The 57,671-nt window shown below is 69.6% G+C and carries 40 protein-coding genes (2 of these 40 running past the window's edge); 12 read left to right on the top strand and 28 right to left on the bottom strand.

Annotated features, from left to right (window positions below; all coding sequences use genetic code 11):
- The 6 genes from ACJ8AN_RS26425 to ACJ8AN_RS26400 all read right to left on the bottom strand — a co-directional run.
- A protein-coding gene (locus ACJ8AN_RS26425; protein WP_407758243.1) for a WD40 repeat domain-containing protein crosses the window boundary here: on the bottom strand, positions 1–2,331 show its 5' portion. It extends 624 nt beyond the left edge of the window; only the first 2,331 of its 2,955 coding nucleotides appear in the window; the start codon lies at positions 2,329–2,331; its stop codon lies off the left edge, out of view.
- 34 nt (positions 2,332–2,365) lie between these two features.
- Complete coding sequence (locus ACJ8AN_RS26420; protein ID WP_407758242.1) at positions 2,366–2,791, bottom strand: hypothetical protein; 426 nt, start codon at positions 2,789–2,791, stop codon at positions 2,366–2,368.
- On the bottom strand, positions 2,788–4,848 hold the full coding sequence (locus ACJ8AN_RS26415; protein WP_407758241.1) for a CHAT domain-containing protein: 2,061 nt from the start codon (positions 4,846–4,848) through the stop codon (positions 2,788–2,790). The genes ACJ8AN_RS26420 and ACJ8AN_RS26415 overlap by 4 nt, the downstream gene beginning before the upstream one ends.
- Before the next feature lie 109 nt (positions 4,849–4,957).
- A complete protein-coding gene (locus ACJ8AN_RS26410) occupies positions 4,958–6,190 on the bottom strand; it encodes an HlyD family secretion protein (RefSeq protein ID WP_407758240.1) in 1,233 nt (410 codons plus the stop codon).
- Between the two features lie 5 nt (positions 6,191–6,195).
- Positions 6,196–7,824, bottom strand: a complete 1,629-nt coding sequence (locus tag ACJ8AN_RS26405; RefSeq protein ID WP_407758239.1) for a DHA2 family efflux MFS transporter permease subunit — start codon at positions 7,822–7,824, stop codon at positions 6,196–6,198.
- A gap of 4 nt (positions 7,825–7,828) precedes the next feature.
- Complete coding sequence (locus ACJ8AN_RS26400) at positions 7,829–8,452, bottom strand: TetR/AcrR family transcriptional regulator (RefSeq protein WP_407758238.1); 624 nt, start codon at positions 8,450–8,452, stop codon at positions 7,829–7,831.
- Positions 8,453–8,822: 370 nt separating this feature from the next.
- Between ACJ8AN_RS26400 and ACJ8AN_RS26395 the strand changes: the two genes are divergently transcribed.
- The 3 genes from ACJ8AN_RS26395 to ACJ8AN_RS26385 all read left to right on the top strand — a co-directional run bounded on the left by ACJ8AN_RS26395 (position 8,823) and on the right by ACJ8AN_RS26385 (position 11,428).
- A complete protein-coding gene (locus ACJ8AN_RS26395; RefSeq protein WP_407758237.1) occupies positions 8,823–9,479 on the top strand; it encodes a hypothetical protein in 657 nt (218 codons plus the stop codon).
- A 55-nt stretch (positions 9,480–9,534) separates the two neighbouring features.
- Complete coding sequence (locus ACJ8AN_RS26390) at positions 9,535–10,806, top strand: DEAD/DEAH box helicase (protein ID WP_407758236.1); 1,272 nt, start codon at positions 9,535–9,537, stop codon at positions 10,804–10,806.
- 199 nt (positions 10,807–11,005) lie between these two features.
- A complete protein-coding gene (locus ACJ8AN_RS26385) occupies positions 11,006–11,428 on the top strand; it encodes a very short patch repair endonuclease (protein ID WP_407758235.1) in 423 nt (140 codons plus the stop codon).
- A 168-nt stretch (positions 11,429–11,596) separates the two neighbouring features.
- On the opposite strand, the gene ACJ8AN_RS26380 is transcribed toward ACJ8AN_RS26385, so the two are convergent.
- From ACJ8AN_RS26380 to ACJ8AN_RS26325, 12 genes are all read right to left on the bottom strand, one after another.
- Entirely contained in the window at positions 11,597–12,799 is a 1,203-nt protein-coding gene (locus tag ACJ8AN_RS26380) for a DNA cytosine methyltransferase (protein ID WP_407758234.1), read from the bottom strand.
- Between the two features lie 632 nt (positions 12,800–13,431).
- Entirely contained in the window at positions 13,432–15,114 is a 1,683-nt protein-coding gene (locus ACJ8AN_RS26375; protein ID WP_407758233.1) for a DEAD/DEAH box helicase family protein, read from the bottom strand.
- On the bottom strand, positions 15,111–17,501 hold the full coding sequence (locus tag ACJ8AN_RS26370; RefSeq protein WP_407758232.1) for an ATP-binding protein: 2,391 nt from the start codon (positions 17,499–17,501) through the stop codon (positions 15,111–15,113). The genes ACJ8AN_RS26375 and ACJ8AN_RS26370 overlap by 4 nt, the downstream gene beginning before the upstream one ends.
- 184 nt (positions 17,502–17,685) lie before the next feature.
- Positions 17,686–19,404 (bottom strand): serine/threonine protein kinase, encoded by a 1,719-nt coding sequence (locus ACJ8AN_RS26365; protein WP_407758231.1) that lies wholly within the window; start codon positions 19,402–19,404, stop codon positions 17,686–17,688.
- A 12-nt stretch (positions 19,405–19,416) separates the two neighbouring features.
- Positions 19,417–20,277 carry a DUF2381 family protein gene (locus ACJ8AN_RS26360; protein WP_407758230.1) on the bottom strand — a complete coding sequence of 287 codons (861 nt, stop codon included), beginning with the start codon at positions 20,275–20,277 and terminating at the stop codon, positions 19,417–19,419.
- Between the two features lie 409 nt (positions 20,278–20,686).
- A complete protein-coding gene (locus ACJ8AN_RS26355) occupies positions 20,687–21,379 on the bottom strand; it encodes a hypothetical protein (RefSeq protein ID WP_407758229.1) in 693 nt (230 codons plus the stop codon).
- A 117-nt stretch (positions 21,380–21,496) separates the two neighbouring features.
- Positions 21,497–22,213: a hypothetical protein gene (locus ACJ8AN_RS26350; RefSeq protein ID WP_407758228.1), complete on the bottom strand. Its 717-nt coding sequence runs from the start codon at positions 22,211–22,213 to the stop codon at positions 21,497–21,499.
- Between the two features lie 244 nt (positions 22,214–22,457).
- Positions 22,458–24,107: a sensor histidine kinase gene (locus ACJ8AN_RS26345; protein WP_407758227.1), complete on the bottom strand. Its 1,650-nt coding sequence runs from the start codon at positions 24,105–24,107 to the stop codon at positions 22,458–22,460.
- A complete protein-coding gene (locus ACJ8AN_RS26340; protein ID WP_407758226.1) occupies positions 24,104–25,480 on the bottom strand; it encodes an ABC transporter substrate-binding protein in 1,377 nt (458 codons plus the stop codon). The genes ACJ8AN_RS26345 and ACJ8AN_RS26340 overlap by 4 nt, the downstream gene beginning before the upstream one ends.
- On the bottom strand, positions 25,477–26,859 hold the full coding sequence (locus ACJ8AN_RS26335) for an FG-GAP repeat domain-containing protein (protein WP_407758225.1): 1,383 nt from the start codon (positions 26,857–26,859) through the stop codon (positions 25,477–25,479). Before ACJ8AN_RS26335 ends, ACJ8AN_RS26340 begins: the two co-directional genes overlap by 4 nt.
- The gene (locus tag ACJ8AN_RS26330) at positions 26,856–29,435 is read right to left on the bottom strand and encodes a penicillin-binding protein 1A (protein WP_407758224.1); all 2,580 of its coding nucleotides are present in this window, start codon (positions 29,433–29,435) and stop codon (positions 26,856–26,858) included. The genes ACJ8AN_RS26335 and ACJ8AN_RS26330 overlap by 4 nt, the downstream gene beginning before the upstream one ends.
- A 127-nt stretch (positions 29,436–29,562) precedes the next feature.
- The gene (locus ACJ8AN_RS26325) at positions 29,563–30,597 is read right to left on the bottom strand and encodes a tetratricopeptide repeat protein (RefSeq protein WP_407758223.1); all 1,035 of its coding nucleotides are present in this window, start codon (positions 30,595–30,597) and stop codon (positions 29,563–29,565) included.
- A 272-nt stretch (positions 30,598–30,869) separates the two neighbouring features.
- Here ACJ8AN_RS26325 and xth point away from each other — a divergent pair, with 272 nt between their 5' ends.
- Positions 30,870–31,640 carry an exodeoxyribonuclease III gene (gene xth / locus ACJ8AN_RS26320; RefSeq protein ID WP_407758222.1) on the top strand — a complete coding sequence of 257 codons (771 nt, stop codon included), beginning with the start codon at positions 30,870–30,872 and terminating at the stop codon, positions 31,638–31,640.
- A gap of 111 nt (positions 31,641–31,751) precedes the next feature.
- Entirely contained in the window at positions 31,752–32,678 is a 927-nt protein-coding gene (locus tag ACJ8AN_RS26315) for an acyl-CoA dehydrogenase family protein (RefSeq protein ID WP_407758221.1), read from the top strand.
- Positions 32,679–32,826: 148 nt separating this feature from the next.
- Here the strand turns inward: ACJ8AN_RS26315 and ACJ8AN_RS26310 are convergent, their stop codons facing one another.
- Both ACJ8AN_RS26310 and ACJ8AN_RS26305 read right to left on the bottom strand, forming a co-directional pair.
- Positions 32,827–33,873, bottom strand: coding sequence for a hypothetical protein (locus ACJ8AN_RS26310; RefSeq protein ID WP_407758220.1), 1,047 nt, complete (start codon positions 33,871–33,873; stop codon positions 32,827–32,829).
- A 92-nt stretch (positions 33,874–33,965) separates the two neighbouring features.
- On the bottom strand, positions 33,966–34,469 hold the full coding sequence (locus tag ACJ8AN_RS26305; protein ID WP_407758219.1) for a gamma-glutamylcyclotransferase: 504 nt from the start codon (positions 34,467–34,469) through the stop codon (positions 33,966–33,968).
- A gap of 190 nt (positions 34,470–34,659) precedes the next feature.
- Here ACJ8AN_RS26305 and ACJ8AN_RS26300 point away from each other — a divergent pair, with 190 nt between their 5' ends.
- Both ACJ8AN_RS26300 and ACJ8AN_RS26295 read left to right on the top strand, forming a co-directional pair.
- Positions 34,660–36,303 carry a GMC oxidoreductase gene (locus ACJ8AN_RS26300; protein ID WP_407758218.1) on the top strand — a complete coding sequence of 548 codons (1,644 nt, stop codon included), beginning with the start codon at positions 34,660–34,662 and terminating at the stop codon, positions 36,301–36,303.
- A 75-nt stretch (positions 36,304–36,378) separates the two neighbouring features.
- Positions 36,379–36,699 (top strand): hypothetical protein, encoded by a 321-nt coding sequence (locus ACJ8AN_RS26295; RefSeq protein WP_407758217.1) that lies wholly within the window; start codon positions 36,379–36,381, stop codon positions 36,697–36,699.
- Position 36,700: 1 nt separating this feature from the next.
- Here ACJ8AN_RS26295 and ACJ8AN_RS26290 read toward each other — a convergent pair whose 3' ends face one another.
- The 7 genes from ACJ8AN_RS26290 to ACJ8AN_RS26260 form a co-directional block, all read right to left on the bottom strand.
- The gene (locus tag ACJ8AN_RS26290) at positions 36,701–38,584 is read right to left on the bottom strand and encodes a hypothetical protein (protein ID WP_407758216.1); all 1,884 of its coding nucleotides are present in this window, start codon (positions 38,582–38,584) and stop codon (positions 36,701–36,703) included.
- A complete protein-coding gene (locus tag ACJ8AN_RS26285; RefSeq protein WP_407758215.1) occupies positions 38,581–40,440 on the bottom strand; it encodes a hypothetical protein in 1,860 nt (619 codons plus the stop codon). The genes ACJ8AN_RS26290 and ACJ8AN_RS26285 overlap by 4 nt, the downstream gene beginning before the upstream one ends.
- Positions 40,437–41,432, bottom strand: a complete 996-nt coding sequence (locus tag ACJ8AN_RS26280; protein WP_407758214.1) for an ABC transporter ATP-binding protein — start codon at positions 41,430–41,432, stop codon at positions 40,437–40,439. The genes ACJ8AN_RS26285 and ACJ8AN_RS26280 overlap by 4 nt, the downstream gene beginning before the upstream one ends.
- A 55-nt stretch (positions 41,433–41,487) precedes the next feature.
- Positions 41,488–41,907 carry a CBS domain-containing protein gene (locus ACJ8AN_RS26275; RefSeq protein ID WP_407758213.1) on the bottom strand — a complete coding sequence of 140 codons (420 nt, stop codon included), beginning with the start codon at positions 41,905–41,907 and terminating at the stop codon, positions 41,488–41,490.
- Between the two features lie 83 nt (positions 41,908–41,990).
- Positions 41,991–42,956: an RNA polymerase sigma factor RpoD/SigA gene (locus ACJ8AN_RS26270; protein WP_407758212.1), complete on the bottom strand. Its 966-nt coding sequence runs from the start codon at positions 42,954–42,956 to the stop codon at positions 41,991–41,993.
- Positions 42,957–43,145: 189 nt separating this feature from the next.
- Positions 43,146–45,257: an alkaline phosphatase D family protein gene (locus tag ACJ8AN_RS26265; RefSeq protein ID WP_407758211.1), complete on the bottom strand. Its 2,112-nt coding sequence runs from the start codon at positions 45,255–45,257 to the stop codon at positions 43,146–43,148.
- A 137-nt stretch (positions 45,258–45,394) separates the two neighbouring features.
- A complete protein-coding gene (locus ACJ8AN_RS26260; RefSeq protein WP_407758210.1) occupies positions 45,395–46,885 on the bottom strand; it encodes a sigma-54-dependent transcriptional regulator in 1,491 nt (496 codons plus the stop codon).
- A 416-nt stretch (positions 46,886–47,301) separates the two neighbouring features.
- Here ACJ8AN_RS26260 and ACJ8AN_RS26255 point away from each other — a divergent pair, with 416 nt between their 5' ends.
- Positions 47,302–54,465: a S8 family serine peptidase gene (locus ACJ8AN_RS26255; protein WP_407758209.1), complete on the top strand. Its 7,164-nt coding sequence runs from the start codon at positions 47,302–47,304 to the stop codon at positions 54,463–54,465.
- A 168-nt stretch (positions 54,466–54,633) separates the two neighbouring features.
- On the top strand, positions 54,634–55,017 hold the full coding sequence (locus ACJ8AN_RS26250) for a hypothetical protein (protein ID WP_407758208.1): 384 nt from the start codon (positions 54,634–54,636) through the stop codon (positions 55,015–55,017).
- A 171-nt stretch (positions 55,018–55,188) separates the two neighbouring features.
- Here ACJ8AN_RS26250 and ACJ8AN_RS26245 read toward each other — a convergent pair whose 3' ends face one another.
- Positions 55,189–55,950: an MBL fold metallo-hydrolase gene (locus ACJ8AN_RS26245; protein ID WP_407758207.1), complete on the bottom strand. Its 762-nt coding sequence runs from the start codon at positions 55,948–55,950 to the stop codon at positions 55,189–55,191.
- A gap of 187 nt (positions 55,951–56,137) precedes the next feature.
- On the opposite strand from ACJ8AN_RS26245, the gene ACJ8AN_RS26240 reads away from it, so the two are divergent.
- The 3 genes in view from ACJ8AN_RS26240 to ACJ8AN_RS26230 are tightly spaced (at most 33 nt apart) and all read left to right on the top strand, a layout consistent with a single transcriptional unit that may run on beyond the window.
- Complete coding sequence (locus ACJ8AN_RS26240; protein WP_407758206.1) at positions 56,138–56,896, top strand: OmpA family protein; 759 nt, start codon at positions 56,138–56,140, stop codon at positions 56,894–56,896.
- A 27-nt stretch (positions 56,897–56,923) separates the two neighbouring features.
- Positions 56,924–57,358, top strand: a complete 435-nt coding sequence (locus ACJ8AN_RS26235; RefSeq protein WP_407758205.1) for a chemotaxis protein CheW — start codon at positions 56,924–56,926, stop codon at positions 57,356–57,358.
- 33 nt (positions 57,359–57,391) lie between these two features.
- Positions 57,392–57,671 carry the 5' portion of a protein CrdC gene (locus tag ACJ8AN_RS26230; protein WP_407758204.1) on the top strand. It continues 71 nt past the right edge of the window, so only the first 280 of its 351 coding nucleotides appear in the window; it begins with the start codon at positions 57,392–57,394; its stop codon lies off the right edge, out of view.

Raw genomic sequence — 57,671 nt, 5'->3', positions numbered from 1 at the left:
CCCCCGCAGCACGAGGGGCTCGCCCGTCCCATCGGCCCGCCAGACGCGCGCCGTGCCGTCGGTGCTGGCGGTGACGATGGATTGGCCATCCGGGCTGAAGGCGGCGGACGTCACCACACCCGCGTGTCCCTGGAGCACCACGGGCCGGCCCGTTCCATCGGCCCGCCAGACGCGCGCCGTGCCGTCCCAGGAAGCGGTGACGACGGACTGGCCATCCGGGCTGAAGGCGGCGGACTGCACCTGCGCCATGTGTCCCTGGAGCACCACGGGCTCGCCCGTCCCATCGGCCCGCCACACGCGCGCCGTGCCGTCCCAGGAGGCGGTGACGAGACGCTGGCCATCCGGGCTGAAGGCCGCGGACGTGACCGGCCCCGCGTGTCCCCGGAGTACCACGGGCTCCGGCGAGCCCTCGGCCCGCCAGACGCGCGCCGTACCGTCCCAGGAGGCGGTGACGACGCGCCGGCCATCCGGGCTGAAGGTGGCGGACATGAGCAGGCCCTTGTGACCCTGCAGCTCCAGGGGCTGGCCCGGCCCGTGTGCCCGCCAGATGCGCGCCGTGCCGTCCCAGGAGGCGGTGACGACGGACTCTCCATCCGGGCTGAAGGTGGCGGACTGCACCTGCGCCGTGTGTCCCCGGAGTACCCGGGGCTCGCCCGTCCCATCGGCTCGCCACACGCGCGCCGTGCCGTCCCAGGAAGCGGTGGCGACGGACTGTCCATCCGGGCTGAAGGCGGCGGACACGAGTGGCTCGGTGTGTCCCCTCAACACCACGGGCTGGCCCGTGCCATCCGCCCGCCACACGCGTGCCGTCTCGTCCGCGCTGGCGGTGACGATGAACCGGCCCTCCGGGCTGAAGGTGGCGGACATGACCGCTCCCGTGTGTCCCCGGAGCACCACGGGCTGGCCCGTGCCATCCGCCCGCCACACGCGTGCCGTCCCGTCCGAGCTGGCGGTGACGACGGACTGGCCATCCGGGCTGAAGGCCGCGGACTGCACCTGGGCCGCGTGCCCCCGGAGCACCACGGGCTCGCCCGTCCCATCGGCCCGCCACACGCGCGCCGTTCCATCGAAGGACGCGGTGACGACGGAGTGGCCCTCCGGGCTGAAGGCGGCGGACACGACCGGCCCGGTGTGCCCCTTCAACTCCACGGGCTCGCCCGTGCCGTCGGCCCGCCACACCCGCGCGGTTCCATCCCAGGAAGCGGTGACGACGGACTGGCCATCCGGGCTGAAGGCCGCGGAGGTGAGCAGCCCCTGGTGTCCCTTCAACTCCACCGAGGGGCCCGTCCCATCCGTCCGCCACACCTGGGCCGTCCCATCCTCGCTGGCGGTGACGACGTGCTGGCCATCCGGGCTGAAGCGGGCCGCGTAGACCGCTCCCGGGGCGCGGAACGTCACCTCCGGAGCGCTCCGCGCCAGGGTGCCGTACGCGAGTGTCTTCCACCCTCGAATCCGCTCCGGCCGGTGGACCTCGAGCAGCAGCTTCATGGCCATCGCCGACTGGCCGCGCTCCAGCAGCTCCCGCGCTCCCGACATCAAGGATTGGCTGCGGGCCCGCTCCGCCTGCGCCAGCGCCCACACGAACAGTCCTCCCATCGCCACCGCCACCGCCAGGGCCACCCCGGCGATGAGCCGCAACCTGCGCCAGCGGGCGAGCTGACGCTGGGCCTCCTCGTGCCGCAACCGCTCCCGCCGGAGCTCGAAGACCTTCTTCGCCAGCCAGTCATGGCCCAGCTCGAAGCACCGGCTGCCGTGGTGCTCCCCGGCCAGCAGCACCGAGGTTCCCTCCAGGGTGGTCAACACCCGGTCCGCCTGCCCCGGTGGGAGCACGGCGCGAGCCTGATTCTCCGTCAGCAGCGTCCGGCTGCCATCGCTGGCCACCAGGTGCTCCTCCAGCAGCCGCCGCGCATCCGCCGCCAGGGGCCCCAGCCCTTCCAGCGTGGCCTCCAGGTAGCGGTGCAGGATGGGCTCGGCCTCCACCCGCTCGTCCACCCTTCTCCCGGCGGCACGCTCTTCCCAGAGCGCGCGGCAGACGATCTGCGCGAAGGCGGCCTGCACCTCCGCCTCGTCCGTGGCCTCCTGCCCGGGCAGCCGGACCTGCAGCATCAACTCCCCCAGCTCCTGCTCGGGCCAATGCTGGGGGGGAACGCCGGAGGCCGCCAACCTGCGCGCCACGTCCACCATTTCCTTCACCGTGAGCGGGCCGAGCCGCAAGCCCTGCTCCAGCAGCTCGCGCGAGCCGCGCAACCGCGCCCGCAGCCGCCCCAGGTAGTCCTCGCGCAGCAGCAGGGCGAGCTGTAATCCCCGGAAGGGATTGCGCACCAGCCGCACCAGTCCCTCGAGCAGTGTGTCCGTCTGCTCCGGGTCACGCCCCGGCAGGAAGAGCTGCTCGATTTGATCCAGGTAGAAGCAGCACCGGCCTTGCGGAACGCCGCTCCGCCTGACGCACCCCTTCGTCGAGGGCCTCGTGGGGGCCCAGGCCCGCGGGCACCGGGCCGAGGCTCAGGTCCGTGAACATCGCCTGGACGAGCGACTCGAGGGGCGCGCGCTCGGTCAGCCAGGTCCCGATGCGCACCACGCGGAAGCCGTGCTTCTCCTCGAGCAGGGGCATCACCCCGGCCTGCATCAACGAGGACTTGCCCGCTCCCGAGGGGCCGTAGAGCAGCAGGCTGGGCCAGGCGAGGATGCCTTGCACCAGCTTGCGCGTGGCCTCTTCCCGGCCGAAGAAACGGTCCCGTTCGCTCTCGCGGTAGGGCTGGGCTCCCAGGAAGGGATTGGAGGAATCGCTCATTCCTTCCTCCCGGCCGCCAGCGCCTCGAGCCATGCCATCAGCTCCTCATCCGTCGCCTCCAGCGCCCTCACCCCCGTGCTTCCCGGCAGCCCCCGGCCCTCTTCCCACACCTCCTGCTCGTGGGTGCGGGGGTGGAGGACGGCCACGCTGCCGCGCATCAACGCGCGCCGGCCGAAGAGCTGGTAGAGCAGCATCCGGTGGCACCAGGTCAGTTGGGACAACCCGACGAACAGGAGCGGGCGCAGGCTCAGGACGCTCTGGATGGGATCCGCGAGCTCGAGAGGCAGCAGGCTCGAGAGGTTGCGAAGGCCCAGCAGGTAGTCATCCTCGGTGAGCAGGGGCCGGCTGAAGTGGTGGGCTGGCAGATAGCCGGAGCACAGCCGGAGCACCACCACGTCCCGCTCGGTGTCCAGGGAGGCCGGGGCCTCGCGCAGACGCTCCCAGCGGCGTCCGCCCGCCTGGCGCCGCATCATCACCGCGTGCCTGTCCGAGCGCGTGGAGGGCTGGATGACGTGGAGCGTGAGCTCCGGATGTTGCTCGGCGAGCGCCTGCTCCAGCAGGGGCAACCGCAGGAGCGTGATGTGAACCCCGGGCCCGAGCCGCCGCGCCAGCAGACGCACCAGGGGAGGCGTGAAGTCCGTCTGGCCGAACACGTCCTGGAATTCGTAGTCCAGTTCCTCCTGCCCGATGCGCAGCGCGAAGAGCTGCGTCAGGGTGGTGAGGGGGAGCTCCGGGGTCACGGCGCCCGTCTTCTGGGTGAGCTCGCCCTGGAGACGCTCGCGCAGGTCGCGCAGGGTGGGCTCCTCCTCTTCCCAGCGGTCTCCCAGCAGCAGCGTGAAGGGCAGCTCCAGCAGCCGCGCCAGGGCCGGAGCCGGGGGGGACGTGTCCGTGCGGGTGGCCGCGGGCGGTGGGGGCAGGACCCGGCGCGCCTTGAAATCGAAGAGCACCGGATCCCGCCCGCGCAGGTAGAGCACCGGCGAGAACGCCTCGGCACTGCCCTCCAGCTCCGCCAGCACGCTGCGCCGGGCCTCGTTGAGGCTGAGCGCCACGTCTCCCTCCTGCTGGGCCGCATGGGTGAGCGCGCGGTAGAAGGCGCGCGAGCACCGCGAGGTCACGTCCACCCTCACCGGCCAGAGGTAGGCGACGACGGCATCCGCCGCGGTGCGCGCCAGCAGCTCCGCCGCGCTCGCCTGGGTGCCAGGGCTCGCTCCCTCACAGGCCTCCAGGACGATGAGCCGCAGGGGCCCCTTGCCCCAGGCCCGGTGGAGCTGCTGCGCCAGCAACTCCACCGGCAGCCAGCCCTCCTCGCCCTCCTCGTCCGCCAGCCGGAGGACGGGCAACCCCTCGTGCAGGCCCGCGTGGCCGGTGAAGTGGAGGATATGGGGTTCGGGCTGGCGCCTGAGGCGCTCGAACAGGGCGGCTCTCCGGGCGCGGGGTCCGGTGAGGGGCTCGAGCCATTCGATCTCCCCCGAAGCGAGGCTCTCGTGGAGCGTCCCCTGTAACCGCGAGAGGGCATGCGGGTGCAGCGGCGCGACGGCGAGCAGCCTCACCGCACCGCGCACCTCGCGGGGCTGCCAGGGCTCGGGCGAGCGCACGCCGCGCACCGGCAGGACGCTCGCCGAGTTCCCGAGGAACCCCAGGTCCTGTCCGGGCTCGCAGAGCGCCTCCCAGGGGAAGCCCTGGAGGCCTGTTTCCTGGAGCATGAGCCGGAGCAGGACGGGCCCTCCAGCGGCGGCCTCGCGCAGCCGCGCGAGCACTCCCTGGAGGTCTCCCTGGAAGAGGGCGCCGTGGAGGGCCTGGACCTGACCCGCCAGCTCGGGGTCAAGGCGCCTGCCTCTCTCGGCCGCTGTCTTCACCCGTCCGGCGAGTGCGAGCAGGGAGTCCGTCGTGAGGCCGGGTCCGAGCGGGTGCACTCCGGGCTGCTCGTGGCGGCTGCCGAGGGCCCGCGCCCTCAGCTCGGCACCATTCCGCTCGACGTCGATCTCCAGCCAGCTCCCGGCGGAAATGGTCTCCTCCTTGGTGGACGCCCTGAAGAGAACATAGGGGGCCCCGCTCATGGCGAGGAGCCCAGACGGAGCGGGTGGAACGGACACGCCCCGGCGCGGGGGCACCGGGGCGTGGGGAAGGCAGGCGCTCTGACGGGCGAGCGCCATGCGACGGGGAGGCTCAGCCGCCCGTGTGCACGGTGACCTCGGCGGAGAGGCCGGCGCGCAGCTGGAGATCCTTGGGCGGGTTCACCCAGGTGATGCGCACCGGGACGCGCTGCACCACCTTCACGAAGTTGCCCGAGGCGTTGTCGGCCGGCAGCAGGGAGAAGCGCGCGCCGGTGCCGCCCGAGAGGCTCTCCACCCTGGCCTCGAGCTTCTCGTCCTCGAAGGCGTCGATCTTCACCGTGACGCGCTGGCCCGGCTTCATCCCGCCCACCTGCGTCTCCTTGAAGTTGGCCACCACGTACGTGTCCTGGGGGACGAGCTCCGCCACCGCCTGGCCGGGGGCGATCAGCTGGCCCTCGTGGATGGTCAGCTTGGACACCTGGCCGTCCGAGGCCGCGACGATGTGCGTGTACTCCAGCTGCAGGCGGGCCTGCTCCAGCGACGCCTCGGACGACTTCACCCGGGCGTGGGCGAGCGCCGCGTTGGCACGGGCCGCGGCGATCTTCGCGTCGATGGGGGCGCTCGTGTCCAGGTTGCCCTGGGCCTCGGCCACCTTGCTCTGGGCCACGTGTCGGCCCTCCTCGGCGGCGGAGAGCTGCGCCCGCGCACCCTCGAGGCTGGCCTGCGCGGCCTCGTTGGCGGCCCGGGCGTCATCGAAGCTCTTCTGGGAGACGGCCTTGGCCTCCACCAGCGTCTTCTGGCGCTCGAGATCCAACGCGGTGCGGCGCGCATCCGCCTCGGCGCGGGCGAGCGCGGCCTTGGCCACGGACACCTGGGCGTCGGCGCTGCTGGCCTGCGCGGAGCTGGTGGACACCTGGGCGCGGGCGCTGGAGAAGCCGCCCTTGGCGCCGGCCTCGGCCACGGTGGCCTGGGCGTCGGCGGCCTGGGCCTGGGCCTGGGCCGACTCGAGCTCCGCCTCCGCCTGCTTCAGGCGGGCGGCGTAGTCGCGCGAGTCGATCTCCACCAGCACGTCGCCCTTGTGGACGAAGGCGTTGTCCGCCACGGCGACGCGGAGCACGGGCCCACCCACGCGCGCGGCGATGGGCACCACGTCCGCCTCCACCTGCGCGTCATCCGTGGACACCTGCCCACGCGTGGCCACCAGGTAGCCACCGATGCCGAGCAGCAGGACGCCCACGATGAGGCCGAGGACGAGGAAGCCACGGCGGCCCTTCTTCTGGAGCTGAGCGGCCGACGCGGCCTGCTCTTCGGGGGGTTGAACGATCTGGGGTGCGGTCGAGGCCATGGGTTTCAAATCTCCACGTCGATATGAACGGGTTCACTCGGCCCGTCTTTGAGCTTCGGGGCCTTGAGGAAGAGCACGAGCGGCATCACCACCAAGAAGAGCAGTGCCGCCAGTACGAAGAGCTTGTCGAAGGCCAGCACCATGCCCTGGCGGGCGGTGAGGCCGGAGAGCATGCGCAGCGCCGTCTCCTGGGCGTGCGCGTAGTCCATGCCGCGAGCCATGAAGCCGCCGCGAATCTGGGCCAGCCGGGCCATCACCTCGGGGCGCTCGGCCGTGAGGTGCGTGGCGAGCACCGCCTTGCCCTGCGTGCCGTAGCGCGACAGGAGGCTGGCGAACACGGCCAGTCCGATGGAGCCGCCAATCTGGCGGATCAGCGAGTTGAGTCCCGTGGCATCCGGCATCCGGTGGCGGGGGATGCGCGAGAGCGCCACGGTGGACAGCGGCACCATCATCAAGGCGAAGCCCAGGCCCTGCAGCATGATGGCGGCCATGATGTTGCGCGTGCCGGTGCTCAGGTTGAAGTGGCTCATCTGGAAGACGCCCAGGCCCGTGAACGCCAGCCCGGCCGTGATGAAGACCTGGGGCGGGAAGCGGGTGTAGATGCGCCCGATGATGGGCATGAGCACCAGCATCAGCAGCGTGCGCGGCATCAGCGCCAGGCCGGACTGCGTGGCGGTGAAGCCGAGCAGCTCCTGCATGAACAGGGGCAGCAGGAACATGCTGGCCATGAGGATGGAGAACATCAGCGCGCTGAGCATCGTGCCCGAGGTGAAGACGGCGTCCTTGAAGAGGCGCAGGTTGACCACCGGCGCCACCGCCGTGAGCTCGCGGATGACGAAGGCCACCAGGCAGATGCCGGACACCAGCGTGCAGAGGACGATCTCCGCGGACTCGAACCAGTCGTTGCTCTGCCCCTCCTCCAGGAGGTACTGCAGCGCCGCCAGGCCCACGCACAGCAGCAGGATGCCCTGCCAGTCCAGGTTCTTGCGCTGCTTCTCGCCCTCGGCCCGGTTGGCGGCGAGCAGGTCCTCCGGCTCGTGCACGAAGCGCATCACCATGAAGAAGCCGAGGATTCCCACCGGCACGTTGATGAAGAAGATCCACGACCAGTGGAAGTTGTCGACGATGTAGCCGCCGAGCGTGGGGCCGATGGCGGGCCCCACCATCACCGCCATGGAGAAGAGCGCCATGGCCATGCCCTGCTCCTTGGGCGGGAACGTCTGGCGCAGAATCGCCTGCTCGGTGGGTTGGAGCGCTCCGGCCCCGAAGCCCTGGATGGCGCGGAAGAGCACCAGCGAGGGCAGGTTCCACGCCAGGCCGCACAGGAACGAGCCGATGATGAAGAGCCCCAGGCACGCCAGGTACACCCGCTTCTGGCCGAAGAGCCGGCCGAGGAAGGCGGTGAGCGGCATCACCATCACCGTGGCCAGCGCGAAGCCGGTGGTGGTCCAGGTGATTTCCTGCACCGTGGCGCCCACCGAGGCGCGCAACTGCGGCATCGCCACGTTGACGATGGACGCGTCGATGGCCCCCATCAGGGTGCCGAACGTCACCGATAGGGTGACGAGCCATTTGTTGGGCGGTACCCGGAGCGCACTGGGCGCCGCCGGGGCCGCTACTGCAACGGATGACATGGAGTTAGACCTCGATACCTTGCATGAAGACCTGGAGCAGCACGTCCGCCCCACGCTGGAGCTCCTCGCTCCGCTGCGTCTCCGCCACCCGCATGAGCAGACCGCGCACCATGCCCAGCAGCAGCGACGCGTAGAATTCCGAGCCCTCGGGCCGCAGCTGGCCCGCGGCCACCCCGCGCTGGACGAGCGGCTCCACCCGCCGGGCCAGCTCCGCCAGCAGGCCGTGGCGCTGGGGGTAGCCCTGGGTGCGTACCAGCTCCGACTGCATCACGTTGGCGAAGAAGCGCGCGTGCTCGTGGAAGTGCCCGAACACCTTGTGGAGCAGCGTCCGGAGCTGCTCCCGCACGGGGCGCCCCGCCACCTCGGCCAGCACCTCGTCCACCTGCACCAGCAGCGCCTCGCGCCGCATGAGGATGAGCTCCAGCAGCAGCGCGTTGCGATCCTCGAAGTGGTTGTAGAGGGTGCCCACCGACACGCCCGCCCGCTCGGCGATGTCCTCCATGCGAGCCCCGAACCCCTGCTCGCTGAAGACCGCCTCGGCCGCCGCCCGGATGGCGTCCCCGGTGGCTTCCCGGAGCCGGGCGCGGAGCCTCGGTGCCGGTGCGCGTTTCGCTGAATCCCGATTCATTTTCTGAGCGATGAATTAACTCTCTCCCGTCCGCGCGTCAACTGGACCGCTCGGCTGGCACTGGCCGTGTGGGATGGGAAGGGCCCGGCGTCCTGCTTGCCACTCAACCGGACAGGGAGACGCCGAGGAGCCGGGGCGCCCCGTGAGCAGGGTGATGGCCGCGCCGGGCAGGAAGAGGCCCAGGGCGCTCAACCCCACGCTGGCCACCACCGCCGGGATCCCGGCTCGGCGAGGTGTCTTCCGAGCAGTCCAACCCCTCCCGGCCCCGGGTCACAATGGTGACTTCCACGAAGTGGCGCGCGTCGCCGGGCTCTGGCGCGCGACACGTGTGCTAAGGCCCCGGATGAACCACACCGAGCGGAGGCTCGCCGTGTCGACATGCGTGGCCGTGCGGTGGTTGTTGGCGCTCCTGTTCCTGCTGCCCGCCGTGGCTCGGGCGGAGGAGGGGAGGCGCGGGGATGCGCTCACCGTGGGGGCGCTGAGGCTCGTGCAGGAGCCGGCCGTGGGCTCGCCGAGACTCCTTCCGGAGGTCGTGCCGGTGTCGCCCGTCACGCACCCCTTGTGGCAACGGCTGCTCGTCGAGGGCGCGGCGGGAGTGGGGACGGGTCTCGCGGGAGCGCTCGTGGGAGTGGGAGTGTTCATGCTGGGGAGCGGCCTCCAGTTCCTCGAGCCCGACGACGGCGCGACGGTGCTTCCCTTCGCGCTCGCGGGCCTGGCCGTCGGCTTCCCGCTGGGCGTCTGGTGGGGCGGCGAGTTGATGGCGGGTAGCGGGAGCCTGCTCGCGACGCTCGGGGGCTATGCGCTGGGAGGGGTCGGGGCGGTGGGGCTGTGGGCGCTGTCGGAGCACGCGCGCCAGCCGGTCTCCAGCGTGCTGAAGGGCGTGGCCATCCCCCTGCCGGTGGTGGGCGCCTTCCTCGGGTACGAGGTGTCCTCCGGACTCCGGAAGAAGGCCGGGGGACTCGAGGTGCGGCCGGCCGTCGTCCTGTCCGCGGAGCGCCAGGAGCTGGTGCTGGCTGGCCGCTTCTGAAAGCTCGTGCGCGCGCCGGGTGGTCCTCTCCCCGGCGGCGTGGTACCCCCGTGCCGTGAGCGACACCTTCGACCAGCTCGGCCTGTCCCCGGAGTCCCTCGAGGCCGTGCGCCGCGCGCGGTTCTCCAAGCCCACGCCCATCCAGGCCCAGGCCATACCTCCGGCGCTCGCGGGCAAGGACGTCATCGGCTGCGCCGCCACGGGGACGGGGAAGACGGCGGCATACGTGCTGCCCCTGGTGGAGCGCTTCGCCGGCCGGAAGGGGACACTGGGGCTGGTGCTGGCGCCCACGCGCGAGCTGGTGCAGCAGATCGCCGGGCCGGTGGAGTTCTTCGGTGGGCCGCGCGGCGTCTCGCACGCGGTGGTGATCGGCGGCGAGGACATGGCGGCCCAGGCCGAGGCGCTGAAGCAGCGGCCCTCGCTGGTGCTCGCCACGCCGGGGCGGCTGGTGGACCTGCTGGAGTCGGGGGTGGCGTCGTTCCCGCAGCTGGAGGCGCTGGTGCTCGACGAGGCGGACCGGATGCTGGACATGGGCTTCCAGCCGCAGCTCGAGGCGATTCTCGCGGCGCTGCCCCGGCGGAGGCAGACGCTGCTGTTCTCCGCGACGCTGGGCCCGGACGTGAGCCGCTTCGCCCGCGAGGAGCTGTACAAGCCGGTGCGGGTGGAGGTGACGCGCAGCGGGACGCCGGCCGAGCGCGCCGAGCAACGGCTGTACGTGGTGAAGCCCGAGGAGAAGTCGGCGCTGCTGCTCACGCTGCTGGCGAGGGACGAGGAGACGGCGCTCGTCTTCACGAGGACGAAGGAGCGGGCGGACAAGGTGCACGGGGCGCTCGAGAAGGCGGGGTACCGGAGCGGGGTGCTGCACGCGGACCGGACGCAGCACGAGCGCAACCAGACGATGAAGGCGTTCCGCGAGGGGAAGTACCGGTGCCTGGTGGCGACGGACATCGCGGCGCGAGGGCTGGACGTGGAGGACGTGGGGCACGTCATCAACTACGACCTGCCGCACGCGCCGGAGGACTACGTGCACCGGATTGGGCGCACGGCGAGGGCCTCGGCGAGCGGGGTGGCCTCGACGTTCGCCACGTCGAAGGACCGGCAGATGGTCGCGCAGGTGGAGAAGCTCATGCGGGGAGGGATTCCCCGGGCCACGGTGCCGCGCGAGGACCCTGTCTTCCAGGCCGAGTGGGAACGCCACCAGGCGGCACAGCGAGACCCGGGCCCGCCGCAGAAGGACCACGGCGTCTCGAAGAAGGCTCCAGAACAGGCGCCGGGACGGCACGCGCGGTCGCACGGAAAGGGCCCGCGCTCGGGCCCGACGAAGTAGGACCCTGGCCGGGCTTGCTGTCCATACCCCGCTTGCCCGCGTGCTCATGGAGGAGGCGATGTCTATCTCCAGAGCTGGACTGGAGACTTCCTCGTCGGGACGGTATCGAACGCTTGAACCCGGTGGACTACTTGAAAGATAACCCTGGAGGTTCCACCTCCCTGGTCAACAGTCCCCCTGTCTCGGCGAGAATTTCCGCATGGATACCCTGACTCCCGCGGAGCGAAGTGAACGGATGTCCCGGGTCCGGAACAAGGACACCACCCCGGAGCTCCGCGTTCGGCGCCTCGTCTCCGCGATGGGGTACCGCTACCGCCTGCACTACAAGAAGGTTCCCGGTCATCCGGATCTCGCCTTCCCCGGCCGCCGCAAGGCCATCTTCGTGCACGGCTGTTTCTGGCACCGTCATCCGGACCCGGCCTGCCCGCTTGCGCGCCTACCGAAGTCGAGGCTGGACTTCTGGCTCCCGAAGCTCGAGGGCAATCGAGCCAGGGACCTGCGCAAGGAGGGGGAACTCAAGGAGCGAGGGTGGGACGTGCACGTCGTCTGGGAGTGCCAACTGCGAGACGAGGAGTCCCTACGCCAGGATCTCCGCCTCTTCCTGGAGGGCTCCGTCACTTGAGCCAGGGAGCATGCGGCCACCTATAGCAGCGGGGAAGTCAGGCCACTGCCGTCCGTAAGGCATGGCGTATGTCCCAAGAATCAATTGTGCTGGCACTACATGCGCCAGACGATCATGGTGTTTGACGCAGGCGCTATAGTCGGTGGCTCCGACTACAGTTTGCAACCCCTATCCTACCGATGAACGGTCACTTCGTATGTGGAGAGCCTCAAGTTGCTCTTTGATCGTCTCAGCCACAATCTCGCCAAGGCGAACAGGCACTGCGTTCCCAAGCTGTCTCATGCAGCGGGTCCAAGCGCCGGAAAAGACATACTCGTCGGGGAAGGTTTGTAGGCGCGCGCACTCTCGGACGGAGAAGTATCGGACACGGCCATCATCGAGTTGGAGCATGTTTTCTCCTCCGGGAACGCCGTGGCTCCCCGCCTTCAGGGTCTTCGCGGCCTCATCCAGTCGGCTACCCGTATGCTTCTGGTATTTGCGCGCTCCAGGGTTCAAGAAGTGGTTTTCGACTCCTTTCGCGACCGAACCGATCCGAATCTTCGGCAGATTGGTTATCGCATCACGTATGGTGTTCCACCTCTTAAGGCGACTCTTCGCCACACCTCCTTGCAAACGCAAATAGCGCAACCGGTTCGCATACCTCTTCGCGAGCTTCAGGTGATGGCGCTTCGGCAGGTCGTGATCTGCCCAGTACGATCCATCGAACCACTGCGCACGGAGCAACTCGTCAAGGGAATGAGTCGGCTGCGGAGATTCCCACCAAATGCCTAGGTCCGCGCGGAATCCGACGATGAACACGCGCTCCCTCCATTGCGGAACACCGAAGTCAGCGGCATTCAGTACGCAGTACTTCACGTTGTATTTCGCGACATCCAGTCCGGTTGAGTGAATCTCTTGGAGGCGCTTCAGGTGGCTAGCCCAAGTCTCCCCATCTTGTGTGCTCAGGTGCGGGTAGGTCATCCGGAGAATGATGTAATCGAGGTACGGCCGGAAACGGCTGCTCGTGAGCCCCTTTACATTTTCGATGAGCACTGCCCGTGGCTCAAGCTCCAGCACAGCTCGGAGCACCTCGGGAAACATGTTGCGCTGATCAAGGTCACCCAGTCCCTTCCCACCGAACGAGAACGGCTGACACGGCGCACCCGCGGCGAGCAGGTCGAGGTCGCCACGGATGCCCGAATACCGAAGCTCCCTCACATCCCCTTGATAGAGTGGCCAGTCGCGGACATGCGCAACCAGCCTCCGCTGATTCTCTCGGATCGTTGCGCATGCCTCGGCGTCCAACTCGACGACGGCTTCGTGCTTGAAGCCGGCGCGGCTCACACCAAGCGCAAGACCTCCTGCTCCCACGAACAACTCCAGTGCTTTCATTGCCCCTCCTCCTTTGCCCTCGCCCTCAGCACCTTGGTCAGCGTTCGCGTAAGTTTGGCGATGTTCTCGATCTGGCGCTCCCAGATGATCAACACTTCAGTCAGCATCTGCTCATCCTGACACCCATGCAACTTGGCCAATCCCTAGACGTTGCGCTGCGTCGTCAATGAGCGACCGGACGGCTGGGTCAGGCACCAAGTCCGCCTGGGTGAGAACCGCTGCGTAGGCGCACCCGCGCCGCTCCCAGGCGGCCCGTTCGTATACCGACATGAGGACCTGTTTCCAGGTCCGTGCCGGGCCCCAACAGATTACGCGCCCGTCTGGCAAGACGCACCCGTGTGGTTTGATAAATATGCGTGCGGGCGTAGGTCCGCTTAGACCGAGATGACGCATAATTTCTGTTGAGGGGGCACGCCGAGCCCTCGCGTAGCGCTTCATCAGCGCGTCCTTGATATAAAGCCGGACCTGACCCGGGTCCATGAACCGCAGGAGGCGCCCGCCGATGTCCTTATCGGCCGTCCAGGCATCGTACCACTGCGATCTTGTGGCTGCCGGGAGGTAGGACCAGCCCAATTTGTCGGCCGACTGCCAGACACGATCCTGCACTTCGGCGCGCACTTCGCGAGGGATGCTCACTGCACTCCACCTGGCGCAACCGGGCGTGGGAAGTCGAAGTCCGGAAGCTCAAGATCGCTATCCTCCTCGCGCAAGAACAGCGACGCCTGATCGAGCATCCACTCCTTCAGGAAGCTGCCTGCCGAGGCGTCGCGGAGTTGAACGACCCGACCGCCCAGTCCCAGTCTCTCGACATCCTCGCCGCGAACCGACTTGTCGAGATCAAGTACTTCCGCGACTCGCCGCAAGTCGGTCACCACGTCGAGAACAACCACCTTTTTCTTTCCAGGGCTGAGCCGAAGCCCTCTGCCTAGTTGCTGAACGAAGATCCTCCGACTGTGGGTGACCCGCATAAAGACCAGCATGTCCACATCCGGAACATCGACGCCCTCATTGAAGAGATCGACCGTTGTGACCGCATCAAGCTGTCCGGCTCTGAAGCGAGTCATAACCAAGTCGCGCTCTCTCGCATCCATTTCCGAAGAGATGGCCTCTGCGCGGAAGCCAAAGTGGCGCAGCATCCCCGCGAACGCCGTAGCGTGAACGATGGTTGGACTGAAGACGATGACCGATCTGCGGCGCTCCTCATGAAACACTTGGCGAATGGTCCGTGCTGCTTCTTCATCCCGGAGCGGGATGATCAGATGTCGGTTAAGGTCGCGAATCGAGTACCGGTGGCGCGACATACCTTGGACGACTTTCCAGTCCAGATTGTCAGCGAGGAGCCTGTAATCGACGTCTGCCAGAAATCCCTCACGGAGGCCGTCAGCGATTCCGAGCTTTACGAGCGCGGGCCCCAGCAGTTCGTCGATGTCGTAGCCGTCCCCTCGCCATGGGGTGGCTGTTGCACCGCCGAGCTTTGGTGACCGGAGCTGCTCAATGACTCGCCGAAACATGGCAGCACCGATGTGATGCGCTTCGTCCACAAGGATCAGGTCGAAGTCGGGAAGTTCGTCCACCTTCGCCAGCGCGCTCTGGACGGTCGCAAAGGTGATCCCATCCCAGAATGATGGCAACTCCCCTTCCATGAGCCGGTGAGTCGGAACCCATTTAGGTAACTGGAACCAAAACGCGTGCTCAAGCTGATCCACCAAGTTCCTGGTGTGTGCCAGCACCAGCACCCGGCCATTTGGAAGGGCACCGTCAGTAAGCAAATCGACGACAGTCTGAGCCATGATGACTGTCTTCCCGAGCCCAGTGGCCAGGACAACCTGTCCCCTGCCGGTATCAACGAGCGAGCGATGGAATCGCTCTACTACGTCCGCTTGATACGGCCGAAGCTCGCGACGATGTGGGGAATACTCCGGTGTATTCGACATCATGCCCAAGAGAATGGGCGGATCGGCGATTTCCACGTTCAGGTTTAGCTTCGCGAGACGTCTACGCTCGGCCAAGAGCCCCTCGCCCGGTGGCCGTGAAGTAGCGACCACGAGCCGATGCGCCCCGTAGACCTTGCCTGCTTCCATGACCTCCCGGATAGCTGCGACTGGAGGAGGACGAGTGGTTGTGTGCTTGCACTGGAAGACCCACACCTGCCCGCTAAGGACGCCAACAACGTCAGCGCCCCGATCTCCACTCCCCCCTACGATGCGAACATCGTCAAAGCCGTTGGCAACCATGAGGCGTGCGACATCTCGCTCGAGCGCCTGCCATGGCCCGTCCAAAAGCCGCTTCTCGTTCAAGAAAAGAACTGGGCTCACCGGCCATCCTCCTCCGAAACAGGGTCCAGCAGCTCGAGCGCGTACATTGCGCGGAGCAGCCGCGGCCTGGGTACCTGAGTGAGATCTGCCGGGTCTTGTTCAGCCAGCCAGACCGCATCGGATAGAAGGCTCTCGTACCGTCGAACAACCTGGGTACGAGCGAGCTGCGTCGCCGTGGTGTCCTCGTAGTTGAGCGTCGCGTACTCGTCGTCCCAGCAGTTACCGTCCAAGAACAACTCGGGGTGCCTACTGAAAAAGTCTGCGATCACGTGCGGCGGCGCATACTCAAGGAACCTCGCAGCACCTATGAGTGCTTGTGGGCTTCCTGCTGCGCGAGTCGCCATCTTGGTCAAGATTGACTTCTGGTCGTCGAGCGGTAGTTCCTTGAACAACTCTGGAGCATCGGTGGGGCTCACATGTTCCCGCAGTGTCGAGGCAATGGCGGCCAGCGTCTGCCGCGCCTCGTTCCCGAGCGTCATTGAATCCAGCGCGCTTGCCCGCGAGTAGCGCTGGCGTAAATCGGCGAGTATCTCCGCGAACGAGTACTCAGTCGTCTGATTACGCAGGAAATCCATTGCCGACCATGCGAGTTCCGCCAGCAGCGCATCGAGCGGCGTCATCGTGGCCGACTCGAAGACTGGGTGCTTCATGTCAAAGAAGAATTCTTGGTTTCCGTTCGGCAGGACCTGAAGTGCCCATGGTCGTTTACCAGCCAGCGCTGGATGTTGCTGATCGACCTGGAACGCCTGAATTGGCCACTTTTGGCTTGTCGCCTGGCTCTGATACGTCCTGCTGAGAGACGCGACCGGCAGAACCGAGTATTGAGGCGTAGGCACCACTACTGGCGTGGTAGTACTGGGCGTGGAAGGCGGGGTTCCAAACCCCGGCAATGTCGGCGCGCTGGACGGGCCGGATGCCGGAGGCCTTACCGGCGCCCCACCAGATGTTCCCATCAGGGCGGCACGGTCGGCCTCTTCAATCAGATCCCACCACTTGTCGTCCGTCTCGAATCCGGGGAGCCCTTGGTGAAACTTCGTGGCGAGTTCCTTCGCCATTTCGTTATCAGGAACGACTAAGAGCTTCTTGTACGCGCCTGCCACCTTAGGCTTGGGGCTCGAACGACGGAAAACTTGGTATAGCTTGTAGAGAGGTGACGTGTTTCCGGCCAATCCCAAGTCTGACGCCTTGTCAGGGCGAAGCGGACCGGTACCGCGGAGCAATCCCCGCATGTCTTCCCAGGCGGGGTCGTTTCGGTCAAACCGGTCCTTGGTGTAGTGGACGCGGCAATGGTCGAGGTGGATCTCGCCAACGATGCGGCCGCGGCCTCGGGGATCGTCGATGGGGTACTCTGTTTCGTTCAGCTCTCCGTCCAGCCCCTGCCAGACAAACAACTCCTTGTTCGCGCTCTCAATCTTGCGACCATGCCTCAAGAAGTCGATGCCGAACTCGTTTTCATGCAGGTAACGTTGGATGCCTAGCCAGCCTCGGATCGAGCGCCTCCGTGGGGTCACGCTCTTGTCGGTTCCACACGCGGGGCAGCTCTTCTCGTCGCTCGCGAGCCACTGCCAGCAAGACGTGCAGAAAGGGCGAGGCTCCATCTCCAAATCGATGTGCTGAAAAGCATCGACCGGCCCCTTAGGCGTCTGGACCACTCGGGGTTGGTTGCCCGGACCACCCCACACACAATGGCGGCGCCCCGGGGCAGCAGTCCCGTTCACCGAGAGCTGGAACTGGATCGGCACACCGCCAGGTCGGAGCATTGCGGAGTAGGCCTTGCTCAACTCACCCGTGAGCTTTGTTCTGTTAGCGGCCCTTGCGAACCACTGCCGCTGTTCCAGCTTGAGGTTCTGGATGAGGATCTCGGTTCCGTGCTGCCGGGGATCATTTTTCGGGCGGGTGAGCCGTGGCGTGCGGAAGTGCCGCTGCTTCCTGAGTTGCTCGAAGTCGATGACGAGCCCGATCCACTCCCGATCCCCCGCGCGCGTTGTCCAGACCGTCGTGACCGAGCCTAGGCGCGCTGTGGCGATGTTGAACCCCATCCCGAACATCCCGAGCTTGCCGAGGGGCTCGTTTCCGGACCAACCCGCCCTGACCGCTCGTTCGAGCAACTCTGGGGTCATCCCGGGGCCATTGTCCGTGACGCTTACCTGGCCATTCTGCATGTCTCTCATCGGTATCTGGACGAGGACTTCCGGAGACTCCACCTCATTGCCAGCGCTCCGAGCGTCGAGGAAAGCGTCGATGGAGTTGTCCACCAACTCAGCGATGCACTTCCACTGAGCGAGGTTGATCTCACCCAGCATGGGTAGGATGCGAGGATCCGGCTGGAGATTGAAGTCGCCGGCTTCGAACATGGGAGCGGTCGATGGGTTATCAGGCGAGGCCATGGGATTCCCCTCTGAGTGGGCGGACTCAGATCCGTAGCACGACTCCCTGCCAGATCCGTACTTGAATCCGCTAGGGACACTGCTCCCTCTCCGCTAATGCGCTCGCCCCTCCGGGTAATGCGTCCCTCTGCAAGGAAGACGATGACCGAGAGGCGCGGTCAAGGAGAGAGGAGCAGCTAATCTGTCACGGCCAGCGCCAGACGGCGCTCACCGGCAACTCACGCCCCAGCACGGCGGCGCCTCCCTTGGAACCTTCCTCCTTGGGCACACGCCCATCCCGGTCGCCCAGAACGATGCACACGGGGTACTTCCTTCCATCGGGCAGCACGGCCTGGGTGTAGCGGCCGAGGACGGCGGGGCTCGGCTCGATCCCCGTGATGTCGTAGATGCCAGGGCCCGTCCAAAGGCGGCCGTGCAGCAGCGTCCCCTCCGGCAGGTTTCCATCGCCCACCGTGAGGCGTCCAATGATGGAGCCATCCTGGTAGACGCCCGTCTCGCTCATGTCCGCAGGCTGATTGATGTCCACGACGGCGCGGAGGGGGCTCGCCGTCCGAATCTTCAACTCCTGGAACATGGCCTCGGTCGCCTCCTTGGGGCACTCCTCGGGCTCCGGGGGCTTCACCTGGGCGGCGGGGCAACCCAGGCCGGCGATGGTGCACAGCCAGGCGGCGAGGAGATTCGAGGGGGTAGTGCGTGAAGGGGTGGACACGGGCGGGCTTCCTTTCTCGGAACGACCAGACCCAGGCAGCGGCGCCTCGGGTGAGAGCGCGAGTGTGGAGCGCGCCAGCCACAAGACAAGACCGAACATGATCAGGCTCGCGAGCAGGACCAGAGGCCACCTCGTGCGGCGCGGGCCACCAGGTACGGCGGGGGCCTGCTGCCTCGCCTCCGCCTGGGCCTCTTCCTCCTGGGGTGTTGGCTCAGCTGGGCGCTCCCCGGTGGCAAAGAGCGGCACCTTCCAGGCGGGGGACTCCCCCTCTTGCTCGGCGGCGCTCTCCAGCGCTCGCAGCAGCGCGTCGGTACTGGGGTAGCGGTCCTCGGGCTGCTTCTCCAGCAGCTTCATGGTGATGTCGCTGAGAGCGCGCGGCGCCCGAGGGTTGAGGAGGTGGGGCGCCTTCGGGGGCACACTGGCGATGGCGGCCAGCAGCTCCTTGTCCGGCAGATTGGGGTCGAACGGGTGGAAGTCGGCGAGACCCTGGTAGAGCAGCACGCCCAGAGCGTACAGGTCTGCGGGCACGCCCCCGTGGAAAGGCTCGTTCCTCTTCCACGCCTCGGTGCGCATGTAGGCCAGGAGCTCGGGAGGCACCAGGTGCAGGACGCCCTCGGGCAAGCCCATGGTCTTCGTAAGGGTTCCCGGCAGGCGCACAGTGCCAAAGTCGATGAGGAAGGGCCTGCCGTCCCTGCGACGGATGAGGAGGTTCTCCGCCTTCAAGTCCCGGTGGTACACGCCGCGTGCGTGCAGCACGCCCACGGTGCGCACCACGTCGCTGAATGTGTACACCAGCCCGGTTGCGTGAGGAGGCTTGCGCCAGCGCCACCGGTGCCAGTCATCCCCATCCACGAAGTCGGTGACGAGGAAGGGGTAGCCCTTGCTGGGGTTGGGCCAGAAGTCCACCGCGTGCACGCGTAGCAGGTTGGGATGAGAGGAATAGGTGAAGAGGGCCGCCGCCTCGCGCGCGAGCCTCCGGTAGGCGCTCTTCTCCTCCACGTACTCGTCCTCCGAGAGCTCTTCCCGGACGTCGGAAAGAGGGTGAAGCGCCATCTTCAAGGAGTAGAAAACCCCCTCTCGCTTCACCTTGAAAACGCGGGAGGAGCCTCCACGGCCCAGCACCTGGACGATCTGCCAGGGCCCCACGGTGTGGCCAGGTTGGAGGTGATCCGGGTGCAGGGCGTCCGTCGTCACGGGCTGGCCCTCCTATAGCTTTACCTGGGCGACGGGAGGGCTCCGGCTGCCGCTCTTGTCCAGAAGCTCCAGGCGGAGGACCGCACCCACCTTCCAGAAGGGGGCCTCCGTCTCCACCGCCACGAGGCCCTCCTCGCCCGGCCCCAGCCGCGTCCTGTTCATGTCCAGGGAGACCACCTTCACCGGGGTGCCGTCAGCCAGGGCAAGTTGCGCCCCTGCTGGCTCCCAGGGCTTCTGCCCCGAAAGGTTGTGCACGCGGACAACAGCGAGGGCCCAGGGCCCGGCGCGATACCCCTCTCCGTCCTCCACCCTCATCCCGTCCCGAGCGATGGCGGGCTTCTCGATGCGCCGGGCCTGCACTCCATCGAGGTTGAGCCGCCCGGAAAAGACGAGCCCGGCGGGCCCACTCACGGCTCGGAGCGCCGCGAGCTGCGCGTCCTTCTCGGCCAGCACCGCCTCCAACGCCTCGACAGATCGAGGGCGGCGCACCACCTCCACCTCCTTGTCCACGAGCGTGGGGTGGGAGACGAGCGCGAAGGTGGCGGACGCTGGCGAGGCGCCGTCCTTGTAGCGCACCCGCACGCCCAGCTTCTCCCCGGGGCCCGGCTCCACGGCCATCTCAAGGATGAGGGTACGGTCGCCCACGTCCACCAGCCTGAAACGCGTCGTTCGCCCCTCCACCTCCACCGAGGCCCGGTCGATGGAGGCACCGAAGCGGAAGAGGGTGAGGATGTCGGCTGCCACCCGCACCTCCGGCACCGGTTCGTCCGGGTTGTTGGGGACGACGACCTGCCGCTGCTGCTGCTCGCGGGCGGGGGGCTGAGTCTGGGCTGCCGCCGCCCTCCCCGTCAGGAGGAGAACGAGCGGTAACAACGGTAGGAGTCGGGCCAGGGTGGAATACCTCCGAAGTCCACCCTAGCAGACATCGCATGTGGGGGGTCGGACCGGAAAGCCGCAAGCATTGGGCGCCGCCCGGCACGGTCCCACGTGGACTACCCCACGCGGGTACTTCCCGCAGGGTTGGCCTTGGAGCAGGCTCGATGGCGAATTCTTGCTCGTGGACCCGATGCTCGACTCGCTTGTAGACGTCTACAAGCGATGTGTGCTTAAGTGGGTGTGTGTGGGCTTGCTTGTGGATGTCTACAAGCGAGTCACGGCATCCCCGTTTTCGGAAGGCGCGACCCGGAGCTGGTCGGGAGAGAGACTTTTCGAACAGGCAAAAAAAGGGGAGGGAACACCGGCCATGTCTGGGCGGTGCCCCTCCCCGCGTGGTTGCCGCGTGTCACGCGGCGTTGCGGTTCTCGTCCTTCAGCGCGAAGGGTTGCTCATCCATGCCGGCCCGGAGCGCCTTGATGAGTCGCTCCATCTCCGCCATGGGCACGTCGCGCACGGTGACGAGTGCCATTCCGTTCTCCTGACGCATGTCGATGCGCACCGGTGCCACGTCCTTGAAGTGCCGGTTGAGGCTGTCCCCCAGGTACAGCCAGCGCACCATGTCAGACACGGGAGCCCGTGTCTTGAGAGGTGGCTTCCGCTTCACTCGCGCCGCCCGCTGCACCTCATTCAGGCTGCAACGCCAGAAGGGTTTGTCCACGGTCGTGCCATCCGGTTGCGGCACCTGCACGACCGTGTTGCTCGGGTCTGGGGAAGGCACGGTGATTTTGGCGGCCTTCGCGTAGTTGCGTAGGGCACGCAGGCTCTTCAATCCATAGTACAAACGGATGTTGAGCATGAATCCCTTGGACGAGTTCTCGTACCAGCTCAGCTCCTCCCGAGTGAGGCCGGGGATGTGTCTGCAGAGATAGTCCGAGGCGTTCTTGTACTCGGGGCCCGCATTCACGCTCTGCCATTTGAAATAATCGTAGAACGCGGAGATGTAGACCTGCGCATCGCTGGCCTGCTTGACGTACTCGCGGATGCGGTCGCGTATCTCCTCCACTGTCAGTTCACGTTCGGCTTCCTCAAGTGTTTCCATCGGTTGAATCCTCTTGGGTGACCGCTGAAGCGTGGCAAGAAAAGGGCGGGGAGGGACACCGCCATGTCTGGTCGGCCTCTCTCCCCGCCCGGTTACCTCACCCGCGGCTGCTTGGACCTACTTCGCGGCCAGCGAGGGCTGGGCCTGCAGTCCCTGCTGGAGCGCCTGGATGAGCCGCGGCACCTCCGCCATCGGCACGCCCTGCAGGTTGATCAGCGTCGTCCCCTCCTGGTTGTTCGCGGTGAAGCGGACCTCGGCCACGCCCTTGAAGTTCTGGTAGAGGCTGTCCTCGAAGAACAGCAGCCGCGCCTTGTCCGGCACCGGCACCCACGACGGGGCCGGGGCCCGCTTCGCACGCGTGGCGCTCTCCACGTCATCCACGCTGCACTCGGCGAAGGGCTTCGTCACCACCTTGCTGTCGTCCTGCGGCACGTCGATGCTCACGGGGCCCGGGTCCGCGGGCGCGGTCGCGCCGGTGGCATCCAGGTACCGCAGGAGGGCCCGCAGGTGGTACACGCCGTACTGCGTGCAGGTGTCCCCGTCGAAGTTCCGGGCCACCGCGCCGTACGTGCTCAGCGTCGACTGCGAGAGCGCCTTGACGTGCTGGTTGAAGTAGACCTGCGCGCTCTTGTAGCCGGCCAGCTCCGCCAGCTTCCGGTTCACCACGTGGTTGTACATCACCCCGAGCTGGTACTGGAACGTGCTCCCCTGGCTGACCAGGTTGTTCATGAGGTCCTTGATCTCATCGAGCGTCAAGTCGTCGAGCGGCGACGCCGCACCAGGAACGAGCATCGCCTTGATGCCAGGAACCGCCATCATCTTCTGCGTCTGCATGTGTTTCCCCCTCTTGGATGGGTGGGGCCGCGAATCGCGGCCGAGCACAGACAGAGCAGTCGCTATGCCAATGGAGGAGCCGTCTCATTCCAGAGACTTGCGAACTGAGCAGGTCTCACGGGGTCCTATGATTGGATGCGCCGTCCGAAAAACGGGACAGTCACTTGTAGACGTCTACAAGTGATGGCCATCCACATCCTCATTCCTCTTCGCACGACTGGCGGGCGTTTCGAGCCAATTCGGCTCAGCGCTCGCGGGGTAGCGACAGGGTGAAGCAGGCGCCCTGGCCGGGCTCGCCGCCCACGTCCAGCTTGCCTCCGTGCTCCTGGAGGATTCGCGCCGCAATCGCCAGTCCCAGGCCCGTGCCGCCGTCCTTCGTCGTGAAGTAGGGCTCGAAGATTCGCGCACGGTGCTCGGGCGGTATCCCCGGGCCGCTGTCCTGCACCTCCACCACCGCCTCCCGCTCGTTACCTCGCACTCGCACGTGCAGCGCCCCGCCCCCCTTCGCCATCGCCTCCTCGGCGTTCTTCACCAGGTTCACCAGCACCTGTGTCAGCTGATCCCTGTCCACCTTCGCCACCACCCCCGGCTGCACCTCCGACTGGATGCGGATGCCCTCCGGCGGCGTGGCGTAGAGCGCCAGCACGTTCTGCGCGAGCTCGCCCAGGTCCACCGGCTCCAGCTGCGGCTTGGGCAGGCGCGCGAAGCGGCTGAACTCGTCCACAATCCGCCTCAGCCGGTCCACCTCTTCCAGGATGACGCCCGCGCTGTCCCGGAACAGCGCCGGGAAGCGCGCGTCCTGCGCGTCCTGCACCGCCATCAGCGTCTCCAGCGACATCCGGATCGGCGTCAGCGGATTCTTGATTTCGTGCGCCAGCCGCCTCGCCACTTCCTGCCACGCCGCCACGCGCTCGCTCGCCACCAGCCGCTCCGTCGTCGAGCGCAGCTCCGTCGTCATGTGGTTGAACGTCTTCACCAGCTCGCCCACCTCGCCCGCCGCCTTCACCTGCACCTGCACGTCCAGCGCTCCCTCTCCCACGCGCCTCGCTCCCGACGTCAGCGCCTCCACCGGCTGCGTAATCCTCCGCGCCATCAGCAGCCCCAGCAGCACCGCGAAGCTCAACCCCAATCCCGCCAGCAGCAGGAACGAGCGCAGCACTCCCAAGGTCGCCTCGCGCTCGGCCGCGCGGCTGAACACGAGCCGCACCGTGGCCGCTTCTCCCAGTGGCAGCACTCGCGCCACCGTGGGCGGCGTCACGCTGCCTGCCCTCGCCACCACCGTGTCCTCGGACAGCAGCGCCACCTCCGCTCCCGTCAGTCTCGCCAGGTGCGCCGCCAGCCCCTGGTCCAGCAGCACCCCGCCCACCACCCACAGCCGCGAGTCCCCGTAGTCCACCGGCCTCGCCGTCACGAGCGCCGGTACCTCGCGCAGGCCCTCGTCGCTCCGCACCGACACCTTCACCGTCACCGGCTTGAATGACTTTTCCCGCGTCACCGCGAAGAGCACCGGGTCCGGATCTCCCCGCCTCGCGGGCAGGTGTCCCGAGGACAGCGTCGTGCCCTTGCGGTCGAACAGCGACAGCACCGTCAGGCCCCGGCTCTTCATCAGCGCCTGGGCCGTGTCCCCGCGCATGGCCCGGGCGGGGGACTCGCGGGCGTCGCGCGCCAGGTCCTCCATGGCCGGGCTCTCCACCAGCTCCTCCACCGCCCGGCGCGCGGTGGCTCCGGCGCGCTCGAGCGACTCCTGCGCGGACGCGGTGGCTCCGTCCATGCGCGCGTCCAGCCCCTTCGAGAGCGTGGCGCGCAGCCGCGTCACCGTGAAGGGCACCATCACCGCCAAGGGCACCAGCGCCAGCAGGGCGAAGGCGAGCGCCAGCCTCGTCCTCAGTCTCATCTCCGCGCCCCCGGGACTCCCGACGGAGCCTGTTGCAGCCAGACGCCGTCCAGCATGGGCAGCCCCTGGGCGTCGAAGACCAGTCCGCCCACCTCGGGCGCCGCCCGCAGGGCCAGTCCCTGGGCGTACAGCGGCAGCAGCGGCACCGACGGGGCGAGTGCCAGCGCCCGCTCGCGCGCCTTCGTGTCCCGCGCCGCCGCGTCCGCCAGCGCGCCGATGCGCGGCAGCTCCACCCCGAGCAGATCCTTGCGGCCCGCCGCGTCCAGCACCACGGCCAGCGCCGGGCCGGGCACGGGCGGCAGCAGCAGCGAGTGCAGCATCAGCTCGTAGTCACCCTTCGCCCAGCGGGTGCTCAGCTCGGCGCGCGGCTGGGGCTCCAGCGCCACGTTGTAGCCCCTGTCGTGCAGCTTCACCTGGATGCGCTCGGCCACCGCGCGCTGGTCCTCGCTGCCCGCGTCGTAGAGGAGCGTCACCTTGCGTCCGGCCTGGGGCTCGGGCGGCGGCGTGGGGCGCGGGCCCGGCGACTGCGGCAGCAGCGCGGGCGGCAGCAGGTTCAGCATGGGCACGGCCGGCGCTCGCACGAAGAGGCGCGTCAGGTCCTCCCGGTCCAGGGCGCTCTCCACCGCCTGGCGGAAGTCGGGCGGCACGCGCCTCGGAGACCAGGCCAGGTAGGTGGCGTACAGCGCCGCGCCGGAGGCAGTGCCCGCATCCGGCAGCACCCCGAGCTCCACCTGCGCCTGCTGCGTGGACCACAGGCGCGCGAGTCCACGCTCGTCCGTGGGCAGCAGCCGCACCCGGTCCACATAGGGCCGGCCCGGGCTCCACGCGAGCCGCGCCTCGACGGTGTTCGTCCCGGCGGCGGAGAAGGGGCCGAGCGCGGCGGGGACGGCGCGGGGCGGGGCGAGCGCGGGGTGGCACAGCGCTCGCTCCAAATCCGGCCACGGGAAGGCGAGCGCCAGCTCCAGGGTGTCGCCGGTGGCGGAGAGCTGCCGGCCCTCGCCGCGCAGCGGGAAGAGGAGGGCGCGGTAGGGCGAGGGGGCCTCGGGGCCGGCAATCCGCGTCCAGGCGCGCGCGAGGGCCTGGGCCTGCGCGGGCGAGGGCAGGCCGAGCCGCACCACCTGGGCGGAGGGGCGCGACAGCTCGCGGGCGAGTGCGGGCGAGAGCCGTCCGTCCGCCTCCAGGTGGCAGGCGGGCCGCGAGAGGAGGCCGAGCACGGTGGCCTCGGTGGGGGAGTCGGCGAGGGCCGGCTCTCCGGGCTCGGCGGGGCCGGTATGGGCGACGCGCAGCTCGCCTCCGTAGGGGACGCGGCCGGCGGCGAGCGACGGCGTGGCGCCGAGCAGGAGGAGGCTGGCGAGGGCGTGGCGGAGCGTCATGGCGCACCCTGGCGCAGGAGGAAGAGCACGCCGGTGCCGTCGGCTTGGGTGAGGCCCACCACCACCTCGCGGCGCTTGTCTCCGTCGAGGTTGGCCGTCACCACCTGCAGGGCGCGGCCGGCAGGCAGGGGCCCCTGCCAGAGGGGCTCGTGGACGGTGGGGTCTCCCCCGTTCGTCTTGAAGACGCGCAGGAAGTCCGGCGAGGGGTTGAGCTCGGGCGAGGTGGTGAGCAGCTCGGGCGTCCCATCCCCGTCCAGGTCCCCGAGCGCGCTGCCGGCGCCGAGGCCGGAAATGGGGATGGGCGCTTCCGCGGGCCGCGGGAAGAAGGAGGCCGAGCCATCCGGGTGGACGAGCAGGACGCGCGAGTGGGCGGCGCTGAAGGTGGTGAAGCGGGCCGTCACTCCGGCCATCCGCTGCTCCCCGGTGCCGAGCCGCACCTCGGGGGCGAAGGCCGTCTGGCCCGGGACGAAGGCGCCGCGTGCGTCGGGGCCGAGGGGCGCGGCCTCGAGCCGGGAGACGCCTCGCAGCGAGCCGCCCTCCAGCGTGAGCACCTCGCCGTGGGCGAAGCGGGTGGAGAAGGCGGCGATGCGCGGCGGGCCGGAGAGGATGGCCAGCGCGCCGAAGGGCTCGCGGGTGGGAGCGGGGCCGGGGGGCAGCATCTCCAGCGAGCGCTCGGCGACGAGGTGCCCATCCGCGGCGAAGACGTGCACGGCGCGCTCGGTGAGGGCCACCACCTCGTCCTTGCCGTCCCCATCGAGGTCCCCCGCGGCGAGCGCGGCGGGAGGGGAGGGCAGGCGCGCCAGCACGGCGCCGAGCAGGCGCAGGGGGCGGGGCTCCTCGGGGGTGGAGACGGGCGGGCGCGGCGCCTCCACGGCGGCGAGCGCGAGCGCCTGGGCATCCGCCTCCACGGCCTGGGCGAGGGCGGCGGCGGGTGAGGGCGCGCGGGGGGCGGAGCGGCCGGACCAGAAGTTCACCCAGGTGCCGAACACGTCGCCGCGCGCGCGCAGCTCCGCGCCCTCCACGCCGAGGGTGAGCCGCACGAGGGCACGGGCTCCCCGCTCACGGGCGAGCGATTCGGCGGCCTCGGGGGAGGGGGCCTCCAGCACCTCGGGGGCGAGCCCCGCGGAGGCCAGGCGCGCGGCGAGCAGCGTTCCGAAGGCGCGCCGCAGCTCGGGAGTGCCGCCGGAGAGGTGCAGGGCGACAGGGGGCTCGGGCTTCACCGCGCGCACGTCGGTGGCCACGGCCTGGGCGAGCCGCTCGAGAGCGGGAGCGGCCGCCGCGTCCGGAGTGGACGGGGCGGCCGGTGGGGGCGAGGGAGGCCTCGCGGCGGGAGCGGGGAGCGCGGCGAGGAGCAGAGCGGCGGCGAGGGCGCGGCTCACAAACCCCCCCGGCTACCTTCCTGGAGGAAGAAGTCGCTCGGGCTGACGTGGCCGGGAGGGGGCGCCTCGGCGGTGGGCTGGGTGCCCTCGAGGAAGGGCTCGAGCCGGCCGGGCACGGAGTTGCCCGCGAGCAGTTTGCTGACGGGATCGATGCGCACCTGCACCACGCCGGGGGGCACGTCGAATTCACGCGCGGGCAGGCCCTGGTGCGCGGCGCGCATGAACTCCAGCCAGAGGGGGATGGCGGCGCGGCCACCCGTCTCGGAGCTGCCCAGGGGCGAGTGGTCATCGAAGCCCACCCACGCGCTGGCCACGTAGTCCGCGGTGAAGCCGGAGAACCAGGCGTCGCGGTTCTCGCTGGCCGTGCCCGTCTTGCCGGCGGCGGGGCGGTTGAGCTCCCTCACCGCGCGCGCCGTGCCCTCCTCCACCACGCTGCGCATCAGCGAGGTGGTGAGGTAGGCCACCGCCGGAGGCAACGTCTCCTCGAAGGCCGGCTGGTGCTCCTCGAGCACCTTGCCCCGCGCGTCCGCCACCTTGAGCAGCAGGAGCGGCTCGGCGTAGCGGCCGTTGGCCTGCAGCGTGGCGTAGGCGTTGGCGGCCTCGAGGATGCTCACCTCGCCGGTGCCCAGCGCCAGGGTGAGGTTCTCCGGCAGCGGCGAGCGGATGCCGGCGCGCCGCGCGAAGTCGATGGCGGTGGCGGGGGTAATCGCCTCGATGAGGCGCACGGACACGGTGTTCTTGGACTTGGTGAGGGCCTCGCGCAGCGTCATGGGGCCGTCGAAGGTGTGGTCGGAGTTCTGCGGCTTCCACGTCTTGCCGGTGTACGGATCGCGGATGGCCTCGGGGGCGTCGTTCACCGTGCTGATGGTGGTGAAGCGGCCGCTGCCGAGCGCCGCGCCATACAGGAAGGGCTTGAAGGACGAGCCGGGCTGACGGCGGGCCTGGGTGGCGCGGTTGAAGGGCGACTGCTGGAAGTCATAGCCGCCCACCATCGCCACCACGTAGCGGTTCTGCGGGTTGATGACGACGAGGCCGCCCTGCACGAGCGGCACCTGGTCCAGGGTGGCCTCGAGCACCGCGGGGGCGGGGGTGACGCGGGTGATGCGCACGAGCACGATGTCGCCCGTCTTCATCACGTCCGACATCCTCGAGGGAGCGCCCTTGCCCTTCAGGCGCGCCCAGGTGACGGTGGAGAAGGGAATCTCGGCGGTGCGGCCCACCAGGTCCACGCGGGCCTTCTTGCCCGAGTCATCCACCTGGGTGACGAGGCCCGCCACGCGCAGGCCCTCCTTGAGGGGCGCGAGCTGCACGTCACGCGCGAGCTTCTCGTCGGCGGAGAGCGTCTCGTCCTCCTCCTCCTCGGCGGTGGTGGTCACCACCGGCTCCTCTTCCGGCTTGGGCTCGGGCTCGCCCGTCTGCGCGAGCGAGGAGAGGTCCGCCACATACGCGCCTTCCTTCTGGCGTCGGCCCGCCTCCTCGATGTGCCTGGCGATGAGGGGCTCGAGCTGATCGAAGCGCTTGGGCTCCAGCGTGCCGAGCGCGCCGCGGTAGCCCTGCCGGTGGTCCACGGCCTCGAGCCCCTTGCGCACCGACTCGTCGGCGATGGCCTGGAGCTTGGGGTCCATGGCGATGTCCACGCGCAGGCCGCCGGTGAGCACGGCCTCCTCGCCGTAGCGGGCCACGAGCGTGCGGCGGATCTCCTCGGCGTAGTAGGGGCCCACCTCGGGCGGCGGCCGCGGCGCGAGCACGATGGGCTTCTCCATCTCCTTCTCGGCCTGGTCGTGGGGCGCGAAACCGTGCCCGGCCATCTGCCCCAGCACGTAGCGCTGGCGCTGCTTGGCCTTGACGATGTTCTTCTCCGGGTTGATGCGGTTGGGCGACTGCACCGTGCCCGCCAGCACCGCCGCCTCGCCCAGGCTCAGCTCCTTGGCGTGCTTGCCGAAGTAGTAGAGCGCCGCCTCCTCGAGCCCGCTGCGTCCCTGCCCGTAATACACCTGGTTGATGTAGAGGCTGAGAATCTGGTCCTTGGTGAGCGCCTGCTCCACGCGCGGGGTCAGAATCCACTCGCGAACCTTGCGCGAGAGGCTGCGCTCGGGCGACAGCAGCATGTTCTTCACCACCTGCTGCGTGATGGTGGAGGCGCCGGACTTGCGGCTGCCCGGAATCAGGTTCTTCACCGCGGCGCGCGTCATGCCGACGAAGTCGAGGCCCTCGTGCTTGTAGAAGTCCGCGTCCTCGGCGCCGAGGAAGGCGTTGCGCACGTGGGGAGGCAGGTCCTCGATGCGCACCACGGTGCGGCGCCCCTGGGGCATGAAGAACTCGGCGCACACCGAGCCATCCGCGCACCGCACCTTGGTGACCTGGGGCAGGGCGTAGTTGCGCAGCGCCTCGGGCGAGGGCAGGTCGCGGCTGTAGTAGAGGTAGCCGCCCGCCACGACGAGCACGAGCAGCACCACGCCCGCGGCGGCCAGGAGGAGGAGCCGTTTCGCCCAGTGCCACAGGCGGGAGCCCGGGCGGGGGCGGGCCGGAGGGGCCGGCGGGGGAGCGGGAGTCGGGGATTGGGGCTGGGAGCTCATCTCGCGGGCCGGGTTCATGGGGCGCGGGGACAACAGAAGGACGGTGGACGTTAAACCGCCGGGCGGGGAACCGGAATGGGCAGGTGGCCCACCGGGCGGGGGGGCGCGCGAGAAGGACGGGCCCCGGCTATTGAGGGCACCCCGGGGAGAGCCGGCCTCCGAGGAGCGCCTGGACATCGACGGAGGCGCGGGCCTCGCGATTCAGCCGCTCCCGGTTGAGGCGGGCCTTGGCGTCCTGGGGGGCCAGGTGCGTGGCGGTGTCGAAGGCCATTCGAGCCTCTTCGTAGCGGCCGAGCCGCTCGTAGGCGAGCCCGAGGTTGTTGTGGACGAAGCCCACGTGGGGCAGCAGGTAGGCGGCCTGGGCGAGCGCCTCGGCGGCGAGCGTGTCCTGTCCGGACTGCAGGTAGGCGAGCCCGAGGTTGTTGAGGGCGTACGCATGGTACGGGTCGAGGTGCACGGCCTGTTTGAACCGGACGATGGCCTCGTCGAGCTGGCCGGCGGCCAGGTGGGCGCGGCCGAGCACCTGGTACGTCTCCGGGTACTCGGGGTCGAGCTCGAGCGCGGGCTCGGCGGCGCGCAGGGCGCCCTCGGTGTCGCCGAGCTCCAGCAGGAGGCGGGCCTCCTGGACGAGGGGCTCGGGGCCATCGGGGAAGATGCGGGCGAGCTCCGCGTAGGCCTCGGCGGCGAGCTGCTTCTGGCCGTTGAGGCGGGCCAGGGAGATGAGGCCGTCGAGCGCCCGCTCGGAGGCGTCGTCGTCCTGCGCGGCATCGGCATCGTGGACGGCGCGGCGGGCCTCGGTGAGGGCGCCGGAGAGGTCACCCGACTCGCGCAGGGTGTGGGCGCGGGCGAGGTGGTCCACCGGGTAGAGGTGCTCCTCGTGGGGGAGCGAGAGCTCCTCCACGGGCTCGGCGGTGGCGAGGTCCTCGGCCGTCGGAGCGAGGGACTCGCGCGTCTCGGGGAGGCCATCGGAAGCCGGGGCCGGAGCGGGCGCGGAGGCGGGGCGGAGCGGGTCCACCTCGCTGGGGGCCTCGGAGGGGAGGAGCCGGTTCTCGACGCGATTGGAGGCGACCGGGACGAGCGCCTGGGGCCGCCGCAACTGGCCGGCATCACAGGCGGCGAGAGAGAGGGCGGCGAAGCAGGCGGACAGGACGGTGTTCCTCATGGTGCGGCTCCTTGACGGGAGGAGCCCACTGCGATGCCCGTGCCAGCGCCCTTCTCCCTCGGGGAGAGGGCGGGAGGTGAGGGTCCGCGAGGACGCCTCCCCGCTCCCCGAGCCGGCGGAATGTGGCCCGAGGGACACACCCGGGGCCCAGGGCGCCCGAGGGACTCGCGGGAGGTGGTGCCACAGCGCGCTACATGACCCCTCAGGGCATGCGCGGGAGGGGGAGGGGAAAACCGTGGCGGGGGAGGAAGTGACGTGCGACGTTGGGCGGGATGAAGATCGCTGCCTGGAACGTGAACTCGGTGCGAGCCCGCCTGGACAGGCTGGTGGACTGGCTGAAGAGCGCTCAACCGGACGTGGTGTGCCTGCAGGAGCTGAAGTGCGCGGACGCCGAGTTCCCGATGGAGGCCGTGCGGGAGGCGGGCTACCACGCCGCGGTGCACGGCCAGAAGACGTACAACGGGGTGGCCATCCTGGCGAAGACGGAGCCCACGGACGTGGTGCGAGGCCTGTCGGACGGGGTGGATGACACGCACGCGCGCCTCATCGCCGCGACGGTGAACGGGGTGAGGGTGCTGAGCGTGTACGCGCCGAACGGGCAGGAGGTGGACTCGGACGCGTACAAGTACAAGCTGCAGTGGTACGGGCGGCTGCGGCGCTACCTGGACGCGCGGCACAAGCCGGGCGAGCCGCTGGTGCTGTGCGGGGACTGGAACGTGGCGCCCGAGGACATCGACACGTGGGACCCGGCGCTGTGGGAGGGCCAGACGCTCTTCACGAAGAAGGAGCGGGACGCGCTGAAGGAGCTGTGCGCGTTCGGGCTGACGGACACGTTCCGAAAGCTGTACCCGAGCGAGCAGAAGTTCAGCTGGTGGGACTACCGGATGCTGGCGTTCCCGAAGAACAAGGGGCTGCGCATCGACCACATCTTCGCGACGGCGCCGTTGGCGGAGCGGTTGGTGGATGCGGGAGTGGACCGCGAGGCGCGCAAGGGCAAGCAGCCCTCGGACCACGCACCGGTGTGGACCGAGTTCAAGGACTGACGCCCCGCTCCTCACTCAGAAGAGACACTCGAGCAGTCGTGCACCCCTGTTGCCGAGCACGCATGCCGGCGTGGTCACCTCACGCTTCGGGTTAGATAGAGTGGCCACCCCATGGACGAGCTCCTGCGATTCCTCCTCACCGAGTCCCCCGCTCCGGCGTCCCTCGGCTCCGTCGGGGATTGGTGGACGCAGCACCTGCGGCTGGCCTCGCGCTTCTCCCTCCCCGTGGACGTGGCCTTCGCCGGAGGCTTCTCCGCCGACCGGCTGGGCTACGCGTTCGCCTCGGGTTACCACTCGGCCCTGCGCTCGCTGTTTCCCGCGCTGCCTCGCGAGCACCGCTACGCGCTGTGCGTCACCGAGGCCGAAGGTGGCCACCCCGCGGCCATGCACACGCAACTGTCCGGGGCCGAGGGCGCGCAGCGGCTCGAGGGCACCAAGGCCTTCGTCACCCTGGGCACCGCGGCGGACGAGCTGCTGGTGGTGGCCAGCGAGGGCCAGGACGCGCAGGGCCGCAACCGGCTCCGGCTGGTGCGCATCGACTCGCGCCGTCCGGGCGTGACGGTCACCGAGCTGCCGCCCACCCCCTTCGTCCCGGAAGTGCCCCACGCCGAGCTGCGGCTGCACGAAGTCTCGGTGGCACCCGGCGAGGTGCTCCCCGGCGATGGTTACGAGCGCTACGTCAAACCCTTCCGCACGGTGGAGGACTGCCACGTGTTCGCGGCGGCGCTCGGCTGGCTGCTCCAGGTGGCGCGGCGCTCGAGCTGGCCGGACGAGGTGCGCGAGGAGCTGCTCGCGCTCGCGGTGACGATGCGAGGGCTCGCCCAGGCGGAGCCGGCGTCGCCCGCGGTGCACCTGGCGCTGGCGGGGGCGATCGACCTGTTCCGCCGCGGGGTGGACGGGCTGGGGCCGCTCTGGGAGCGGGTGGATGCGCCCACGCGCGAACTCTGGGAGAGGGATCGGCTGTTGCTCAACGTGGCGGGCAAGGTGCGCGCGAAGCGTCGGGAGGTCGCCCGCCAGAAGCTGAGCCAGGTTGAGTAGGTCCTGTCAGGGGGGAGGGTCCGGGCGCGTTTTCCCGCAACTGGTCCGATGGTCGTACCAGTCGGGACGAAGCGCGACCGGAAGGGGCCTCGTTCCTTCCGGGTCCGAGTAGGCCCGCGCTCGCGCCGGGCGCGTGGACGCTCGCGCTTCAGTGCCTCTCGGAGGCCGGAGCGCGGGCGGGAAGGAGCACGTCGAGGTACTCGGCGGCATACGGCGCGAGCAGGTCGCTCTGCATGATGAGCCTGTCGCCGAGCAATCCGGCGCCGATGTCCTGGTCCAATTCGTGGGTGCCCAGCACCTCCAGCGATTCGCGCGAGCCGAACGCCTCCACGAGCACGAGGCGCTCCTCCCGCGACGCGCCCTCTTCCTGCTTCGGCGTGCCCAGGAGCCGCTCGAAGTACTGGGCGGAGCTTTCGCGCGCGCGCGCCTGCCGGGAGGTGTTGATGATGACGCCCAGACGCGCCCACTGCTCCGGGCTCAGCGAGGCGCGAATGGCGCTGACGTGCCGGTGGAGCTGATCCAGCTCGTCCCGCGCCGAGGCCCGGACATTGGCCACGATCGCTGGGCGCACGGCCTGGGCGAAGCGCTCCAGACGCTCTGGCGTGGGCCTGCCCCGCGACAGGCTCTCCGCGAGCAGGGTGTCGCTCTCGCGCAGCAGGGTGCGCTGTCCCTCCAGCAGCTCGGGAGGCAGGACGCTCCGGGTGGAGGACGTGGGCGCGTCGAGCTCGGCCAGGGTGGCGGCGATGAGCTGCCGGATGCTCTGGAAACGGGCCTGCGTCTCCGGGGCGAGCGTGGGGCCGGTGTCGCCCAGCATCGCCACGTAGAGGCTCAACGGGACGTGGGAGATCGCCTTGAGCGTGTGGTAGCGCGGGGTGAGGACGGTGTACTCGGTGCTCTTCCCCCGCCACTGGAAGGTGAGCGTCCCCTTCATGATCAGCACGGGACGCTCCTCGGTGCCGAGCCGGGAGACATAGGCCTTCCGCGCACTCTCGTATTGCTGATGGAAGAGCGTGTTGAGGGCGGCCACGGGCTGCTGCGCCGGGCTCGCGGCGGAGTCCCGCGCCACCGTGGACGGAGCGGTCTCGTGAGGGGGGGCTGGCGCGACGGCGGGCGCGGCGGTCTGGCAGGCCGGCAGGGAGAGCCCCAGGAGGGCGGTGAGCAGCAGGGGGCGGATGGAGACGCTGACAGGCACCATGGTGCGCGGAGTCTCGAAGCCCGGCGTTCCCACCGTCAAACGGGAATGCCAGGACCGACGGGGCTCCTGTCCGATGCCTGATGAGGGCTGGATTAGAGCAGCCGCACCAGCTCCGTCACGTGCGCGTCCTGCTCGCCGGCCTGGGCGAGCGCGTCCGCCAGCTTCCGCACGTAGTCGCGATTCGAGCCGCTGGGGCCGTGGGCCGAGCGCACCACCGCGGCGATCTCCTCCAGCGTGGCCGGTCCCAGGTAGTGGGGGTTGGCGGGGCCGGCGAGGTACACCACGGCCTCGAGCGACGGAGGCTCGCGCGTCTCCAGTTGCACGAAGTGCCGCTCGTAGCCGCCCTGCTCGCGGAAATCGAGGTGGATGAGCACCTCCTCCACGCGCTCGGGGGCGATCCGGTACGCCATGCCCCAGCAGCGCGCGCCGGGCTCGGGCACCAGCGTCACCACGCGCCCGGGGGCCTCGGGTACGCCCCGGTGGTCCGTCGAGCCCTGCCAGAAGCGCCGCGCCCAGCCCTTCAACCACGCCTCACGGCGCTCCTCGAAGGGGAAGGAAGGACGGAAGATGAGGGAGCCGTAGCCGAAGATCCACATGGGTGTGTCCGCTCCTCCCAGGCTCTCCAGGGCTCCCTCCGGTGTCAACGGCGATCCCCTCCGCACCCCTGGCGGCCATGACGAGGGGCCCTCGGGATGGGGCCGTCCGGCTGCCCCCCTGGCGGGAAGGGGAGCGCATCGCGTGACGTCCCTGTAGTCTGTGCATCACCCCCACTGGGGGGAGGACACGATGGAATTCGACTGCGACTGGCTCATCATTGGCTCGGGCTTCGGCGGCAGCGTCAGCGCCCTGCGTCTGACGGAGAAGGGCCACCGGGTGGTGATGTTGGAGAAGGGCCGACGCCTGCGGGCCGAGGACTTCCCCAAGACGAACTGGAACCTGAAGCGGTGGCTGTGGATGCCGCGGCTCGGGTGGCGCGGCCTGTTCAAGATGACCTTCTTCCGCCACGTCACCGTGCTGTCGGGCGTGGGCGTCGGAGGCGGCTCGCTGGTGTACGCCAACACGCTGCCCATCCCGAAGGACGACTTCTTCCAGGCCCGCTCCTGGGGAGGCCTGGCGGACTGGAAGACGGAGCTGGCGCCGCACTACACCATGGCGCGCAAGATGCTCGGGGCCACGATGAACCCGCTGCGCACGCTGCCGGATGAGATCATCCAGCAGGTGGGCAAGGAGATGGGCCGCGAGGACTTCCAGCCCACCACGGTGGCCGTCTATTTCGGCCAGCCCGGGGTGACGGTGCCGGACCCGTACTTCGGCGGCGAGGGCCCCGAGCGCACCGGCTGCAATGCCTGCGGCGGCTGCATGACGGGCTGCCGCTTCAACTCGAAGAACACGCTGGACAAGAACTACCTCTACCTCGCCGAGAAGCGCGGCCTCACCATCCACGCGGACACCGAGGCCACGTGGGTACGCCCACTGCCCGGGGGCGGCTACGAGGTGGAGGCGCTCGAGGGCACCTCGCGCTTCTCCCGCCAGAAGCGCCGCTTCACCGCGCGCCACGTCATCTTCTCCGGCGGCGTGCTCGGTACGGTGGACCTGCTGCTCAAGCTCAAGTCGCACCCGGACGGACTGCCCCAGCTGTCGGACCGGCTCGGCGATGGCGTGCGAACCAACTCGGAGGCGCTCATTGGCGTGGTGGCTGGCAAGCGCTTCCACGACAAGGACTTGTCCAAGGGCATCGCCATCGGGTCCATCCTGCACACGGATGCGCACTCGCACCTGGAGCCGGTGCGCTACTCGGAGGGCTCCGACTTCTTCCGCGCGATGATGGCGCCCCACGTGGGAGGCCCCACCGCATTCTCGCGGCTGGCCAAGGTGGCCGGGCTCTTCCTGCGCCACCCGGTCAAGATGCTGCGCTCCTGGTTCACCCCCCAGTTCGCGCGCCGGTCGATGATCCTCCTCTACATGCGCACGCTGGATGGGCACCTGCGCATGCGGCGCGGGCGGGGCCTCTTCACCGCCGGAACCAAGGGGCTCACCACGGGCCTGCAGGAGGGCCCCGCGCCCACCGCCAATATCCCCGAGGCCACCGAGCTGGCCCACCGGGTGGCGGAGAAGCTGGACGGCCTGCCCATGACGCTGGCCTCCGAGACGGTGATGGGCATTCCGACCACCGCGCACATCCTCGGGGGCTGCTGCATGGGGGACTCGCCGCGGACGGGCGTCATCGATCCCCAGCACCGCCTCTTCGGCTACGAGGGCCTGTATGTGGTGGACGGCTCGGCCATCTCCGCCAACCCGGGGGTGAATCCGTCGCTCACCATCACCGCGCTCGCCGAGCGTGCCATGACCTTCATCCCGGCCCGCCAGCAGGTGGACTCCGGGGCGGAGGTGACGGAAGCCGTCGCGCGTCCCAAGGCGATCGGCGCGTGAACCAAGGTCAGGCGCCAACCTGTCGAAGAAAGCAATCAAGCGAGGAGTCGATGCGCTGAACCGCTGGAGCAGCTCATGATTGATGCTGAGAAGGCGCAAGTCCTCACTCATGTTCTGGAACGGGCCATGCTCGAGGCCGTTCCGGATGACAAGGTCCGCGATGAGATGGCGTTCCACATCGCGGATGTGTTGAGGGACTTCCTCCAGATAAGCCCTGTGATTGAGAAGGCCTTCGAAAAGGGCGAGTTGTCGCGAGGCGAGGTGGATGCGGTCTTATCGCTGCTGCTTTCTCATTGGCCGTATCATTTGAAGGGGCTCGCGAGATTGCGGAAGCGGTTGGACACCAGGCCCCAACGCAAGAAGCAGCCCTCGCGCCGGGCCCCTCGCCGGAAGTGACTCACTTCATCCGGACCATGGTCCAGGGCTCATAGAGCACCAGTCCCTGGGGCGCCCGGAGCCCGAGCTGGTACCAGAGCTTGCCCTCGCGGAGGTCCGATGCGTCCCTCCAGTGGGGGCCCGTTCCGGAGAAGGGTCCATCCAGCTCGTGGGCATTGGCCTTCTCGTCCGCGCGGAAGCGGCAGACCACTTCCCAGCCCTCGGGGACCTGGCCGTCCACGATGGCGCGGATGCCCACCCGTCCGCCCTCGTGCTCCACCGCTCCTCGCGGGCGGGGCAGTGAATCGATGACCTGACGGCGGCGCTCCACCTGCTCGTCCAGCGAGGCGAAGAAGTCGTCGAACACCTGCGACAGATCAATGCCCGCCGTCTGGAAGGCGTCCTGCCACGCCAGGGCCCCCGCGAGGTCCTCGGGCGCGTCCTTCCTCCCGAGCGCCGCGAGCACTCGCGCCGGGGCTCCGTCTCCATGCCGCCGCACCAGTGCCTCGATGAAGGCCCTGCCCAGCGGGTACACCCAATTCTCATCCCGCTCGGCCGCGAGCTTCTCCACGTCGAGCAGCTCCTCCGTCTTCACCTCGCGCCGGGCCCGCGCCGCCGCGGCGATGAGCTGGTACTCCTCCTCCGCGCCCGGGGCCTGGAAGACGCGGTACTCCACGTAGCTCGCCAGACCCTCGCCGAACAGCTTCATGCCCGTGAAGCGGGGCGAGGCCCTCGCGCCGACGATGCGCTGGGAGAGCACGTGCGTCGTCTCGTGTCCGAGCACCGCGAGCGCTTCCTCGGGGTTGGAGATTCTCGCGAGGCCCAGCCGCAGCGTGTTCCAGTAGGCCGTGCCCGCCGTGTGCCGCATGCTCCCGCCGAGGTCCGCGCGGATGGGCTCTCCCGCCTCTACGCCGAGAAACGCTCGGACCTTCTCGAAGGCGGCGTCCGCTCCGTCCACGAGCGGCTCGGCGCGCTTGCGCAGGTAGGCGGGGTAGGTGAACTGGTAGTGCCCGGTGGTGGCCTGCGCGGTGGCGGTGGTGGGGAACTCGACCTTGGGCCCCTTGCCGTCATGGCTCTTGCCCGAGTCCTCGTCGCTCCCGCTCCACCGGACCATGACGGCGATGAAGAGGCCCACGGTGGCGAGCGTGGCCAGCGCTCCCATCCACGAGCCCTGCATGCGCCGCTGCACCGAGGCGGTGAGCCGCTCGCCCAGGCCGAGGAATTGCGCCAGGGCCACACAGAGCAGCACCACGGCCGCGGAGAGCTGGAGCTCCAGCGCCTCCACGGGCCAGCGCCAGCGAGTGCCCTCGAAGGTGGGGGACGTGAGGCGGAACGGGTTGAGGGCGGCCATCCAGGGCACCCGGTCCTCGAGGATCGACTGGCCCAGCATCAGCACCGCCAGCGCCGTCCAGCACAGCCGCCGCAACGGCGCCAACGCCAGCGCGAGCGCGAGCACCGAGAACGCCTGCGCCACGCGCAGCACGGAGGCCACGGCGATCACCTGCATGTGCAGGCCCGGGTCGAGCGAGGTGCGCGAGAGCACGTGCTCGCCGAGCGTCCACACCGTCATCCCGAGCGGGTACACCAGCACGGTGCCGAGCGCGACGAGCAGCTTCACCCAGAAGATCCTCCAGCGGGAGGTGGGCAGCGCGTCGAGGAACTCCAGTGTGCGGTCATCTTGCTCGCGGATGAGCAGGCCGCTGCCCAGCGCGAAGGCGAGGATGAACGTCAGCACGGACAGCTCGCCATCCGCCTTGAAGCGCGTGTCGAAGGTGCTCGCGTAGGGCGAGAACCCCAGGGGCTCGGTCCACAGGGTGGAGAGCAATTCGAGTGCGATGAAGAAGGCCGCGAGCCAGAGGAACGGCCGCTGATCCCGCACCTCCTTGGCCACCAGGGGGCGGATCATGGAATGTCCCTCCGTTCCGCGAGCAGCCGGACGGGGCATCCGAGCGTCTCGGACTCCACCTGCACCACGAAGAGCCACCGGTCTCCTCGAGAGAGCCCCTGCGGCAGCCGCGCCCCGTCCGGCGAGGGCACCGTGTCCTGCCGCGTGAGCTCGTGCGGAGCCACCTCGTTCTCGAAGGGCTTCAACTTGTGGTGGAGCAGCGCGTACCGCTTGGGCGTCTCCTTCCCTGCCTCGGTCCGCAGCGAGTGCTCCAGGCGGAAGGTCTCCGCCGACTCGGGCACCAGCGTGAGGGTGGGGCGCAGTCCGGCCAGGTGCGCCAGCTCCGGAGCGTGTGCCTCGCGGTCCTTCTGGAGCGCCTCGCGCCAGAGCCTCGCCAGCTCCTCCTCCGAGGGCCCGCCCCGCTCACGCAGCAGCGAGGCCAGCCGTGGCTCGTGCCAGAGTCCCCAGAAGCCCGTGCCGGGAGGCTCGGCCAGGGTGTGCCGCAGGAGTGTCCGGAAGGCCTCCTCCCCGAGCCGCTCGCGCAGCACCTGGACGCCCCGGAGCGCCAACGCCCCCGACAGACAGGGGCCGAGCCGCTCGCGCGTCATCAACCAACGCCCGGAATCGAAGTCCTCCCGCGAGGCCACCGCGGCCCGCGTCGCCAGCCGCTCCTCGCGCGCTCCATCCCGGTACGCCCACGCCGTGGTGAAACCCTCGAGCAACCACTGGCGCTCCTCGCGCAGCACCATGCCGTCGCTGGCCTCGATGAGCACCTCGCGGAAGAGGAAGGCCTCGAAGGCGCGCGGGTCGAAGTCCGGCGCCGCGACGTTGGCCCGCACCACCACCCCGTCCGCCTTCTCGAGCTTCGCGCGCTGGAACACGTCGGCGTCGAGCTCGCGGATGGGCAGCACCGCCACGGCCGGGAGCTTCTCCAGCCCGAGGTACTCGCTCATCGCGCCCAGGTCCTCCGAGAGCCGCTCCGCCAATCGCCGGGCCTGCTCCTTCGAGAACCCCACGCCGGATGCCACCTGGATGGCCGAGTCCTTCACGCTGGCCCGCTCCGCCTCGTGCAGGGCGAAGGGCTGGCGCTGCTTCGCATCGTTCATCATCGAGATGACCGAGAAGAGCCCCACGAAGACACACGCGATGAAGACCTTCTCCCGGTGGCTCATCCGCTGGGAGATGAGCTCGGCGAGGGTTCCGTCCCGGTGGAGGACGAGCCCGAAGCTCAGCGCCACCGCCGCCGCCGTGAGGGCCCAGCTCGGGATGAGGTCTCCCCAGGGGATGCGCTGGCGCTCGAAGGCGAAGTCGGCGCCGAGCAGCGCGAACGGGCCGGACTTCGAGAGATCGAAATCGGTGAGGTGGTCCGCCGCGAAGAGGGCGATGACGAGGAAGATGTAGAGCGGGTTACGGTAGCGGCCGAGCAGCCCGGCGAGCGCGAAGAGGGCCCAGCCCAGCAGCACCGGCGTGGCCGAGCGCAGGATGAGGAGCAGGACGAAGCGCGAGGAGACGGCCTCGTGCGCGAGGGCCCGCTTCCAGAGGACGAGCAGGCTCACCGTCAGGGGCAGCAGCAGCACGGCCGACCCGAGCACCAGCTTGGTGGAGAGGATGCGCGAGCGGGTGAGGGGAAGTGCCTCGAGGAAGAGCTGGGTCCGCTGGCCGTACTCGCGCACCACCAGGCGGTGGCCCATGAAGACGGCGCCCACGGTGGAGAGCAGCACGCACTGGATGCGGAGCAGCTCGAAGAGGCTGCCCTTCTCGGCGTAGTGCTCCTCCGCCACCAGCTCGACGAGCAGCAGGAAACCGAGGAGCCCGTAGAGCAGGAGCCACGCGCCCCGGTGCTCGCGCCACTCCTTGCGCAGCAGGGCCTGGCTCATGACTCGTCCGACCGCCGCGCGTAGGCGAGGAAGATGTTCTCGAGTGACAGCGCCTCCACCGTCTCGGGGCCGAAGGGACTGGCGGCCTGGTGCTCGGGTGCGCCGAAGAGGACGAGGGCCAGGCGCCCATCGGGCAGGCGCTCGCGCCTCACGAGCGAGAAGCCGGACGGCAGCGCCTCCGGGGGTGTCTCCAGCACCACCCGGCGGACCGACTGGCGCAGCGTGTCGAGGCTTCCCTGGTAGCGCAGCCGGCCCTCGTGGAGGATGCCGATGCGGTGCGCGACCTCTTCCACCTCACCCACGAGGTGCGAGGAGAAGAGCGCCGTCTGTCCCTCCCGGCGCACCTGCTCGCGGAGGATGTCGAGGAACTCGCGCCGCGCCACGGGGTCCAATCCGGCGGTGGGCTCGTCGAGAATCAACAGCGGCGGGCGGTGCGCCAGCGCGAGCGCCAGTCCCAGCTTCATCCGCGTGCCTCCGGAGAGCTGCGCGGACTTGCGATCCTTCGGTACGTCCAGCACCCGGAGCAGCCGCTGGAACTGCGCGTCGTCCCAGTGCGGATAGAAGCCGGAGACGAAGCGCCCGAGCTCGAGCGCCGTCATCCACGGGTAGAAGACCTGCTCCTGCGACACGTAGCCGAGCTGCTGCTTCTGGGCCGCGCGCACGTGGCGGACACGCTGTCCCATCAGCTCGAGCTCGCCCTTGTCCGGACGGAGGATGCCCATCAGCATCCGCAGCGTGGTCGTCTTCCCCGCGCCGTTGCGGCCGAGAAAGCCGTAGACCTCGCCCCGCCGCAGCTCGAGCTCCACCCCATCCACCGCCTTCACGTTGTGGAAGGAGCGGGTGAGCCCATGGGTGCGGAGGATGACCTCCGGCGCTGGCAGGGGGGCCGCCACTGGCGTCGGCCCCGGCTCCGGCTCGGCGAGCAGGGGGGCCGGTGGCGGCGGCGTCGTGTCGTCGGGCGGGGTGGGGAGTGGCTCGGGGACCTCGGACATGGGGCGGGAGTCTATGCGCTCCCGAGCCCGGATGCCTCGGCCCCGGGGCCACGCGCTACTGCGGGGTGTTGAGCTCCTTGAGCACCTCGCCCGCGTGCCGGGCCTCGCCGGGCACCGTGGCCAGGTCATCCAGGCTGATGAGGCCCACCGGCTTCTTGTACCCGTCGAGCACCACCAGGCGCCGCACCGCCTTCTCCTCCATCAGGTGCTCGGCCTCGGAGAGGGGCGCGTCCGCGTCGCAGGTGATGACCATATGAGTCATGGCCTCACGCACCGGGGTGCGGTTGGGATCCTTGCCCGCCGCCGTGGCGCGCACGGTGATGTCCCGGTCCGTCAGCATCCCGACGAGCTGCTCTCCGTCCATGACGGGCAGGACTCCAATGCCATACGAGCGCATCCGCTCGGCCGCCGCGCGCAGCGGTGCATCCGCCGCGATGGTCTCCAGTCCCTTCGTCATCAGCTCGCCGATCCGCATCCAATGCCTCCTCGGGGCACTCCATGCCCGCGTGTGTTGCTTCAGGACCCGTGCGATTCCTCCGCCATGCGTACCGCCCCGGCTCACACCGGTGCGGGCAACCCGGGAGTGGGCTCCGTGCCCAGCCAGGTGAAGTCCGGCATCCGCTCGTGCAGGTACTCCCGCATGCTGGAAATCAACCCGGCCTCCACCTGGCGCGCCCGCTCGCGGCTCACCTGGAAGTGCTCGCCGATGGTCCGCAGCGTCTCGGGCTCCTCGGCCAGCAGCCGGTGCTCCAGGATGTAGCGCTCGCGCTCGTCCCGCAGCCCGCGGGCGAACGCGTGCACCTTGTGCTGGAACCACTGGGTGAGCTCCCGCCGGCCCAGCTCCTCGTCCACGGCGGGTGTCCCCGAGCGCAAGGCCCGGGCCGGGGCGGGGCGGCCCTGCTCGTCCTCCGAGCCCGCATCCAGCCGGACCTCGTCCTGGCGCAGCCTCTGGTCCATCTCGACGACATCTTCCTCGAGGACACCCAGGCGGGCGGCCAACAGCCCGGGTGTCGCCTCCTGGCCCGAGGCGAGCAGGCGGCCTTCCTCCTCCCGCATCCGGAAGAAGAGCTTGCGCTGCACGTCCGTGGTCCCGAGCCTCACCATCCTCCAGTTCTCGATGATGAAGCGCAGCAGGTAGGCGCGGATCCACCACGCCGCATAGGTGCACAGCCGCACGCCGCGCTCGGGCTCGAAGCGCTCCACGGCGATCACCAGACCGAGGTTGCCCTCCTGGATGAGGTCCATCAGCAGCAGGGGAGGGCGGTGGTGCTCGCGTGCCAGCTTCACCACCAGCCGCAGGTTCGAGGCCACCAGGCGGGCCCGGGCCTTCGCGTCCCCGCGTTCACGGACGCACCGGGCGAGCGCCGCTTCCTCTTCCCGGGACAGCAGGGGATGCCGCCGCACCTCGGCCAGCCACGTCTCGAGCAGCGCCCGGTCTCCAGGGGTCAGCTCCCCGCTTCGGGAGGAGTGATGCCTCGGAGACCGCGCCAGTCGAGCGGGGCGGAAGTGGCGGACCGCGAGCATGCGTGCACCTCGGGGCGGGTCATGGTCGATCTGCGACCGTTGCCGCCGGGATGCAGCAAGCGTGCGAGGTGTGGCTCCTTCGGGAGGTCTCCGGCCGCCCGCGAATCCCGCATGCGAGCGGGCGGCCGGACGCAGAAGGTGCGGAAGCCCCGGCCCGGGAGGGCACCAGGGCTTCCGGAGTGCTTCGGCTCAGGCGTCCTTGATGGTGCCCGCGCTGACGCGCAGGGCCTTGCTGGTGAACTTCGCGGCGAGCGCGTCCGGCTGGCCGGCGTAGTCCGTCTTCACCTCGGTGCTGGGGATGAGGTGGTAGGTGGCGAGCGCGTCCGTGGCGCCGACCTCGAGCACCACGAGGCCATGCGCGTCGGTGTTGGTGAAGACGAGGCCGGAGTTGCTCTTGCGCAGGGTGTCCTCCATCTCCGTGACGACGCGGCGGTAGACGGAGCTGGTGGCCGGGTAGCCGGCGGAGATCACGTTGCCGCTGGCGAGATCCTTCACGGAGGCGGAGGAGATGCCGGGCGCGGTGAGGGTGGGGATGCCCCCCTCCACCGAGGCGTGGGAGGAGTGGATGTCGCCGGAGATGAAGAGCGCGTTGACCTTGTTGTCGCGCAGGTACTTGAGCAGCTCGGCGCGCTTGTTGGGGAAGCCGTCCCACTGGTCCGCGTTGAAGTAGAATCGGGTCTTCAGGTTGGCGGGGATGTCCGTCAGGTCGCTCAGGTCCCAGATCATCGAGGTGAGCGACACGGAGCTCACCACCACCTTCCAGGTGTTGGTGGCGAGCACCTTCTCGCGCAGCCACGTCTCCTGCGCGGTGCCGAGCGCGTTCTCGCTGGCGCCCAGCGACTTCTTGTACTTCCAGCCGGAGTACAGGTCGTAGGACGCCTTCACCACCACGTAGCGCGAGCCGATCTGGTTGAAGAGGTCCGTCTTGCCCATGTGCACGTAGGCGAGCCCGCGCGGCTTGCCGGTGGGGCTGATGGGGGGGGCCCCGAAGCTGGAGAGCACCTGGTTGACGTACGCCAGCGCCAGCTTGCCGCGCACGTTCGCCACGGCCTTGGCGGACGCCTCGGCGCCGAGCCCCGCCGCGAGCGCCAGCTGGCTGTAGGCCTGCTGCAGGGCCTCCTTCTGCTGGGTGAGCTCGGGCGCGTCGATGTCCACATAGGCGTAGAGATCGGACGTGAAGGCCGCGGACACGCCCAGCTCCGCCAGTGCAGCGTCGTCCATCACCACCGTGGCGGGGTAGGCGTCCTCGGGGATGAGGTGGTCGGGCCGGTGGGTGCGGTAGTCGGTGAGGATGAGCTTCAGGTGCTTGCCGTACTCGAAGTCGCGGTAGATGCGCGTGTCGGGGTAGCGGGGCGCGCTGGCCACGTCGATGGAGCCCGCGGCCGAGTCGGTGGTGTCCAGCGGGATGTACTCGAAGAAGGCCTGCTCCGCGTTGCGCTTGCGCTCGTTGGATTGCTCGGGGATGCGGCCATCCGAGTACGTCGCGGTGGAGCCCCAGCTGTCATCGGAGAACTCGTGGTCGTCCCACACCATGACGAAGGGGTAGAGCTCGTGGAGCCGCCGCAGGTGCTGGTCCGAGCGCACCGTCTTGTACAGGTCGCGGTAGTTGGAGAGCGCCGACGCGGCGTAGTACTGCTTCGTACCCGAGCCCTGGGGAATCGCCGACGTGGGCTCGGTGAAGCGCACCACGCGGTTCTCGTTGTCGCCGGGCGACTGGAAGGTGGTGTCGCCGGTGGTCTCGTAGATGTAGTCGCCGAGGAACACGATGAAGTCGAGCTCCTCGTTGCGCTGCAGCAGGTACTGCCAGGGGTTGTAGTAGCGGCCGAGGAAGTCCTGGCAGCTGGCGAAGACGAAGCGCACGGGCACGTCCTCGCCCTGGGCGGGCGCGGTGCGGGTGCGGCCCACCGGGGAGGCGTAGCGCTTGCCGTCCTGCTCGTAGGTGAAGCGGTAGTAGTAGGTGGTCCGGGGCTGGAGGTTGGTGACCTTCACCTTGAGGGCGTGGTCATGCGCGGGCAGCGCCTCCAGGCCGTCCAGCTCGACGACGAGCGAGGTGAGTTCGGCGTCCGTGCCCACCTGGAGCGCGAGCTTCGTGGCCGAGCCCGGGTGGGAGGGATTCACGCCGCGCGTCCAGAGCACCACGCTGTCGGGGCGCGGGTCACCGGAGGCGACGGACTGGGGGAAGTGCTCCGAACTGGGAGTGATGGGCGCTGCGTCCTCGTCCGTGTTGCAACCGAAGGCGGTGCTGGCGGCGACGGCGGCGATGCACTGCAGGAACGTGCGACGGTGAAGCTTGTGGCTCAAGGAGGCCTCCGCTGAGAAGGGCCGCGAGCCTAGCCCAGCACCGAGCCGAACGTCCGCGTCACACGCCTCGCGGCGCGCGATCCTCCATGGGCCCAATCGTGCCGCTGCGCGTCAGAGACGCGGTGCGTTCCTTCCCGTCAGCTCTCGCTGCCGCCGGAGGCCGGCTCCTTCTCGCCACCGCGGCGCAGGCCCAGGGCCTTCATCTTCTTGTAGAAGTGGCCGCGCTCGAGATCGAGCAGCCGCGCCGCCTCGGTGACGTTGTCCTGGGTGTGCGCGAGCGTGAATTGGATGATGTCCCGCTCGGCGTCCTCCACCTGCTCGCGGAAGGTGCGGTCCACGCGGGGACGGAAGCCGCTGACGGGCGCGGGCGCCGCCGGAGCGGGCACCAGCGGCAGGGACGGGGCAGGGGGACGCGGCGCCGCGAGCCCCGAGGTGTCGGCGGCAGGCGCCGGAGGCACGAGGCCCTTGCCGCGCGGGAGCAGCTCGGCGGCCTCCTGGCCGGAGACCGTGGGGCCCTCGCAAAGAATGGCGAGCCGCTCCACCAGGTTGCGCAGCTCGCGCACGTTGCCCGGGTAGTCGTAGGAGGCCATCACCGAGAGCGCCTCGTGCGACAGCGCTAGGGGGCGGCGCCCGTTGCGCGCGCAGGCCTCCTTGAGGAAGGCGTCGATCAGCGCGGGCAGGTCCTCGCGCCGCTCGCGCAGGGGCGGCGAGTGAATCTGCACCACGTTGATGCGGTAGTAGAGGTCCTCGCGGAAGCGCTGCGCCTCGATTTCCTTCTCGAGGTTCTTGTTCGTCGCGGCGATGACGCGCACGTCCACCTTGATGGTCTCCGCGCCGCCCACCCGCTCCAGCTCGCCCTCCTGCAGCACGCGCAGCAGCTTGGCCTGCATGGCCTGGGGCATGTCGCCAATCTCATCCAGGAAGAGCGTGCCCTCGTGGGCCAGCTCGAACTTGCCCCGGCGCACGCTCACGGCGCCGGTGAAGGCGCCCTTCTCGTGGCCGAACAGCTCGCTCTCGATGAGCTCGTGCGGCACCGCCGCGCAGTTGAGCTTCACGAAGGGCCCGCCCTTGCGCCTGGAATTCTGGTGCAGCGCCCGGGCGATGAGCTCCTTGCCGGTGCCGTTCTCCCCGGTGATGAGCACGCGGCCCTCGGAGGGCGCCGTGCGCTGGATGAGCGAGAAGATGCGCTGCATGGCCGGGCTGCTGCCCACCATGTCGTAGCGGCCCACCTCCGCGCGCAGCGCCTGGAGCTCCTCCATGGCCGCCTGGTGCTTGAGCGCGTTGCGCAGCGCCACCAGCAGCCTGTCCCGGGCCAGCGGCTTCTCCAGGAAGTCCCGCGCGCCCAGCTGCGTGGCCTTCACCGCCGTGTCGATGGTGCCGTGCCCCGACATCATGATGACGGGCAGCTCTGGTTTGAGCTCCATCAACCGGGACAGGGCGGTGAGCCCGTCCATGTCCGGCATCTTCACGTCCATGAGCACGGCGTCCACGGGACGCGCGGACACCACGTCCAGGGCGACCTGGCCGCTGGCGGCCAGCTCCGTGCGGTAGCCCGCCAGCTGCAGCGACGTCTGGAGGGTGAGGAGGATGTTCTTCTCGTCGTCGACGATGAGGACGGTGGCGGGCATGTGGGGGCGGGACTTCACCAGCCCGGCCCGGGCCGCGCCACCCGAAAACGGGGCCGTCCTGCCCGCTCGCTCAGCGAGAGGCTCACCCGCTCTCCTCGGAAGCGCTTCCTGGAAAATCCTTACAGTTTGAAAGTCCAAAAGAGCTTTGACCCGAAATCAAAGGCTTGCATTGTCGACTCCTTGTCAGTGTTTGCATTTTCGTGATATTTACGGGGGCTTGGGCGGCGTGATGGCGGGCAAAACCCGGCTTCCCTGGGCGCATTCGCGAGAGCGGAGCGGACACCGCGTTTCACCCGAGTGAGGCCACGTCAGGGAGTGGCCCGCTCGTCGTAACCAAGGGGCACAACACAATGAAGGAATCGGCGTACCGGTCCACCGGTATGCGCACTCGTGGTCTGTCCATGAGGGCGCTGGGGGTGGCATGGCTCACGACGGCGTTGGCGTGTGGAGGCTCGGGGAATGAGCCTGGGAACCAGCGGCTCGAGGGCTATCGCTCGAAATCGCCGTTCCACAAGGTGCAGCTCAGCGCGCAGAAGGCGGCCGAGCTGGAGAAGCGGGGCGCGAAGGTCCTCGGGGACTACGGCGCCTTCAAGCTGGTCCAGGTGGATGACGCCACGCTGGACTCGCTGAGCCCGGCGCAGGGCGCGGAGCTGCGCGACGACTATGATCGCATCCTGCTCAACGCGGGCGTCATCGACACCGCGTCCGAGTACGCGAAGTCGATGCGCGGCGTGCCGCAGAAGCGGATGACGGAGGCGGGCACCAAGGGCTTCCACCTCGTGCACTACGAGGGCCCGGTGCGGCCCGAGTGGCTCGAGGCCCTGGAGTCCACGGGCGTACGGGTTGTCACCTACATCCCCAACAATGCCTACCTCGTCTATGGCGACACCACCGCCATGGCCAGCCTGCAGGCGCACATCACCGCGACCCCGGCCATCCGCTGGGACGGCGAGTACCTGAACGACTACAAGCTGGACCCGACCGTGCAGACGGCCGTCACGCCCACCTACGCCATCCAGCTCATCAAGGATGACGAGACGAACGGCGCGACGCTGGAGCTCATCCGGAGCCTGCAGACGCGCGAGGCCATCGTCAACGAGGCGCTCGGTTACGTGAACGTGGTGGCGGCGGTGGACCGCCAGGCGCTCTACGACATCATCCAGCGCCCGGACGTGCTCTCCGTGCAGCCGCGCCCCGAGCCGCGCAAGTTCGACGAGCGGCAGAACATGATCATTTCCGGCAACCTCGTCGGAAATGCTCCGAGCGGCGCGACGTGGCTGGCGTGGCTGGCCTCCAAGGGCTTCACCCAGGCCCAGTTCACCGCGTCCGGCTTCGGCGTGGACGTGAGCGATAGCGGCATCGACAACGGCTCGGTGACGCCCAACCACTTCGGCCTGTACCGCGGTGGAGATGTCACCGGCACCAGCCGCGTCGTCTACAGCCGCCTGGAGGGTACGGCCAACAGCGGCAGCACCACCTCCGGCTGCGACGGCCACGGCAACCTCAACTCGCACATCGTGGCGGGCTACTCCAACGTGTCGGGCGCTCCCTTCACGGACGCGGCCGGCTTCCACTTCGGCCTGGGCGTGGCGCCCTTCGTGAAGGTGGGCTCGTCGGTGGTGTTCGATCCGGGCACCTTCACCAGCCCCAACTACGCCAACCTGCAGTCGCGCGCGTACCGCGACGGCATGCGCATCAGCACCAACAGCTGGGGCTCGAGCGCCAACACGTACAACACGGACGCGCAGCAGTACGACGCGCTGGTGCGTGACGCGCAGCCGTCCGCCGCCTCGGTTCCCGCCACGGGCAACCAGGAGATGGTCATCGTCTTCGCGGCGGGCAACGGCGGCTCGGGTGCCAACACCGTGGGCAGCCCCGGCACGGCGAAGAACGTCTTCACCGTGGGTGCCTCGGAGAACGTGCAGCCCTTCGGCGGCGCGGACGCCTGCGGCACCACGGATGCCGAGGCCAACAGCGCCTACGACATCGTGGCCTTCTCCAGCCGCGGTCCCACCTCGGACGGCCGCAAGAAGCCGGACATCATGGCGCCGGGCACGCACGTGTCGGGCGGCGTGGCGCAGGCGGCGGGCCAGCGGGCCAGCCCTCCAGCGGTGCCCACCGGTTCGGCGCTCTCGTGCTTCGACGCCACGGGCGTGTGCGCGGGCTCCGGCTCCAACTTCTTCCCCTCGACGCAGCAGTGGTACACGGCGTCCTCCGGTACCAGCCACTCCACCCCCGCGGTGGCCGGTGCCACGGCGCTGCTGCGCCAGTACTTCATCAACCAGGGCGTCAACCCGCCGACCCCGGCGATGACGAAGGCCTACCTGATGAACTCGGCTCGTTACATGACGGGCACCGGGGCCAACGACAACCTCTACTCCAACAACCAGGGCATGGGCCTGATGGACCTGGGCATGGCCTTCGACGGCGCCTCGCGTCTGTTGGATGACGAGAACCCGGCCAACCTCTTCACGGCCACGGGCCAGACGCGCACCTTCAACGGCGTGGTGTCGGACTCGACGAAGCCCTTCCGCGTGACGCTGGCGTGGACGGACGCCCCGGGCTCCACCACCGGCAACGCCTGGAAGAACAACCTGGACCTCACCGTGACGGTGGGCACCACCACGTACAAGGGCAACGTCTTCACCGGCGCCAACTCGGTCACCGGTGGCACGGCGGACACCCAGAACAACGTGGAGAGCGTCTTCCTGCCGGCGGGCCTCGAGGGCGCCTACACCGTGACGGTGACGGGCACCAACATCAACTCGGACGGCGTGCCCAACAACGGCACGTCGTTGGACCAGGACTTCGCGCTCGTCGCGTACAACTCCTGCGCCACGGCCACCCCGGCGCCCTCGGGCACCACGGCCACGGTGACGGCGGACAACCGCATCGAGGTGAGCTGGACCGAGAACGGCTCGGTTTCCTACAACATCTATCGCGCCACCAGCGCGGGCGGGCCGTACACCCGCGTGGGCAGCTCGGTGACGTCGCCGTTCGCGGACGTGGGCGTGTCGGGCGGCACGACGTACTACTACGTGGTGCGCGCGGTGCAGTGCTCCGAGTCCCCCAAGTCCAACGAGGCCTCCGCGGTGGGCACGGGCGTGTGCACGCTGGCGCCCTCCTTCGCGGGCATCGGCTCGGCCAGCAACGCCGCCGCGAGCACCTGCTCCACCACCCTGTCCTGGACCGCGGCCACGCCTTCGTGCGCGGGCAGCGTCACCTACTCGGTGTTCCGCGGCACCACCTCGGGCTTCACCCCCTCGGCGGCCAACCGGATCGCCACGGGCGTGACGGGCACCTCGTTCTCGGATGACCAGAACCTGGCGTCCGGCAGCACGTACTACTACGTCGTGCGCGCCACGGAGACGAGCACGGCCACCCTCGAGGAGGCCAACACGGTGGAGAAGTCCTCCGCGGCCACCGGTGCCATCTCCCCGGGCACCTTCTTCGACGACTTCGACTCCAGCCGGCCGGCCAACGCCTCGGCGTACTGGGTCCCGACGGTCATCACCGGCAACGCGGCCACCATGGCCATCGTCTCCGGGTGCCACTACCAGTCGGCCACCAACGCGTACCGCATGGGCGCGGCCGCCACCTCCTGCGGTGGCACCTACGCCAACACCCAGCAGCACCTGCTGATGCTGGGCGGTAACGGCTCGGTGTCGGCCGCCATCAACGGCTTCACCATTCCGGCCGCCAGCTCCAGTCCCCAGATGACGTTCAACGTCTGGTACGACCTCGAGTCCCGCTTCGACGGCGCCTGGTTCGTCTACAGCACCACGGGCGCGAGCGGGCCGTGGATCAACGTGGGCGACGCGGTGTCGGCGACGGCGCCGTACATCTCGGCGGGCGGCTACGACAACACGCTCTCCAGTGCCAGCACCACGCGCATCTGGACGGCGACGAACACCGGCGCCAACGGCGCGCTCAAGGCGGTCACCGTCAACCTCGGCGCCCTGGCGGGCCAGAAGGTGTGGTTCGGGTTCCGCTTCTACGCTGACGTCACCGGCGTCCGGGAGGGCTTCTACGTGGACGACGTCCGCCTCCCGGTGGACGTGGCGGCCTCCTGCTCCACCAACGTTCCGCCTCCGGGTCCGGCCGTTTCCTTCAAGGTGACGGGTCTGCCGACGGTGGCCCAGGTGGGCAAGCCGGTGTCCTTCAACGTCTCGGCGTACGACGCGGTGGGCGTGGCGGCCACGGGCTACAACGGCACCGCGGCCTTCACCAGCTCCGACGGCGCGGCGGTCCTCCCGGCTTCGGTGGCCCTCACCGCGGGCTCGGCGAGCGGCCTGGTCGCCACCTTCAACACCGGTGGCACCCAGTCCATCACCGCGACGGACACCACGGCCCCCAGCATCACGGGCAGCGCGAGCCTCTCCATCACCACCGCGACGAAGCTGGCCTTCACGACCCAGCCTTCCGCCACGGCGGTTGCGGGCGCGACGCTCGGCACCATCCGGGTGGGCCTGGTGGACAAGGACGGCGTCGCGGTGACGTCGGGCACGTTCCCCATCACCCTGTCCATCGGTAACAACGCGGGCGGCGGCACGCTGTCGGGTACCACCACCGTGAACATGGTCGCTGGTGTCGCCACCTTCACGGGCCTGTCCGTGGACAAGGTGGGCACGGGCTACACGCTGAAGGCCACGGCTTCGGGCTCCGACCTCATCGAGAGCACCAGCTCGGCCTTCAACATCACCGTGGGCACGGCCGCGAGGCTGGCCTTCCTGGTCCCGCCCTCGCCGGTCGTGGTGGGCTCGGTCATCACCCCCGCGGTGAAGCTCGCCATCCAGGACGCGTACGGCAACCAGACCACCGCCACGTCCACCGTCGCCCTGACGCTCAGCGGCTCGGGGGGGGGCGTCCTCTCCGGCACCGTGTCGGCGGCGGCGGTGGCGGGCGTGGCCACCTTCAGCAACCTGTCCATCGACAAGGTGGGCACGGACTACACGCTGAGGGCCGCCGTGGGCACGTCGTACAGCACCGTGAGCAGCGCCTTCGCGGTGACGCCGGGCGCGCCGTACCGGGTGACCATCACCCGCCAGCCCTCGGACGTGGTGGCTGGTGCGTCCATCACCCCGGCGGTGCAGGTGTCGCTCTTCGACAAGCAGGGCAACCTGGCGACGCAGTCCTCCGCTCCGGTGGCGATCGTCATGGGCACCAACCCCACGGGCGCTACCCTGGGCGGTGTCACCACCGTGAACGCGGTGGCGGGCGTGGCCACCTTCGCGGACCTGTCGTTGAGCCGCACCGGTACCAACTTCACCCTGGTGGCGGGCTCCAGCGGCCTCTTCCAGGACTCCAGCGTCAGCTTCAACGTGAGCGAGGGCCCGTCGGCGAAGCTGGCCTTCCGCACGCCTCCGGCCCATGCGGTGGCGGGCTCGGTGCTCGCTCCCGTGGTGGTGGAGGTGCAGGACGGCCAGGGCAACCGCAACACCGCCTCGACGGTGTCGGTGACGCTCTCGCTGGGTGGCCCCTCGGGCGGCACGCTCGGTGGCACCACCACGGTGGCGGCCGTCAACGGCGTGGCCACGTTCTCGGACCTCACGCTGAACCAGGCGGCCTCCGGCTACACGCTGCACGCGGAGGGCACCGGCCTGACTGGCGCCACGAGCGGTACCTTCTCCATTGCTCCGGCGGCGGCGGCCTCCCTGGCCTTCTCCGCGCAGCCGGGCAGCGTGGTGGCGGGTACGGCCTTCGCCCCGGCGGTGAAGGTCTCCATCCTGGACACGTACGGTAACGTGGTGACGGGAGCCCAGGACGAGGTGTCCATGGCGCTCGTGAGCACCACCGAGGGCTCCACGCTGACGGGCACCAACAAGGTGTCGGCCGTCAATGGCGTGGCCAGCTTCTCCGGCCTGTCCATCACCCGCATGGGCACGGGCTACACGCTGGTGGCCAGCGCGGGCTCGCTCTCGAGCGCGACCAGCTCCGCGTTCGACATCCTGTCCAACGCCTCGGCGCGGCTCGCCTTCAAGACGGGCCCCGCTTCCATCAAGGCGGGTGCCACGCTGGCCCCCGTGGAGGTGGAGATCCTCGATGCGTACGGCAACGCGGTGGCCGCGGCGAACACCATCACCCTGACGTTGCAGGGCGGTGCGGGTGGCACGCTGGGCGGTACCACCACGGTGTCCGCGGTGGCGGGTGTGGCGTCCTTCGGCGACCTGAGCCTCACCCAGGCGTCGGCGGGCTACCGCCTGACGGCGCACGCGGAGGGGCTGGTGGACGTCACCAGCTCGGCGTTCGATGTCTCCTCCGGTGCGGCGGCGGCGCTGGCCTTCTCGGTCCAGCCCGGCACCAGCCAGGCGGGCTCGAGGGTTGGCCCCGCGGTCCGGGTGTCCATCCTCGACGCACACGGCAACGTCGTCACCGACGCGGCTGACGCCGTCACGCTCGCCCTGGGCACCAACCCGGGGAGCGCTACGCTGACGGGCACCACCACGGTGGCGGCCGTCAACGGCATGGCCACCTTCGCGGACCTGTCGCTCAACCGCGCCGCCAAGGGCTACACGCTCCAGGCGAGCACGGGCGAGCTGTCCGCGGTGACGAGCGCGGCGTTCGACATCACCAGCGGTGCTCCGGCGCGGCTGGTGTTCCGCGGTGCTCCGGGCAACGTCTCGGCGGGGGCCTCGCTGGCCGCCCTCGAGGTGGAGCTGCAGGACGCCCTGGGCAACGTACTCACCGACAGCAAGGCGCTGGTGACCCTGAGCCTCGGTGCCAACCCGTCGGCGGGCCTGCTCATCGGCTCCGCTCCGGTGTCGGCGGCCCACGGCGTGGCGAAGTTCGACGGGCTCTCCCTGCGCAAGGCCGGCAACGGCTACACGCTGGTGGCGAGCGCCGAGGGCTTCGAGGGTGCGACGAGCGCGGCGTTCGACGTGACGCCGGGCACGGCCGCCAGCTTCGCGCTGGTGTTCCCCGCGAGCATCACCGCCGGCCAGGAGGCCTCGCTCTCCGCCACGGCGTATGACGCCTACGGCAACGTGGCCACCTCGTACGCGGGCCCGGTCAAGGTGACGAGCTCGGATACGGCGGCGGCGCTGCCCGCCAACGCGGCCTTCGTGGAGGGTGTGCTCAGCGGCCTCAAGGTGACCTTCAAGTCCTCGGGCCTGAAGACGCTCACCCTGACGGACTCCGCGCAGGCGACCCTGAGCGCTGTGGCTCAGACCAACGTCACGCCGTTCGCGCAGCCCACCGTGGCCGTGACGAGCCCGGCGGGCGGCACGGAGGTGTCCGGTGAGGTCAGCATCACCGCCACGGGTGTGGTGGCCGCTGGCACCACGGTCAGCCAGATCTCCATCCTGGTGGATGGGGTGGTGGTTGGCACTGGCACGGACGCGACGCTGACGGCGAAGTGGGATGGCTCGAAGGCGGAGGACGGCTCGGCGCACACGCTCACGGCCGTCATCACCGACAGCGCGGGCAACGTGGTGGGCTCGGCTCCGGTCGGCATCACCGTGAAGAACGCGAGCTGCGGCTGCGGTGCCACTTCGGGCACCGACGCCAGCGTCTACCTGGGCCTGTTCGTCCTGGCGCGCTACGTCTCGGCGCGGCGCCGTCAGACGAAGAAGGCCGCCTGAGGTGTGACGCGGTCCCGGTGCGCGCGGTGTGGGCGCGCCGGGGCCGGCCGGGGAGGGGGGCTCGCTCCGCCCGGCCGCTAAGCAGACGAGCCAGTTGACCGGAACGCGCTGGTGTGGGGTCCTCCCGCCAGCGCGTTCTGCTTTTCGAGCGACATGAGGAGGTGCGGCATGGCATCGCGGACGGTCTGGAAGGGGGCGTGGGCGGTGGCGTTGCTGCTGGCGGCGGGGGGCGCGGAGGCGGCGAAGGGCGCGAAGGCGAAGGCGCGCGCGGAGAAGCTCGCGAGCGAGGCGCGGGCGCTGGCGAAGCCGCGCGGGTGCGACAAGGTGGAGGAGTGCGAGGTGGCGGGCTTCGGCCACAAGCCTTGCGGCGGGCCGCGCGAGTACCTCGCCTATTGCTCGCGGACGACGGACGTGAAGGCGCTGCGCGAGAAGCTCGAGGCGCTCGAGAAGGCCGAGCGCGAATGGCAGACGGAGGCGGGCATCAAGTCCACCTGCGGCCTGACGCGCATGCCTCGGCCGCAGTGGGTGGATGGCGAGTGCCGCGCCCGCTAGGTCAGGTGGGCCAGGTCCTGCTCAGGGGTGCTGCCGCAAGGGGCGAGGCACCTTCCGGTCGAGTTTCGTCCCGACTGGTACGACCATCGGACCAGTTGCGGGAAAACGCGCCCGGAGCCTCCCCCCTGACAGGACCTACCTTGGCGGGCCTGGCTCTGGAGAGGGCGTGGCTCACTTCGCGGCGAAGCCCTGGAGCGGCGCGTACCCGGGGAGCACCCCGGTGTGCGAGAAGACGAGCTGCTTCACCTCCTCGGGCTTGAGCCGCGCGGCCAGCGCCTCGAGGGACGCGCGGTTCTGGTCCGCGTCCTCGGTGACGGGCCATTTGGCCGCGACGAGCTGCCCCTCCTTCGTCGCGTCCGCGCTGTCCCCGAGGAAGAGCACGCCGTTGACGAGGTACGCGGCGCTGCCCCGGGAGTGGCCGGGAATGGAGAAGACGCGGATGGCCAGGGTGCCCACCGGCACCGTCTCCCCGTCCTTCAGCGCGCGGGTGACGTGCACTTGGCGGTCGGCGATCGGCAGCAGCTTGCCGACGGGGCTGTGGTTGGCCTCGCGCCCCTCGGCGAGCGCCACGTCTCCCTCGAGCGCCATCACCTGGGCCTGGGGGAAGAGGTGGCAGCCGGAGATGTGGTCCACGTGCCCGTGCGTGAGGAGGATGGCCTTCACCGCCTCGGGACCGAGGCCGCGGCGCTTCAGCTCCGCCAGCACCGCCTTGCCCTCGACATCCGTCCCCGAGTCGATGAGCGCCACCGCGCCCGGGCCGGCGTCGAGCACCGCCACGCTGACGAAGCCGTCCTTCACCACCCGGGCGAAGCCCTCCAGCTCGAGGCCATCCGGAATCTCCGGGTTGCCAGCGAACATGGTCACGGCCAGCGCCACCACGGCCAGGACGGGCACCAGCAGGAGCACCGCCACCCCCTTCAACGCGCGTTTCATCGTCCTCACCTCGACAGGAACCCGGGCCTGGAAATGCCTTGTTCTATCAGGGCTTTCGTGGGCCCCGGGAGGGCGCGGGGTGCAACCTTGCGCCAGGGACAAAAGGCTTTGACTCCGCGTTCCAGGGCGGGCTACACGCGGACGGCTCGTGAATCGTCCGCTGGACGTCAGCTTTTTCGGAGGAAGAATGCGTCGGATCTCGATGGTCGCGGGGCTCGCCCTCGCCGTGGCGGTGCTGACCGGTTGCCCGCCGACCTACCCCAACTGCAAGAGCGACGAGACCTGCCAGGAGAAGGGCGAGGTCTGTGTCAATGGCACCTGCCAGGAGTGCTCGACCGACGCCAACTGCAAGGAAGGCTTCACCTGCCAGGGCAACAAGTGCACGCCCAAGGGCCCCGAGTGCGCGCGCGACGAGCAGTGCACGGGCGGGAAGATCTGCGAGGCCGGCAAGTGCGCCGAGCCGCAGTGCACCTCCAAGGGCCAGTGCCAGGGCGCCCAGGAGTGCCAGAAGGGCCGCTGCGCGCTGCCGCCGGGCGCCTGCAACGCCAACACCGATTGCGGTGACGGCCAGGAGTGCCAGGGCAACAAGTGCGTGGCCGCCAAGGCCCCCCAGGCCGAGTGCAACTGGGAGCCGCTGCGCTTCGGCTTCAACGAGGCCACCCTGCCTGCCGACGCCCAGAGCCGCCTGAGCGCGCTGGCCGACTGCATCAAGGCCGCTGGCTCCGGCCGCATCGAGCTCGCTGGGCATGCGGACGAGCGTGGCACGGAGGAGTACAACCTCCAGCTGTCCCAGAAGCGCGCCGCCTCGGTGAAGAAGTACCTGACGGACCTGGGCGTGCCGGCCAACCAGCTGAAGACGGTGGGTTACGGCGAGAACCGGCCGGCCGAGCAGGGCTCCACGGAGGAGGCCTGGGCAGCCAACCGTCGAGTCGAGTTCGTCCACTAGCCGTCCTTGAGGTAGGCTGCGCGCGAAATGGCCTCGACCGAGACCGAGACACGGCAGTCCTACCTCGTATTCGCCTGTGGCAGCAGCTGGTACGCCGTACCGGCTGAGTGCGCGGCGGAAGTGGTCAGCTTCCCCGAGCTGACGCGGGTGCCCGGAGCCCCCGTGCACCTGCTGGGCGTCTTCGCCCACCGCGGAGAGGTCATCCCCGTGGTGGACATGAGCCTGCTGGTGAGCGGGGAGAGTGAGCCCACGCGCCGCGCGGTGCTGGTGCGGCTCACCCGCGGCACCCTGGCCCTCACGGCCAGCCGGGTGGCCGGGGTGTCCCAGGTGGACGGACGCCTGGAGCCCCTGGGCGCCACCGGGGTGCACCTCCACCTGCGCGGGCCCGCCCGCAGCGCCCAGCGCGACGTGGCGGTGATCGACCCCGAGGGCCTGTTCGACCACCTCAGCCAGGGTAGCTGAGCGATGGCGTCAGCGAGCCGGAGTGTCACGGGCATGCTCCTGTGCCGGGCGGGCGCCGATCGTGTGGCGTTCTGCGCGCACGAGGTGGCCACCATCGAGTCCCCCACCACGTTTGGAGGCCGGACCGGTTCCGCCCGTCAGGCCTTCGATGGGGCGGAGGGCGCCGAGCGCATCCTCGTGGCCGCCACGGGCGAGTCGGTGGGCGTGGACGCGCTGGAGATCGATTCCGAGCCCCTCTCGCTGTTGCCCGCCCCGGCGGTGTTGGGCCGGGTGGCGGGGGGGAGCCTGCGCGGCTTCATCCAGGTGCGCGGCG

Source organism: Archangium sp., from assembly GCF_045802675.1.
Classification (GTDB): domain Bacteria; phylum Myxococcota; class Myxococcia; order Myxococcales; family Myxococcaceae; genus Archangium.
Note: the sequence above shows the minus strand (reverse complement) of the source record. Positions and strands in the feature narration are given on the sequence as shown.

Bases quoted from the DNA above. Each gene is read 5' to 3' on its own strand.
- ACJ8AN_RS26385 (WP_407758235.1), top strand. From the start codon at position 11,006: ATGGATACCCTGACTCCCGCGGAGCGAAGTGAACGGATGTCCCGGGTC.
- ACJ8AN_RS26350 (WP_407758228.1), bottom strand. From the start codon at position 22,213: ATGCAGACGCAGAAGATGATGGCGGTTCCTGGCATCAAGGCGATGCTC.
- ACJ8AN_RS26415 (WP_407758241.1), bottom strand. From the start codon at position 4,848: ATGAGCGGGGCCCCCTATGTTCTCTTCAGGGCGTCCACCAAGGAGGAG.
- ACJ8AN_RS26295 (WP_407758217.1), top strand. From the start codon at position 36,379: ATGATTGATGCTGAGAAGGCGCAAGTCCTCACTCATGTTCTGGAACGG.
- ACJ8AN_RS26305 (WP_407758219.1), bottom strand. From the start codon at position 34,469: ATGTGGATCTTCGGCTACGGCTCCCTCATCTTCCGTCCTTCCTTCCCC.
- ACJ8AN_RS26410 (WP_407758240.1), bottom strand. From the start codon at position 6,190: ATGGCCTCGACCGCACCCCAGATCGTTCAACCCCCCGAAGAGCAGGCC.
- ACJ8AN_RS26315 (WP_407758221.1), top strand. From the start codon at position 31,752: ATGGACGAGCTCCTGCGATTCCTCCTCACCGAGTCCCCCGCTCCGGCG.
- ACJ8AN_RS26235 (WP_407758205.1), top strand. From the start codon at position 56,924: ATGGCCTCGACCGAGACCGAGACACGGCAGTCCTACCTCGTATTCGCC.
- ACJ8AN_RS26405 (WP_407758239.1), bottom strand. From the start codon at position 7,824: ATGTCATCCGTTGCAGTAGCGGCCCCGGCGGCGCCCAGTGCGCTCCGG.
- ACJ8AN_RS26420 (WP_407758242.1), bottom strand. From the start codon at position 2,791: ATGAGCGATTCCTCCAATCCCTTCCTGGGAGCCCAGCCCTACCGCGAG.
- ACJ8AN_RS26250 (WP_407758208.1), top strand. From the start codon at position 54,634: ATGGCATCGCGGACGGTCTGGAAGGGGGCGTGGGCGGTGGCGTTGCTG.
- ACJ8AN_RS26310 (WP_407758220.1), bottom strand. From the start codon at position 33,873: ATGGTGCCTGTCAGCGTCTCCATCCGCCCCCTGCTGCTCACCGCCCTC.
- ACJ8AN_RS26285 (WP_407758215.1), bottom strand. From the start codon at position 40,440: ATGAGCCAGGCCCTGCTGCGCAAGGAGTGGCGCGAGCACCGGGGCGCG.
- ACJ8AN_RS26260 (WP_407758210.1), bottom strand. From the start codon at position 46,885: ATGCCCGCCACCGTCCTCATCGTCGACGACGAGAAGAACATCCTCCTC.
- ACJ8AN_RS26370 (WP_407758232.1), bottom strand. From the start codon at position 17,501: ATGGCCTCGCCTGATAACCCATCGACCGCTCCCATGTTCGAAGCCGGC.
- ACJ8AN_RS26400 (WP_407758238.1), bottom strand. From the start codon at position 8,452: ATGAATCGGGATTCAGCGAAACGCGCACCGGCACCGAGGCTCCGCGCC.
- ACJ8AN_RS26280 (WP_407758214.1), bottom strand. From the start codon at position 41,432: ATGTCCGAGGTCCCCGAGCCACTCCCCACCCCGCCCGACGACACGACG.
- xth (WP_407758222.1), top strand. From the start codon at position 30,870: ATGAAGATCGCTGCCTGGAACGTGAACTCGGTGCGAGCCCGCCTGGAC.
- ACJ8AN_RS26345 (WP_407758227.1), bottom strand. From the start codon at position 24,107: ATGAGACTGAGGACGAGGCTGGCGCTCGCCTTCGCCCTGCTGGCGCTG.
- ACJ8AN_RS26275 (WP_407758213.1), bottom strand. From the start codon at position 41,907: ATGCGGATCGGCGAGCTGATGACGAAGGGACTGGAGACCATCGCGGCG.
- ACJ8AN_RS26355 (WP_407758229.1), bottom strand. From the start codon at position 21,379: ATGGAAACACTTGAGGAAGCCGAACGTGAACTGACAGTGGAGGAGATA.
- ACJ8AN_RS26300 (WP_407758218.1), top strand. From the start codon at position 34,660: ATGGAATTCGACTGCGACTGGCTCATCATTGGCTCGGGCTTCGGCGGC.
- ACJ8AN_RS26380 (WP_407758234.1), bottom strand. From the start codon at position 12,799: ATGAAAGCACTGGAGTTGTTCGTGGGAGCAGGAGGTCTTGCGCTTGGT.
- ACJ8AN_RS26240 (WP_407758206.1), top strand. From the start codon at position 56,138: ATGCGTCGGATCTCGATGGTCGCGGGGCTCGCCCTCGCCGTGGCGGTG.
- ACJ8AN_RS26330 (WP_407758224.1), bottom strand. From the start codon at position 29,435: ATGAGCTCCCAGCCCCAATCCCCGACTCCCGCTCCCCCGCCGGCCCCT.
- ACJ8AN_RS26270 (WP_407758212.1), bottom strand. From the start codon at position 42,956: ATGCTCGCGGTCCGCCACTTCCGCCCCGCTCGACTGGCGCGGTCTCCG.
- ACJ8AN_RS26245 (WP_407758207.1), bottom strand. From the start codon at position 55,950: ATGAAACGCGCGTTGAAGGGGGTGGCGGTGCTCCTGCTGGTGCCCGTC.
- ACJ8AN_RS26340 (WP_407758226.1), bottom strand. From the start codon at position 25,480: ATGACGCTCCGCCACGCCCTCGCCAGCCTCCTCCTGCTCGGCGCCACG.
- ACJ8AN_RS26290 (WP_407758216.1), bottom strand. From the start codon at position 38,584: ATGATCCGCCCCCTGGTGGCCAAGGAGGTGCGGGATCAGCGGCCGTTC.
- ACJ8AN_RS26325 (WP_407758223.1), bottom strand. From the start codon at position 30,597: ATGAGGAACACCGTCCTGTCCGCCTGCTTCGCCGCCCTCTCTCTCGCC.